The organism is Bacillus cereus group sp. BfR-BA-01453, assembly GCF_022662915.1.
GTDB classification, from domain to species: domain Bacteria; phylum Bacillota; class Bacilli; order Bacillales; family Bacillaceae_G; genus Bacillus_A; species Bacillus_A paranthracis.
In genome coordinates, this window is the sequence record NZ_JAKUEN010000011.1 from 1 (window position 1) to 57671 (window position 57671).

Below are 57671 nucleotides of genomic sequence, written 5' to 3' on the forward strand. Positions count from 1 at the left end.
ATCAGTGGACATTAAAAAAGATGGCTCCGATCGAATATCGGAACCATCTTTTAAGTGCTTGATTTTTCAGGGCTTTTTTATTAAACTGTCCATTTTATAGGGTACAGTTCACATTTAGGATGCTTTCTTTTTAATCCTTATTCAACAATCGCATACGATAACAATTCATTGTTACTTCTCCAAGTCGTTGCAGTAATTGATAGTTCGCATATGCGCCGACCGGGGCACCGATTATTGGTACGAGCTGAAGCATTTTCGCTAAATCGATATAGTCTCGGTACTCTGTTTGGAACTTTTCCCAGTCCATATGATTTTCTTCTTCTGTATCCCACGTTTCGATGGCTTTCCATATTTCTTTTCGGTGGTCGTCACTTGAAAAGGCAAGTTGGAAAACGTGAAGGATAAAAAGGCGCTCTTCTTTGTCGCTCGTATCAAATCCGTACAATGTTGCTGCATCGAATAAAAATTTAATTTTAATGCCGAGTAACAGTGGAAAGTCAGCAAGGCCAAGGAGAATACCACCAGCTCCCGTCCCTGCCCCTTCTGCCGCTGCTATTTTTTTGTACTCATCCATTTTTTTACGTACTTCGTCGTCTCGTCTTTGCAGTGACCAGTTCGTCTCTTTTAATTTCGGCTTTATAAAGTTTGATCCGGCACTAATCGTTTGTACCATCATCCGAATCGTTTCTGTTAATACTTTTTGTACTTTCGCCGGAATAAGCTGTTGTACTTTCGTCTGCACTTTCTTTGAGAACCGTGTCATCATAGAAGAATCTTTCATGAATGTAGCTTTCCACTGCTCCAGTTCTTTTATAACCTTTTCTTCATATGTAATCATAGGTTCATTCCCTTCAATTTAAACACTCAATACGTTTTGCCCCGTATTGATAAACGAAGCCGATACTAAATACTATGCTTACGACTAATAAAATTCCCGTCATCATGAAATCTTTCGTCGCTAGTAGAAATATGATTGTAAAGATAATACTACCTGTAATAAGGATCGCATTTAATAAAGTAAGGAAATCTTTCTTCTTCTCTCCTCCGTCTACTGGATACAAATCAAGCCAAATCTTCATACGGTGATGTTTCCATAAAGTTAATAGCTGATAACCGATTAAATATAAGAAGATAAGACTTACGATAAATCGTCCATATAAAAACGGGATGAAGTACAGAATAACTCCGCCAAGAGCGAGCAGGCGCACATATAAGCCGAAATAGTTACCAGATCTTAAAAACGTTCTCGTATATAAGTATAAATAGGTACGCTTTTCGCCTATCATTGAAAGAATAAAATCAAGCCATTTTCTACGTGCTACTCTCTCTTTTAATGCTGGTACATCAACGAACATATTCGCGATGCGGTACAACAACATCATCTTCTTACCTTCTTCAGAAATTAAATACTCCCAGTTTAGTGGTTTTCCCTTCACGATTTGATACATGATCGCAAGGTATAACACCATGAGAAGGACGATTCCACCAATAAACATAACGGAAGTACGTTCTACAAGGAAAAACACAAATAAGGCGTTTAAAATAAATCGAATGAACCAATCGGCTCTTTGTATATTTTGATCTGTTAAAAATGACTTTTCCCACGCGACGAATAAATTCCACGCTTTTACAATGATAAACGCGATTACAACCCATATGTACGCCGCTCCAGTTTGTTTCATTTGCTGGAAGTATAACGGAGCAAGCGCTGCCGCTCCAATTGCGATTATGTACAACTGAATCATAAACGTAAAAAGAAATGCCTTTGTGAAGTACGGTTTTAACTTTTCTTCAACTGGCAGTAAGTAAACGAGATCCGCTTCTTTTAATAACGTTTGAATAGATCCGGCCGTTAATACGAGTCCAAGTAACACTGCCATAACGAGCGCAGTCGGAAATGAAGGTGTTAACGTTTGTAACCATTGCTGGTAATAATACGCTCCTGCGCCGATGATGAATACGAAAATAAATTTTAAATGATCATTAAATACGTATTTACTATATGTACGAACTTCTTGTAGAAAGTGACGAAATCGTTCTTTCCATAACGCTGTGCTATTCATAATCTTCTTCCTTCGTTAATGCAATATAAATATCATCTAATGTTGCACCCGGCATATGAAACTGTGATTGCAGCTCAGATAATGTTCCCTTCGCTCTTACTTCGCCTTGATGCAAAATTATGAACGAATCACAATAACGCTCTGCCGTCGCTAAAATATGTGTACTCATTAAAATACCTGCACCGCTCTTTTTCATTTGATCCATCATTTGAAGGAGTGATTGAATCGCTAACGGATCAAGCCCAACGAACGGTTCGTCCACAATATAAAGAGATGGCTCCACTAAAAACGCACTCATAATCATTACTTTTTGTTTCATTCCTTTTGAGAAATGAGACGGAAACCATTTCAAACGATTTTTCATACGAAATTCTTGTAATAATTGTCCTACACGTTCTTCATATTGTTTTTCATCAACGCCGTAAGCCATCGCTGTTAACTTCAAATGTTCTTCTAGCGTTAGCTCATCATATAATACTGGTGTTTCTGGGATGAACGAAAAACTAGAACGGTACGCTGTCATATCATCACGAATTGTTTTCCCATTAATTGTGACAGTTCCTTTTTTCGGTTCCATTAAACCGATAATATGTTTAATCGTCGTACTTTTACCCGCTCCATTTAAACCGATTAAGCCGACAAGTTCGCCTTTATTCACAGAGAACGAAACATCTTTTAATACAGGTCGTTTCGTATATCCTCCTGTAACATTTTCTACACGCAATAACTCGCTCATACGACACCACTTTCTTCATTTATATTCGTTCTATATTTATCTTACCAAAAATTACGCTGTACTACATAGTATCGATGTGTTCAAAAAAAATTTAAATTTGTTCGCATATATTATTACGAAAGCGGACATCATAATTATTGAAGAAGGAACACATTGAAAAAGCGACCACCTATTGATGAGTACAACAACATAGTGAAGTCATCATGAAATGGGGTGTCCATGTTGGACAAAGAAATTTACACATAACCAGATCATTTGTTTTATTTTCGAAACGGGGTGTCTCCGAAAGAGCATATACTGTTTTAAAAAGTAAACAATTTCATTTAAAAAGATTGCAATTCATTTCACTTGAAAATGGGGTGTCTACGGCAGAAACTTTAGCCGATTTACCGTGCATTTCTTAAAATAAATGAGGTGTCTGCGAAACGTAAATTACGATAATGCTTTTTCAATCCCTCTTCAGAAAACAGGAAGCTGAGTCAGCTTCCTGTTTTTCGTGTTTGTTCTCTTATGTAATTATGGTAAAATACGGCTAAGGATATTTGAAAGGATGAGATCAATGAATCATACAGCGGATAATTGTATTTTTTGCAAAATCATTGACGGGCAAATCCCTTGCTCAAAAGTATACGAAGATGAACATGTGCTTGCATTTTTAGATATTAGTCAAGTAACAAAAGGACATACTCTTGTTATTCCAAAAGTTCACAAACAAGACATTTTTGCGTTAACGCCAGAAATCGCATCACATATTTTTTCTGTCGTTCCAAAAATCGCAAATGCGATTAAAGCAGAGTTTAATCCAGTTGGCTTTAACCTACTTAACAATAACGGTGAAAAAGCTGGACAAACTGTGTTCCACTTCCACCTTCATTTAATTCCACGCTACGGTGAAAACGATGGTTTCGGTGCTGTTTGGAAATCACATCAAAATGAATACACTATGGAAAATTTACAAAACATCGCAAGTACAATTGCAAATAGCGTGAAATAGTGACACTATAATAAGTAGTCATACATAACAAGCCACTTTCCTAAAGTGATTAAATATGGCAAGGCTTGTTTCTCCACTTAAGATGCCAGGGACTGCACACTTTCCTTTCCCTCTTCTTAAAGATATGCATATTTTTTCACATCATGAATACGAACAAAAAATAAGGAGGTCTCCTTTTATGTCAAAAGCTAAATCCTTTATTACAGGTGTCATTTGCGGCGGAGCAGTTGCTGGACTAGCTGTTCTTTTCTCAACTCCTTCTTCTGGCAAAGACATGCGCGGTAAGTTAAAAGAAAAAGGAAATGATATTAAAAAGACTTTAGCTGATATTACAGCTGATACAAAATTATTAAAACGTCAAATCGTTGAAACTGCTTCAGAAGGTAAAGAAGTGTTCCAAGAATTAAAAGACGACATGCACGATACACTTTCTAACTGGAAGCAAGATATTTCTCAAAACAAACGACATATTGAGCAAGAGATTTTGGACATTCAAAAATCAATTGAGAAACTACAAGAAGCTGTTCCAGAAAAAGCGTAAACAAATTCCTGCTTAGTTTTTTGCATATAACAAATATTTTTTATATAAATTGACCTTAATACGGCATATCACATAGATATGCCGTGTTTTTATGCATTTACAATATATGTTATCACTTAACATGTATGGACAACACATGTATTCATGACTCATAAACCGCTTCCATAGTTATGCATGATTTGTATAGAATGTCATTTTTTTAAAAAATTTTCACAATTCTCACAAAAAGACTTTATTAATTTTTATTTTACTGGCATAATAGATAGTAATGAAAAAGAATGTTAAAGTGGGTGAGTATATGAAAAGTGGAGAAAAAGATTACTCGGTAAAAGAAGCGATGATTTTCAGCCAACGCATTGCTCAATTATCGAAAGCGTTATGGAAATGTGTAGAGAAAGATTGGCAGATGTGGATTAAACCTTATGATTTAAACATTAATGAGCATCATATTTTAACAATCGCTTATCATTTAAAAGGGGCTTCTATTTCTGAGATTGCTAAGTTTGGAGTTATGCACGTATCAACGGCGTTTAACTTCTCGAAAAAGTTAGAAGAACGCGGCTATCTTGTATTCTCGAAAAAAGAAGATGATAAACGAAATACGTACATCGAAATTACAGACAAAGGGGAAGAATTACTACTTCGCTTAATGGAGGAGTATGACCCTGAAAATAATTCAGTGTTTAATGGGGCTCTTGCACTTCGTAATTTTTATGGGAAGTTCCCAGAAAATATCGAACTGATTGCTATCTTGCGTAACATTTACGGACAAGACTTCATCGATATTTTTGAGAAATCATTAGAAGATATTGAAGAGAACTTTACAGAATCTGATCAAAAGTTAGTTAAGAAGTAATCTATTTACTTTTTCGCAATCATGCTTAAGAATTCATTCATAAGCGGTTTGAATAAACCTTGTTTTGCTAGCGCTTCCGCAGTTTCGTGTACTTCGAGCTGATGTGGAAGCGCTTTTTCAAATTGATCCAACAGCGCATCGAACAAAAGAAGCCCTTCTGCTTTCTCCACTACATATTGCTCGTTCAGTATTTCACAAAGATTTAGTATACGTTCAATATCTTTTTTACGAGCTTTTTTCTTTATGATCAAAGAATAAAATGGACACTTTTCTTCATCAATCATTTTAAATAGTAGGTCTACATAGTATTCAGCTTGTTCTAATCTTCTAACAACGTCCATTTTCTCCCTCACTTTCTAACACAAAGTCTTCTATTTCTGAATTTTATAACACGAACAAAATATCGTATGATACAATATGTAAAGTATATGTATTTTAGCCAAAAGGAGGTCTCGCCTCATGACACTTATAACAGTTGTTTTTGTCGCATTCGCACTTCTTGTTATATTTTACACGAATTTCATGACACATACACTGTGTGAACGAAAACAAATATCTGCGAGCCGCCAACCCGGTGTCTTTCGGGTTATTAATGTATGTATAACAATTTTATTAATTTCTAGTTATATAGAAATTATATTTCATGGAAAGTGAGGAAGGAAAGCCCCTTCCTCACTTTTTTCCTCTATAAGCAAATTATACCTACTATAACCAATAAAATAAACAGTACAAGTAATAAAATAAGTTGAGAATTCATCCCCATCCCCTCCTCTTTTCTGTATATGCGGCATACGCCCAATATGGAACACCTTCAAAATCTGACACGTACTGGTTAATTTTTCTTTATCAATATGAAAACACGTCGAAATATGATATATTAAATTTTGTACATATTGCTTATACTATGAAATAAATGACACGCATCTTAACTTTATCCTTAAGCCACGGTAAGCCCTGTTAAGCGCGCTTTACCAACATAAAAAGCAAAAGTATCAGTGAGACTTAACCGGGCTCTGATGAACTAAAATTCATTGGTATAGGATAAATTAAAAATACATAATAGTAGGAGTGTTTATCGAATGAAGAAAGCTATGCTTGCCTTAGCCGCAACAAGTGTAATCGCATTATCAGCATGTGGAACATCATCATCAGACAAAATCGTTACATCTAAAGCTGGTGACATTACAAAAGAAGAATTCTACGAGCAAATGAAGACACAAGCTGGTAAACAAGTACTAAATAACATGGTTATGGAAAAAGTACTTATTAAAAACTACAAAGTTGAAGACAAAGAAGTAGACAAAAAGTTCGATGAAATGAAAAAACAATACGGTGATCAATTCGATACACTATTAAAACAACAAGGTATTAAAGAAGAAACGTTAAAAACTGGTGTACGTGCTCAATTAGCGCAAGAAAAAGCTATTGAGAAAACAATCACTGATAAAGAATTGAAAGATAACTATAAGCCTGAAATTAAAGCAAGCCACATTCTTGTAAAAGATGAAGCAACTGCGAAAAAGGTAAAAGAAGAACTTGGACAAGGTAAATCTTTCGAAGAGTTAGCAAAACAATACTCTGAAGATACTGGTTCAAAAGAAAAAGGTGGCGACTTAGGATTCTTCGGACCTGGCAAAATGGTTAAAGAATTCGAAGAGGCTGCTTATAAACTGAAAAAAGATGAAGTAAGCGAACCTGTGAAATCACAATTCGGTTACCATATCATTAAAGTAACAGACATTAAAGAGCCAGAAAAATCATTCGAACAATCTAAAGCTGACATCAAAAAAGAAATCGTTCAGAAGAAATCACAAGACGGCGAATTCATGAACGACCTTATGATGAAAGAAATCAAAAAAGCTGACGTAAAAGTTGACGATAAAGATTTAAAAGATCTTTTCAAAGAGCAAAAAGCTGACGCTAAGAAAGACGAAAAGAAATAATGAAAAGCTCGGGATTAGCCCGAGCTTTTTTGTTTGCCCTCTTCTCGATACTTTAGGTCTACGTTCAGATTCGGTAAGTGAAATTATATGAGCGATTTTTCAATTATATCAGCGCAACTCTAATTATATCGGCGATTTTTCAATTATATCAGCGCAACCCCAATTATATCGGCGATTCTCGAAATATATCGACTTACCGACAAAAACTGACAATGATTGCGCCCCTCTCTTCAAGAAACACAAAAAAACCTTGATTCCATCACGCACGGAACCAAGGTCTATCTTATTATCATTGATTAAATTAAAAAACTATGTTAAATTAGTACAGAAACACGTTTTCCGAAATTGAAGGTACGTATTTATCCGTATCTTAATTTTACACCAAAATACATCTTCAGTCAACCCCTATTTTTCACTTTTAAAGGAGTGCTTACCGTATGAACAAAAAACTTGATTTAGAGCAAAAACGATTGGATACCGTAATAGAAACGATTACGGAGCAAATTGATAAACTGGAAAACGAAACTGGCAGACGCCGGGCAGAAGTAATCAATATTCGTAAACACTTTTGGGATGATGTGAAAGTGAATACTGATACTTTTGATGATTATCTTGAAACAGTTATCAACTTAAGGCAACAAGCTCAGTCACTAGCTGTTACACAAATTACTCATAAGCACACCTTTAATCGACTTGCCGCATTAAGACGCATGCATAAAGCACCTTATTTTGGACGAATTGATTTTAAAGAAGAAGGAGAATCTGCTGCGGAGCAAATTTATATCGGTGTAGCCACGCTTACTGATGCAAGCGGAGAAAACTTTCTTATATATGACTGGCGCGCACCCATTTCAAGTGTGTACTACGATTATCCACCAGGACCAGCTGAATATAGTACACCAGAAGGCGTAATTCACGGTAATGTGGAGAAAAAATTACAATACATTATTCAAAATGGCGAGATTGATTCTATGTTCGATACGAGCCTTACAATTGGCGATGAAATCTTGCAACAAGCGCTCGGAAAAGGTACAAACAAACATATGCAAAGTATCGTCGCTACGATTCAGCGCGAGCAAAATGAAATTATTCGTCACGATGAAGGCCGACTCCTTATCGTGCAAGGAGCTGCTGGTAGCGGTAAAACGTCAGCTGCCCTGCAACGAATCGCCTACTTATTATATAAATATCGCGAATGGTTAAAAGCGGATCAAATTATTCTCTTCTCCCCTAACTCTATGTTCAATAGCTACGTTTCTAACGTACTACCTGAACTCGGTGAAGAAAATATGCAGCAAGTGACGTTCCAAGAATATTTAAACCATAGACTAAGCAAGTCATTTGATATTGAAGATCCTTATGAACAATTAGAATATATGTTAACTGAAACGAATAGCCCTATCTATAAAACGAGAAATGCGAGCATTCGATTTAAAGCATCTACTCAATTTTTCGAGATGATTAGAGCGTACAGACAATCTCTTGAATCATCAGGCATGCTATTTAGAGGAATGAAATTTAGAGGAAAGTTAATTGTCTCTGCTAAAGAAATTACAGAGCAGTTTTACAATACCGACTCCTCCCTCCGCTTCCATAGCCGTATTGAGAAGTTAACGGATTGGCTAAATAAGCAAATAGATGCACTTGAAAAAGCAGAACTGAAAAAGCCTTGGGTAGAAGAAGAAATTGAACTACTTAGTAAAGATGAATATCAAAAGGCTTATAAATACTTGCAGAAAAAAGGTGAGTTTGACGACAACTCCTTTAACGATTTTGAGAAAGAAGCGAAAGTACTTGGACGTATGATTGTCCGTAAAAAATTAAAACCACTTCGCAAAGGTGTTCAAACATTGCGCTTTATCAATTTCACAGGCATATATAAACAGCTATTCACAGATGCATCATGGGTTACGGGAGAAAAACCGAAAAACTGGGATGACATTTGCTCATTAACGGTGAATATGTTAGATGAAGGAAAGCTATATTACGAGGATGCAACTCCATTTTTACTTTTAAAAGAGTTAATTGAAGGCTTCCAAACGAACCGATCAATTAAACACGTACTCGTAGACGAAGCGCAAGATTATTCACCGTTTCAGTTCGAGTTTTTAAAACGTCTCTTCCCTGCTGCAAGAATGACTGTACTCGGAGACTTTAACCAAGCGATCTTTGCTCATGCGAGTGAAGCAGTGAATTTCAATACACTTACTAGCTTATACGGACCAGACGAAACGAACGGCATTAACTTAACCCGTAGCTACCGCTCAACAAAACCAATTATTGAATTTACACGTGCTCTCGTACCGGAAGGCAAGAACATTCACGCCTTTGAACGTGACGGAGAGAAACCTACAGTGACGAAAGTATTAAATGAGAGCGAACTGCACGAACATATTACTGCTAAAGTTGCTGAACTGCAAACAGAGCAGCACAATACGATCGCAATTATATGTAAATCTGCAGCTGAAAGTGCCGCTGCTTACGAAGCACTTAATCATATCGAGAATATTAAACTCGTGAAGAGTAACTCAGCCGAGTATGAGCAAGGCATCGTCGTGATCCCAGCTTACTTAGCGAAAGGTATCGAATTTGATGCCGTTATTATTTACAATGCTTCTAAAGATGTATACAGCGATGAGAGCGTTCGTAGATTGTTCTACACTGCTTGTACGCGCGCAATGCATGAATTGCACCTTTATAGCGTTGGCGAGGTTAGTCCTTTTATTCTTGAGGCTGATTCGGAGAGTTTTGAGCTTATTACAACACCTTGATAACAATCAAGGTGTTTTCTTTTTTATGCAGGACTTACACCTTTAAAGTAGAATATATCAGTTTAGAAAAAAGTTAAGGAGCGAAAAGATGAACCACTATTTTATTGCTATTTATGACGGTGAGTTTCCTACCGAAAAATTACATACCATTTTACAATCTAAGCACACTTTTACTGACCTAAACGTCCGCACCATTGCAATCTCCTCACCAAGACCTTTCACATTATTAGTTGGCGAAGAACACGATGCACTTACAACTGGACTTACAGACAAATACCACTTATTAACGAAAGAGTTGCAAACACTCAAGCAGCAAGAAAAGTACTACTATGTATACGATTATAAAATTAGAAAGACCATCGAGAATCCTACCCAAAAATGCTTTTCATTCGCACAAATCCATATAAGTGTTACGAAATTCCATCAGATGATTCAAAAAGTAAAAGACTTAAAACAACCTGTATTTGCAGGTTATAACATCATTTCTCATGATGCAGACATACTTACGATTGATGTACTTCTATCCTCACCTTTATTAGATCCTGACACTTCCGAAAAAGATGAAGAAGAATACACTTATTTACAACAACTAGCTGAATCGATATCTCGTTCTGAATTATGCACTTCTATAAAAGCAAGTGCACTTATTTAAACACGAAAAGAGGGTTATTTATCCCCCCTTTTGCTATCTATTTACGTTTGTACTTGATCATAATAATGCATTCTTTTATATGCAACTTATATAAGTATCAAGGTGTTTTTCTCATTCTGAATGAAACACCCTTACGTCTATACACACTCAGCACAATCCCCATTATAAGCGCATGAAATACAGTCGGCGTTAATCCATAACTAATAAAAGGTAAGGATATAGCAGCAAGCGGCAATAATCCTAGTATCATTCCAACATTATAAATGAACTGGAATACAAAAAGAGTCAATCCACCAACGAGTAGCAATTTACCGTACCGATCATTTATTTTATAAGAGATGACTATTAATCTTGCTACAAAAAGAGAAAGAACGAAGACAAGAATTAACGCAAGCCAATACCCATAATAGTAAGTCAAACTCGCAAATACAAAATCAGTATCCGGAGCAGGGATGAATTTTGTATCTCCAGATGTACCAAACCAACCTGCTGATGACATTACCTCTTTTAATCGTATATACATAAATCCTGCGCCCTGTGCATCACGCTCTGGATTCAAATACCCTAAAAATCTATCCAAATAAACTCCTTTTACTGTGGGCCAGGAAAAATAGGCCCCTATAATCAATAAACAGATTGGTACAATTGTAATAATTAATGCCTTTTTCTTCCCTAACTTACTCCACCAAAGCATAACGAATACCATCGTGATATAAATAAAAATCACTGAAAAAGCTGCGCCAATTAAGAATAAATACAAAGAAAATAAATACAACACTACAAGATACCTAACTTTCAATCTATTGTTATTGAAAAAAGAAGCCCAAGCTAGAAAAAAGAACGGTACTGACATTAAACGATCAATTGCAATAGGACCAACTTTTATTATCCGTTCTCCAAGTATCGAAGCGTTCGGAAAACAGTATATCATTAACAAGATCAGTACCCCAATTGTATAAAACAGCCATCCGAGTCTTTCTAATTTCCGGTAATCAATCAGCATCATCACTACAACTGTTGCAACACCGAGAATAACAAAAATCACCTTATTCAGTAGTAAATCATTTGTATGTCCAAAAGCTATAACCGGCAAGAACCCTAATCCCATCGCAATCACTAATAAACCAATTAAAAACCAATCCACCTTTGGCTTATGTAGTTTGTTCAGTTCCCGGCCAAGTTTAATTGGACTCCCCATTTGCTCAACAGCCTTATCTTCAGCAACTTCCTCACTTAACCCTTTATCCATCCACATATTCTTTGCCTGTTTCAAGTGAAAATTCAGTTCAGTTGCTACTAAGTCCTTCGCTTCTTTTGATTTAATATGGTTCGTAACTTCTTTTAAAAAACGCTCCCCTTTTTTGTTCAATTTTTTCTCACTCCTGTACTAATCCTTTTAGTATAAATTGTACCTTCGTAGCATTTTTTTCTGCCTTTCGCAGCATCTTGTTTCCTTTATCATTTAATTGATAATATTTCGCTCCCACGTGATTCCAGCTAGATTGGATAAAGCGATTCTGTTCTAGACGATGTAATAACGTGTATAGAGACCCTTCGTCCCCTTCGAATTTTTGAATCCCTCTCCCGCGCAGTAACTGCATCAATTCATAACCTGTTTTTTCATTCATAAGAAGTTGCAACACTGCTAAAAGGATGTCTTCTTCTTTTTCGGACGATTGATTGATTTTTTCACGCACCCGCTTCTGGTGCTGATCAGAAAAACTCAAATGTTTAAAAGTTGTGTTCTCCATTGATTTTCGCAAGCCTTTTAATCGATCTTCCATTTGATTATTCCTCCAATCCTTTCTTCAAAAGCTCCTTCGCTTTTTTCAGTCTCGTTTTTATCGTGTTTTCCTTTATTTCTATTACTGTAGCAATCTCTTTAATTGATAATTCTTCATAATAAAATAGATAAATGACTTCTCGGTATTTTATCGGTAAATTCATTACCGCAGAAGCGAGCTCACGGTCCTCCGCATTTTGAATGACAGTTTGTTCGACACTATCATTTTGAACCCCCATATAAGCAGATTCAGCCTCTGTCACGATCACCTTTTTGTTATACCAACTTTTTATATAATCCTTACATTGATTAATCGCAATTCTCCATAACCACGTTTTCACATTCGACTGCCCTTTGTATGTATGAAGAGATTTATAACACTTCACAAATATATCTTGCGTTACATCCTCCGCAACCTCTTTATTATTCGCGTATGAATACACAAGCTGGAGAACTTCTTGTCCATACTTGTTCATAATTTCATCGATAAGGAGTTCCTTATCCTCTATTTCAAACACTTCTACCGTTAATTCATCCACATCATTTCCTCCTTCCCATATATTAGACGACGCACTGTATGGAAAAGTTTTATAAATTTATAAAAAATACAGATGGCAATCACGTTTTTTTATAAAACACTTTCCAGCTACTTACATATAATAAACCGAATAGTCGTTACAATACATTCACGTAAAGAGCGCCCCTCTCCCAAGGCGCTCTTTACGTTTGCAATAAGGAGTTTGTGTTAGTTTTCTATCGTCAAGATTTCCCTTATCGCTAAATGAAAAAGAGAACCGATTTAATCGAGTCCTCCTTCTTTTTAACGCTCACTTAAAGAATCTAATATATCATAGCCATACAAAGATGGCTTAATAATATCAAAACCAATACATTCTTCATACAAGTATAGTATTTGAAGTTCTATACATAACGTAGCTGTTTGTTCTTGTTGATCTATTGCTTTTTCTAGTTCTGCCGTGTATTTCCTTTGAATGTTGTTATCAGTATCCTTATTTTTTAGTTATGTTTATTTAACAAGAAATACAGTTGGTTATGACAAACCAACCATTTAAAAGTAGGGCTTTTCATCCATTTGTCTTGTTCCCTATTTTAAAACATAATACAATTAAACTGTAACTTAATAAGCTATAACTAGTAGGTGTGGCAATCATCTCTTCCATTTCGAAAAAAGGGGGGAGGTGATAAAGTGAAACTTTAATCAGTGGGGGTTTTCTTCATCCCCCACTGATTATTAGTTGAACCAATCGGACTTTTATGGGCAGTTGATCCCCCACCTTACTTCTTTGCTTTCGCTGCATTTTGAGGTGGGGGTCTTACTGCCCATTAAAGTGGGATAATATGATCGCGATGTTTGTAATGAAAGTAATGTATGGTATCCTAACCGGAGCTGGCGTTGTCATCGGTAGAAGATACGTCGGTCCATGGCTAATTTCTGTATACAAAAAAGCGAGAACCACCCTGCTTCGTGGAAAAGGTAAGGGCGGTTCTCGGCTAAAACGTTAATGTAATTGTCTTATAACCGCACCTACTACCACCACAATAGCAAGTTAGGTTACAAAGGCAGAAGTTTCTCAGGCTTCTGTCTTCTTTATTTTATGCAAAATTCATACTATATACTCTACCATCATTGTAACACATTTTATTTATTTTTAGTCAAGATAAAAAAACACCTGAAGAGGTTCTCTTCAGGTGTTTCTCTATTTTACGCTAATGCAGCTGCATGTTCTTGTTGATCTACAGGAATGACAGCGTCTGTTAATGCTTTTTCTAGTTCTGCTGTGTATTTCATTTGCTCTTCTTTGCTCCAACCTAGTTTTGCAGCCATGTAGTTGATTACTGCTTCTTTCCACTCGTATACCCAGTGAATGTTGAAGAATACAGCGCCTCTGCGACGTACGAAGAAGTCGACTGGTTTTGCTGTCATTTCGTAATCCATTGCGTATACAAGTGGGATTAGAACGTCTAGCGGCATGTTGTATTCTTTCGCTTCGTCTTTATGTTTTTTCGCTAATTCGAACAGTACGTCTACGTTAGAGCCGTAGAATTTCGCGAATTCTTCTGCTTGTGCTGTCGTTAAACCGTATTTCGTACCTTCGCCTGCTTTTTTCGCGATAAATGCTGGTAATCCTTTAGATCCATCTACATGTCCACCAGAGATTGGCATATGTTTCGTTGAGCTCTTCGGATATGCACTATGACCTTCTTTTTGTAGTAAGTTCGTTACGTAGTCTACTACCATTTCAGCCATTTTGCGGTATCCTGTTAATTTACCACCTGCGATTGTAATTAAACCAGATTCAGAAGTCCAAATTTCGTCTTTACGAGAAATTTCAGATGCACTCTTACCTTCTTCGTAAATTAACGGACGTACGCCGGCCCAGCTTGACTCGATGTCTTTTTCAGTAATTTTTACGCTTGGGAACATGTAGTTAATCGCATTAATGATGTACGTGCGATCTTCTGTTGTCATTTGTGGTACAGCTGCGTCTTTATCATAGAACGTATCTGTTGTACCTACATAAGTTTTTCCGCCGCGTGGAATCGCGAATACCATACGTTTATCTGGTGTATCGAAGTAAATCGCTTGACCTAATGGGAAACGTTTTTGATCAATTACTAAGTGAACACCTTTTGATAACTGAAGTACTTTTCCTTTTTTCGAGTTATCTTTTTCACGAAGTGTATCTACCCAAGGACCAGCTGCGTTTACAATTTTCTTACCGTAAACTTCGTATACTTCACCATCTAGTAAATCGATTACACGTACACCACATACTTTTCCATCTTTATATAAGAAACTATCTACTTTTGCGTAGTTAACAGCTTTTGCACCGTGCTCAATTGCTTCTTTCATTACTTCAATTGTAAGACGCGCATCATCAGTGCGATATTCTACGTAGTAACCGCCGCCTTTTAATCCTTCTTGTTTTACAAGAGGCTCTTTCTTCAGCGTTTCTTCACGGTTAAACATTTTTCTGCGCTCGCTTCGTTTTACACCTGCTAAGAAGTCGTATACACGAAGACCAATTGATGTACTGAATGATCCGAACGTACCACCTGTATGGAACGGAAGTAACATCCACTCTGGTGTTGTTACATGGGGACCGTTCTCATATACGATCGCACGCTCTTTCCCCACCTCTGCTACCATTTTCACTTCAAGTTGTTTTAAATAACGTAGACCACCGTGTACAAGCTTCGTTGAACGACTTGATGTACCTGCTGCAAAGTCCTGCATTTCAAACACTATTGTTGATAACCCGCGTGTTGCTCCATCTAATGCAATACCAGAACCAGTAATACCTCCACCAATTACGATCACATCTAATTCTTGTTTATTTACTCCGTTTAATACGTCTTTACGTTGTTTACTTGAAAATTTCATGGTAATTCCTCCCTTTGATAACGAAAAAAGAGACCACAAACTCCGCTATAGATTTCGCCTCTATAGCGTGTTGTGGTCTCTCCAAATCTCCTACCGAATTATTAACTTGTCACCATTATAACACTGTTTATGATTATTTGAAAGCTTTTGTTGCTTCAATTGCTTTTTTCCATCCAGCATATAGCTCTTCGCTTGTTTCCGCTTCCATTGTTGGTTCAAAGCGTTTGTCCATATGCCACTGTTCTTTAATTTCATCTTGGTTTTTCCAATATCCAACCGCAAGACCAGCTAAGTACGCTGCACCTAAAGCCGTTGTTTCATTGATCACCGGACGCTCTACAGGAACGTCTAAAATATCACTTTGGAACTTCATTAAGAAGTTATTTTTAACTGCTCCGCCATCAACGCGTAATGTTTTCAGTTCAATACCTGAATCTGCTTCCATTGCGCATAATACGTCTTTCGTTTGGTAAGCTAAAGATTCTAGTGTTGCACGAATGAAATGCTCTTTCGTCGTACCGCGCGTTACACCAAACATAGCGCCGCGTACTTCACTATCCCAGTACGGTGTACCTAATCCTACGAATGCTGGTACAACGTATACACCGTCAGTTGATTCAACGCGAGAAGCATACACTTCACTCTCACTTGCATCTTTAAACATGCGCATTCCGTCACGTAACCATTGAATTGCAGAACCTGCTACGAAAATACTTCCTTCTAATGCGTAGTTTACTTTACCATCTATTCCCCATGCAATTGTTGTTAATAGGCCATGCTCAGAAGCTACTGCTTTTTCACCAGTGTTCATTAACATGAAGCAACCAGTTCCGTAAGTATTTTTCGCCATACCTTCACCGAAACAAGCTTGTCCAAATAATGCCGCTTGTTGGTCACCAGCTACACCTGCAATCGGTACATTTTGACCGAAGAAGTGATAGTCAATTGTTTCTCCATACACTTCAGATGATGGACGTACTTCTGGAAGCATGCTCTTTGGTACTGTTAACATGTCTAGAAGTTCATCATCCCATTGTAAGTCGTGAATGTTAAACATTAACGTACGTGATGCATTTGAGTAATCCGTTACGTGCGCTTTACCACCAGATAGTTTCCATACAAGCCACGTATCAATTGTTCCGAATAATAAATCGCCGTTTTCTGCTTTCTCTCTTGCACCTTCAACGTTATCTAAAATCCATTTTACTTTCGTACCAGAGAAGTATGCGTCAATTAAAAGACCTGTTTTTTCGCGAACCATTTCGCTATATCCTTTTTCTTTTAACTCATCACAAATTTCAGCTGTTTGACGAGATTGCCATACGATTGCGTTATAAATTGGTTTGCCTGTTGTTTTATCCCATACAACCGCTGTTTCACGTTGGTTCGTAATACCGATACCAGCGATTTGTTCTGGTTTTACATCTGCTTCGCTTAAGCAAGTTGCGATAACTGCTAAAATAGATCCCCAAATTTCTTGCGCGTTATGCTCTACCCAACCTGGTTTTGGAAAATGTTGTGTAAATTCTTTTTGAGCTGAATGAACAATTTCACCTTTTTTATTGAACAGAATTGCACGTGAGCTAGTTGTTCCTTGGTCTAATGAAAGAATATATTTTTTCATATCGGTTTCCCCCTTATGCTACTTTTCTACTATTTGTATTGCTTCCACTTTTTTTGCTTGTCATATAAGAGATTGCTAGTATAATCACTGTTGCAATAATTACATAAATAAGTGCTGCATTTTGTTTTCCTTCAAATACAACTTGATGGAATAATCCTGCAAGTGATCCACCTAAAATCGGACCTACTACTGGAATCCATGCATACTTCCAATTTGAACCGCCTTTTCCTGCAATCGGAAGGAAGAAGTGCGCGATACGCGGACCTAAATCACGTGCTGGGTTGATTGCGTATCCTGTCGTTCCACCTAATGATAAACCAATACTTACAATTAAGAAACCTACGATAAATGGATTTAATCCATCTGCAAATTTATTTGCACCAATTGCTAATATACCAAATACTAAAACGAATGTCCCAATCATTTCACTTAATAGGTTTGCAAATGTGTTCGGAATTGCTGGACCTGTTGCAAATACGCCTAACTTTGTTCCTGGATCTTCTGTTTCTTTCCAGTGTGGTAAGTAATGTAAATATACGATAACTGCCCCGATAATTGCTCCAATCATTTGTGCTGCGATATAACCAGGTACGTCACTCCATGGGAACGCTCCCTTAAATGCTAATCCTATCGTCAAAGCTGGATTCAAATGTGCCCCACTAATTGATCCAACCGCATACGCTGCAACCGCTACTGCTAAGCCCCAGCCCATTGTAATAACAATCCAACCAGAATCTTTCGCAAACGACTTCTTTAAACTTACACCAGCACAAACGCCGCCACCAAGTACGATTAACAACGCAGTCCCTATTAACTCTCCTAAAAATGCTGACATAGTATCCCTCCACAATCAATTTAAACGCTTCCAAATGTGATAGAGGTAAAATGAATGGCCATTCGTTTTTGTCAAAAGAAAAAGACCCACAGCTTTGCACGCTTCTATATAAATTTATATAGAAACAATGAAATGTGGATCTCTACTTTTCTCCGTCACGTTTATTAACTTGTCTATAATGTTAACTGTTAATGAAAGCGGTGTCAACAGAATTATTTCACATTTTCGTCACTTTTTTTGGTAATGTTTCCATAGTTCGCGTTTTGATGTCGTAATTGCTGTCGCACCAGCATGTAAAGCTCTCTCTACATCATCAACAGTACGAATGAAACCACCCGCTAAAATCGGTACACCAGTACGCTCTTTCACTTCAGCGATCACGTCCGTTAACGCTCCTGGGAGCACCTCTATATAATCCGGCTTCGTCTTTTCTAAAAGATTGCAACTCTTCTCCATTGCACTCGAATCGATTAAAAAGATACGCTGAATTGCCACAACACCTTTTTGCTTCGCCTTCATAATGACGCTCGCCTTTGTTGAAAGTAACCCGTACGGTCTAAACTCCTGACATAAATATTCCGTCGCATGCCCATCACTCTGCAAACCATGAATTAAATCCACATGTAAAAACACCTTTTTACAATATTGCTTCGCAAGTGATATAACACTCTTCAATTGGCCGACATGAATATCTAAAATAACGATATACTCATACGAACTATGTAATAGCTTTTCCAAATCTTTAATTTGCCTCACTGCCGGCAAAATCTTTTGTTCATGAAATTCCATTCTAAATTTCCCCTTCTTTATGTCATCCTATCCTTTATAGTACACAATTTAAGTGAAAAGAACAGCTAGTGTAGGGGATTTCTTTCAAATCTTTTTTACCTATACATATTCTTCAACTTATCAGAAGCAGTGCCACCTATAACCATTAATATGAAAGGTAAAAAACTCATTACATATGGTGCGTCCGCTAAAATTGTAATGCTCGCTCCTGCAAACTTATTTAATGTCCATACAACGATTTTTGTAAGAAACAAAAATACCCCGATCATAAAGAGACTATCGAAAAACACCTTCCATTTTGGATATGCTAATTGCTTACTATCTTCGATTACTTTTTGCGTCAACTCTTCATCACTCCTTAGCAGTTCATCAATCGTAATACCGAACAAATCGCTTAAATGAATAATAATTTCAATGCTCGGATAGTTCTTTCCCGTCTCCCATTTCGAAACAGACTGCCTACTGACATGAATTTTTTCAGCCAAATCACTTTGCGACCAATTTCGTTTTTCTCGTTCTTCTTTTAAGCGTTCACTAAAAATCATACTGTGTTTATCACCTCTCTACGTCTAGTATGGACAAATACATAATGAAGAGTAAAGCGAGTTGTCGTCGCGTAGCTTGCGCAACTTGTGCGTTACAGGTTGTAATGGTGCTATTTCATATGCTATGCGATGTAGGTTTCATATATTTTTCTTCTATAATAATTTCCCGAACAATAATACAAAGAATTAATACGAATAAAGACTAAATGGGAGCATAAAAAATACGCTATCCTTTCTTATCAGTCTCCAGAAAGAATAACGTAAAGTTTCATTTTCAAACCTTTTCTTCAAAAAAGAAGCTAACGATACATTGTTAACTTCTCAACTGAAAGCAAAATAGTATCTTTCCTTATCTTCTAATATCTAGGTTGTGATTGAATATTTGTAAGATGAACATCATACATATCAATGATTTCAAGAAATCTATCAGCTTCACGAAAAACATGGTCTGCTAATAATGGATGGATGATACTTTTTATTTTACATTGCTCAATTAAATCACGTGCTGTTTTCTTAAAATCCCGAAGCGATGCAACCGACACACGATTTTGATCTAAAAATTGATCTAAAAGAGGGACTGTTTGGGATTGTGGTTTCATAGATTCTAAGTCAATTGCTTGATACATTAATGCATCAAAATCATTGCTAAAATTCCGTGCTGTATCTACAAGCTTTCTTTCCGATGGATCAAGAAGATGGCCAATAAATTTAGCATGGTCTGCCATAATCCGTAAAAAGAAAACATTTTCTTTAATAATAGCATCAGGAAGAGCATCTAATTTCCCTTCATTTAATTCCATTAAACGTTTTCTAAAATAATCAGCTTCCCTACTCGTATGGTCAACTAACAGTGGAAAGTTATTTTGTCCCGGCAATTTACATGTGAGAATCAACCCTAAAATTTTTCGTTTAAACCCCCAAATATTAGTTGCGGCTTGTTGTACTTCTGCGTTAAATCTTTTGATTTGCTCAGGATCTGTTTCATTTGTGTAGGAATGCGCTATTTGTTCAATATGTTCAAACAATCGATAAAATTGATTCGCCTCTTCGATTAATTGCGTATCCTCGCATCTAAACCCTAAGCGAAGAAAAAGAGAATGTTCCTTCATGATTCTAGACCAAAAACGAATTTCATTTAATGAACGCTCAACAAACATTACAGATGTAACACCTGTATCAGGATGTAATGATGTTTCATCCCTATGCATTGTTAATCCCCCCCAGTAAAATACCCCGCTAGTTCCATTCTTATGAGGAAACATATATATAAATGCCATCAATAAAAGTTCATGATGAATCTCGTATACATGCTCCCAAAAAAGAAAAAGGCTACCTACTAGATGGTAGCCTTTCAACATTTCTATTAAAGCAATACAGAATCTTTATCACTATCCTGATTACGTTTCTCTCGTTCCTCTGCTAAGCGCTTCATATACACTTCGCCTTCTTTTTCAATAAACTCATTATCCATCTCTTGCTCTTTTTTTGAAGTATATAAAACCATGTAGCCACTTAATACGATCCCAACGATTACAAGATACACCCACCATGGTAAAGTTTCCACTCAACTTCATTCCTTTCCTTAGACAAGCCTTATTAGTTTCACTGTATGAGGAAAGAAGTGAATTTATGCTTAAAATTTTTATTGTGGATGCTTCGCGAAGAACGCTTGTACATATTCCATAAACTCGATTGGTTCCTGACGAAACGGTGCGTGGTATCCTTTTTCAATAATATGGAACGTACTATTCGCAAATAGCCCATGATACAGTTCACCATTTTTCCAAGAAACGCTCTTATCATTTCTGCCCCATATAATTAGAGTCGGCACCTTAATTTTATCGGCTTCCATCGCAATGCGGCGCTCTCTCATTTTCGTCAGCTGATCATAGTGCTCTTTATCGTCACGACTATTTTTCACTTCATTTTTATTGTAATCCGTAATCTCAGTTACAGTTTGTAAGTCTGTCGATAATGGCGGCACTTTATAACTTTCTTTTTGCTGAAAAGACTCTATTCCTGTAGAATCCGCCAAAATGAGATGCGTCACTGCATCAGGATATAAATATGCTAAATTGAGGGACATCTCTCCGCCCATCGAATGACCGAGCACCGCAAACTGATCGTATCCGAGCTTCTTCATTAACTTATAATATAAATTCACTTGCGCAGGAAACGAATACTCGAAATCAATCGGCTTAGAAGAACGTCCAAATCCTAAAATATCTACTGCAATAATCGTGTGATCTCGCGCAAGTTCCGGATAAATATCACTAAATCCATCAGATGAACCACCAAACCCGTGTAGCATAAGTAAAGGAGGTTTCCCCTCACCAATTTTCTTAAAATAAATCGTCTGCCCGTCAATTTGCGCCATACTCTCTTTCGTATTCAGCTTCATCATAACAGTATCTTTCACTTCTCCAACCTTCGCAATCGGCTTATCAACGAAGTTACATACGATAAGCAAAATGAGCACAATACCGCTAATCATATAAAACTTAAACCGTTTCAACATTCCCGTCTCCTTTCTCTTGTTGCTATTTAAAGTTTTTACATTTTTTGGTTGTTTTATAATTAATTTTAATTGTAACTGTAATAGTTACAATTGTATTAAAAAAATATTACTCACTGCCATTACTGATGGTTATTCTGTAACTATTATAGTTACATATTTAAAGTAAGTCAATTTTTTTATAACTAAAAAGAAAAAAGAGACCTCATTGTGAGATCCCTTTTTCTCTTTTAGCCACCATAATCCCCATGTTCAGCTTTCATTAGTGTTGGACTTTTTTGATGATCTGTTGAACTATACACCCCTAAAGTCAGTGTAAATACTGTTACAATCCCTAATAATTTAATTACTACTTTTTTCATTTTAAAGCCCCCTTATCAAAAATTTTTTCTCTTGCTTTTTTACTAAAATAAAAATACTTACTTGCCTCTTCCCAAAGGTTTTCTTCATAAAATTTCACTGCTAATTTTTCCTGATACTCCTGAGTATAATCATATAACTCTTCTCTTTCAAAATACGTAATTCCTCTAAGAATAATGCCCTCTAATTCTTCCGCTTTTACACCTTGATTTAATGCATTTAAAATTTCATAATGGTGTTGATAGCCTTCAATTTTCGAATCTCTACAAATCTTCAATCCTTTTTCTATAAGCTTATTTGCAATCTCATGCTCTTTTAACTTGTAATGCTCTTTTGCTTTTACATAAAGAGCTTTATAATGTTGGGGAGATTTTTCTACTACTTCAGTAAGATAACGAATTGCCAATGCAGATAAATTTTGTGTAGAATACATCCATCCTAAATTATGACGAACCATAATAATAAATTTTTCTTCACCAATTTTTTGGAATTGATCCATAGCAACTGTGAAATGCTCTTCAGCTAATTCCCATTCCTTTAAGTTCATACAAGCTAAGCCTAAAATATTATCACAAAAAGCTACATTTAATTCATATCCATCATGATTTGAATACATATCCTTTGCCTTCGTTGCATGTTTAATAGATACCAAAGCTTGTTGTATATCATAATGAAATGTAGCTAACTTATAATAAAACTCAGCCTTTTCTAATTGATCAGGAACATACTTCAAAAAACTTTCAGCCTTTTCGTAATGTTCTTTAGCGAGATGAAAATTTCCTAACTCACTAGCATGTATTGCTTTAAAAAAGTGATAATAATAAGTTAAAAAATTATCTGTTGGTTGATCAAACGAATCTATCTTGTTAAAACTCTCTTGAGATAAGCCTAGATTATCTATTAAATAGTTATATCGAAATTCTAGCAAATAATAATAAAGTAATAGATTTTGGTCCTGCAAACCTTCTCCAGTCTCTTTTTTTAGTTTAGTAAATTTAAAATCAATTTCTTGTTTTAGACGTTCTGCATTACTTATACGTCTTGATCTAATCTCTAGATACCATTCATTCAATAGCTGCGTCAGTTTTTCGTTTGTAGTAGATGTAATCATGAAACCCCTCCTAATCATCTGTTATGTACTCTTTCATAAATAATAACAGAAAATTCAAATACCCATCCCATTCATCCTACAAATAAATATTTCTCCACAATTAACTGACAATTTAATAATTTTTTTATAAAGATTATTAAATTTAATAATTACCCAAATAAAAAAGCAAGCAGTTCTAGCGATTAGCTAAAACTACTTGCTCTCCTACTTATTATTGTTACTCTTTAATAAATTCCTTCGTACTTCTCACTGTATCAATTGGACGAACTAATTTTTCGATTTCTTCTCGTTTTGGCTCTAGGAATGGAGGTAACGATAATTTTTCGCCAAGTGTTTCGTATGGCTCATCTCCCATAAATCCTGGGCCATCTGTTGCAAATTCAAATAAGATTTGTGGCGCAACTCTTGCGTATAATGACTCGAAGAAGTGACGATCTACATAGCCAGATGAAGGAAGTCCAACGCTACTGATTCTCTCAATCCATTCTTCTAATACAGCGCGATCTTCTACGCGGAATGCAGCATGGTGCACTGTACCAAATCCTTGTTGTGCTTCAGGAAGAACCGTATTATGTTCTACAATAACAGATGCACCGTTTCCGCCTTTGTTCACTTCAAATAAATAGAATTCTCCTTCTTGCGCAACCTCTTTAAATAATAGAACTTTTTCTAACACTTCTTTGAAGAAACTAAAGTTTGCAATGCGGATAAATACAGGGCCTAAACCAGTAATTGCGTATTCTAATGGAACTGGACCGTTTTGCCACGGTGTACCTGATTCTATTCCATTATCTAATTCATCTGAGATTAATTGATAGTGTTGATCGTCAAAGTCAACGAAAGAAAGAGTTTTCTTACCGAATTGCTCTTTAATGCCTGTATGTTCTACTGCAAGACGCTCAAAACGTTTCACCCAATACTCTAACGCCGCATCAGTCGGCACTCGGAATGAAGTTTTTGAAATTTCATTTGTACCGTGTACTCCTTTTGGAATACCTGGGAAGTCAAAGAATGTCATATCTGTTCCTGCAATACCTTTATCATCTGCGAAGAATAAATGGTACGTTTGAATATCATCTTGGTTTACTGTTTTTTTAACTAAACGCATTCCTAAAACGTGAGTGAAAAACTCATAGTTCTTTTCTGCACTACTTGTAATGGCTGTAACGTGGTGAATTCCTTTTAATTGATTCATTTTATATTCCTCCAATGGTTTTTAAAGTTATATTTTCTCTTCTATTACTTCTCTTCAATAGGTGCTAATTTTGCTTCAATTTCTGCTCGCTGATCTTCTAAGAACGGTGGTAAATCAAGTTTTTCTCCTAAATGTTCCACATCTCCATCAACTGTAAATCCTGGTCCATCTGTCGCAATTTCAAATAGGATTCCGTTTGATTCGCGGAAATATAAGCTTTTAAAATAGAAACGGTCGATGATTCCTGAAGACTGGAAGCCTCTTTGTATCACCTGTTCTTCCCAATAAGCAAGCTCTGTATCGTTTTTCACACGAATTGCTAAATGGTGGATGCTACCGCGTCCTGGCTTTTCAGTAGGACCATCTAAATATTTCACAACGATTTCTCCAAAAGCCTCTCCTTTAATGGACTGGAAAATTGCTTCCTCTTCGCTGCGGCTAACCTCTGTATAACCAAACATCTCTGTAAGTGTGCTCGCCATTTTATCAAGTCTACGAACTGTCATTTCCACAGAACCCATTCCTTGAATTTGATGCTCTGCAGGAACTTCTGATTTCTCCCAAGTTTCCCAGTGCTCTACTTTTTCTCCGTTTGAAACGAGTAATACTAAGCGAAGACCTTCAGCATCCTCAAATTGTAAAGCAGGACGATTTGCATATGTTGTTATTTCACTATGTTTCACATCAAATGTCTCAAATCTTTCTTTCCAGTAACGCAAGCTATCCTCTGAAGGAACGAGTAATCCAATTCGAGTAATGGCATTCGTACCGCGGTACGTTTTTCCTACTAAAGGAATTTCAAAAAATGATAATTCTGTACCTGGACTTCCTGTTTTATCTCCATAAAATAAGTGATACATTGATGGATCATCTTGGTTTACTGTCATTTTCACACGGCGTAAACCAAGTACATTTTTATAAAAGTGATTATTCTCACTTCCGTTTTTTGTAACCATTGAAATGTGATGGTGCCCTTTAATTTCATACATTGTTTATTCCTCCGCTTCGTTTTACTAGTCAAGTGATAACTAAAAAATAATATGCTTCTTAGCTTTTTAATTTATTCTCATTATGTTTTTGTAAATTCATTTTAGTTTTTACTGCATAAGTTACATTGTTTTTTAAATCGAAAGCAACTGAGTGTATGTTTTTCATATGACTCAATCGCTTTCGTCACTATCACTTTACAACTCAAGTGATTAAAAAGCAAGTGATTTATCTCAAATTCAAGATATTTTTTTATTGCATAACATTTTGGACTAGAGAATGGTTTAGTAAATTAAAAAAACATTAGTGGAGAGAAGAACCGTCAATCTAGATTAAAGTTGCAACGCCATCAGCAAAACAAAACATCATCAAATCAGGAGCTTTCTCACCCTATGAAACACCTGATGGGCAACTTAATGGAATGAAAAGATACCTTGATCGTAGATGTTGGTGGTATGAGGTTAAGTAAGATAAGATCCTTCCTGCTGGGTGGCTTTTTTTATGTTCGTTTCATTATGCTTCATATGCCATGCTATCTGGAAATTCTTCGTTCTTTCTAAGACATCGCACAATCCTAGTACACGCACAATTAAAATAATGTTCTCTCATATTTAAGGAATCCACTGGAGCTTGCTCTATGTCATAAAACATTCGTTCCTTTTTATTATAGTGCATCTTACCTATTTTAGCGGGTGATTCAGAAGGATAGTATTGATAAACAACTATCTCTTCATTCTCAAATTCTTTAGTCATTAATAAACATATTGCCATATGTAAAGACCTCCTTATTTATGCTGAATTTTATGTTTGGATTTATTCGAGAAAAATGATCCCCTAATTTCTATTTTAAAATTATTAGGAATGCATAGTCTTCTTTTAAAAATTCAATATGGAAGTCCTCTAAATGTATTAATAGTATATGCAAAATGGTTGCTAGTAAAATAAAAGAGCGTCTTCAGATAGAATACCCCTTTTATTTCATGGTTAGGTTACCCCATTATATCTTTTAAATAATAAATGAAATTTGATTTGGTAAATCAATATTTTTAATATTCTCCATTCCACCATGTTCATCAATTTGCTTATATATCTTAAAGGCGCACTTGTAAAATAATTGAAAATCTTCCTTAGGCAAATCATCAAGTAAAACATAGCCTTCTTCAAAGCTTATTTTATCTTTCAAAATTTTAAAACGCCATCTTTCATACATTTCTGGGTATTGCTCGCAAATCTCAATAGTAGGACCAAAACTATAAATCGTATATTCGCTATTATCTAATTCTTTTATTATTGTAATCGTTGGGTATCTTCCCATTTCAATTCACTCCTTAATTAATCAAATACTTTATCTAAAGGGATTTTAAAGTGTTCGTCCAGTGGGTTGAAAGGCTCTGAATCAGGAGCTTTCCAAGGGACCGTTTTAGCATGAGCTGTCGCATATCCAACTTTAAAAATACCTTCAAAGATTCTTTTTAACTATTTCATTTTTAATAAAGAAAACAGCCCCACTAAGCTTTTAACACTTAATGAGGCCATTCAATTCGCACTATTAATTATGGAACGACGGCTTATAGAACGAACGATTATCAAGTGCAAAGACACGCTCTGTGTATTCGCCTGGTTTTGTGCGTCCTAATGCGCGGTCCATCATGTTCATTTTTGCATCTAAGTTATCGATGTAATGCAGAATTTCTGCTTCTTTCACTAATGGTGGTTTTGGACTACCCCATTCTGCTTTTCCGTGGTGAGAAAGGACGATGTGTTGAAGAATTAATACTTCTTCTGCATCGATGTTCAGCTCATCTGCTGCTTTACCAATCTCGTTCACCATAATAGAAATGTGGCCTAGTAAATTTCCTTCTAACGTGTATGTTGTAGAAATTGGGCCAGATAATTCGATTACTTTACCAAGGTCGTGTAAAATAACGCCTGCATAAAGTAAGTCTTTATCTAATGATGGGTATAGATTTGAGATAGCTTTCGCTAAATCAAGCATCGATACGACGTGATACGCTAATCCAGATACGAATTCGTGATGGTTCTTCGTCGCTGCCGGATAGTCTAAAAATTCATTTTGATGCTTATTCAATAAATGTCTCGTTAGACGTTGAATGTTCGGGTTTCTCATTTCAAATATGTATTGCGTAATTTTCTCAACCATATCTTCTTTTTTCACTGGTGCTTTTTCTACGAAGTCTGAGATATCTGTTACTTCATTTTCATTTGCAACACGAATTTGTTTCACACGTAATTGAATACGGCCTTTGTAGTTTAAAATATCTCCAGCCACTTTCACGATTGTTTCCGCTACATATTGTTTCTCAACTTCTGGTGATACGTCCCACAATTTCGCTTCAATATCTCCACTTGGATCTTGTAAGATTACTGTTAAAAATGGCTTTCCATTGCTCGCGATACCTTTTGTCGCTGTTTTAATTAACAAGAAAATATCGACTTGTTCACCAACTTCATACTCTGCAATTTTCTTTTTCATTCGAATTCCTCCACCAAATCAGTTACTTTTAGTATAGCACACTACAACTCATTTTCTTTACGCTTATGCGTTAATTTTATAATCTGTTTTTCTGTAAAATACGTTAATAAATGCGCATGGCATGTAAAGAAGATGACTTGTCTATCTTTTGCGATTTCCTTTATGAGTTCAATTGTGCGATTCGTCCTTACCGCGTCAAAGTGCACGAAGCTATCATCAATAATAAATGGATAATCATGCTCAAATGTTTTCGCTAATGCAAATCTCAGCGATAAATATAACTGCTCCGCTGTCGCTTGGCTTAGTTCGTGACTGTAAAAACGAATACCGTCATTACGCTCCACAATAAATGGCTCCGCCTCTGACGGTGAAAAGATTTTACTATATCGTCCGCCCGTTAAATACACAAAATACTCTTCTGATTTTTGTAAAATACGAGGAAGATGTACTTCATGATAATATTGCTTCGTTTTCGTTAACACTGTCTTTGCGGCCGCATACGCAGCCCACTTCTTCACTTGTTCACGCACTTGCGCTTTTTTCATTTCCCATTCGTGCAGTAAATCACCGTATGTACTACCTTCTTCTAAATTCGCAATTTCCATACGATGTTTCGCAATGCGCTCTGTCAGTTCTTTTTCCTTTGTAAGACAGTTTTGCATGACTGTCATTTCTTGCTTTAATTTTTCATCATAACCGTCAGCCTCATAATGTTCAGCTAATGATAAACTCGTTAAACGCTGTTCTAACAGATCAATTTGCGGTAATAAACGCCCTACTTGCTTCTCAGCATCTTCACGTTTTTCCGCTAGTTTACCTGCCTCTAAAAACATCTCTTCATTTGTAGCTTCTGCGATATGCCATAAACTATCTCGTTCTACTACTAATTGCTTTAATTGTTCTTGCATGAACGCATATTCTTCTTGCCATTCCGCCAGTTTTTCTTTTAACTGCTTACAAGTTTGGCGCTTCTCTTTCTCATTTTGCATACGGCTTTGTGCCTCGTGCAGCTTACTATACTCCGCACTACCAATAACATTTTCTAGTTTATGTTCAAATTGCGAAATCATTTCAAATAATGAAGATTTGCGCTCACTTTTCTTCTCTAAATCACGATATAATTGCTGCATCTTTTCCATACGCTCAAACGCCGATAATATGTGCGCATACTTATAAAACTCAGGGAACGTATAGCGCTTTTTATACACATTTACTTGTTCGCTCGTGCGGAACGTTTCTCTTTCCCATTCCTCATACGATGAAACAACTTTATCATACGCTCGCTCCATTTGTTGTAATTTATATGACTCACGCTCAAATAGCTTCCGTATCTCTGCATCTTTTTCTAACTCGTAGCGTACAGACATCGCTTCTTCACTTTGTCTTCCGCCGGCACTTTGCTGAAGAGTAAGAAGCTCTTCTTGTAATCCACTTGACGGATCTTTATATAAAACGAGGGCAAGAACAATCCCTACAAAAACGATGACACTAATAAATAAAAGCGGGCGATTGTCTATAAATAAGCTTGTGAATAAAATCCCTGTGTTAATAAGGAGTAACAGAAGACAAACTCTTTGCCACTGCTTTTTCTTTTGCATCGCTGCTCCTGCTTTTTCCTCGTACTTGCGCTTCATTCTCTCTGCACCCATACCGATAAACGCTGCATCTTGGAACGACTTCTCTTTCTCAGCTAACGTATTTCGCTCTTCATCCGCTAACATTTGTTGCTTAATTTGTCTTATATTTTCTTCTTGTTCTTCTAATTGCTCCTGCGCTACTTTAAAACGATCATCAAGCTGTGCTTTTTGCGTTTCTAATTCGCGCGCCTTTTGCACTGTTTGCGTAATTAACTCTTTCGTTGCCAAACTCATATCAAACGACAGAACTGTTTCTTTTTCAAAAGTAGCACCAATTTGTTGCTCTAGTTCTGCCAGTTCTTCTTTTATATTCGTAATCGTTCCTGTCAAATCACGCATTTCTTGGTGTGCATTTTCGTAAGACATATGCTGCATACGAAGTTCTTCTACATAACTTTCTTTTTGTAAAAACTCTTCATCTATTTGAATCGATTCTATTTCTGACTGCACATTCTCTATTTTTTTATGCAGCGAATCAACTTGTAATTGAAGCGGCTCCATCTTCGCCTTAATCGCTTCATAACGCGCCATTCCGTTTACAGGAAATTGCACGTTCTCGTTTTCTAACACTTTCTCGTGCGCACGCTTTTCAATAACGAGAGGCTCTAGCGCTGCTAATATTTCATAATCTTGCTTTCGTTTTTCTGCGCTCTCTTTTTCCACGCGAACAGAAGCTAGTTTCTCTTCACTTTCTTTTAGCTGCTCAACTTGTTTTTCATACGTGCCAATTTTCTCTTGCCACTCTTTCATCTTCTCTTCCAGCTTCTTCATCTCTTGCAGTGACACGTTAATTTCCGGTTTACGCCCGCTCGGCTTAAAGCGCTGATCCATTTCTTTTTCTAGCTTTTTATCGAGCTGTAATAACGCATCACTTCCAACTGCGCTTGCTGAAAATAAATAATTGCCGATGTCCGCTTCACCAAGCTGATGAATGTTTTGAAGACCGTGCATATCAAATGAAAAGACAGATTCAAATAAGCTCTCATTCATCCCGGTTAATATATCGTGTAAAATTTCTTCGCCGCCCGTTTTCCCGTCTTCAAAATAAACGGTTACTTCACCCGCTGCCGTCTTTGGCAATCGTTCAATTTTCAAACGGCCGTATTTCTCTGTTTGTACAGTAATTGCTCCGCCATACTTGCCGCCTTCTTTCGGCTCATAACGGCGCTGTCCTCTCGTCGGAAAACCGAATAAAATACTTTTCATAAACGAGCGAATTGTCGATTTTCCCGCTTCATTTTCACCGTATAACACCGTCAGCATTGAAAGATCCATTTCCACATTTTCTAATTTTCCGTACCCATAAATATGGAGTTTTTCAATTCTCATTTCTTATCCCTCTCTTGCTGGAATAATTGTTCTAAAATAATATTTTCTGCTTCCTTTTGAATCTCTTTCTTCTCTTCTTCTGTAAAAGATTCAATACTATTACGCGCTACAGGAGATGTCCAAATACTGCGCAATACGCCGTCCATATTTGTGAAAGCTTCTAACTCCTTTAGCACACTACCGACGAAATGATTTTCTTCTTTCAAACGTTCGATTTCCGCAAAAGAGACCGTCTCATTTTTCCACTTCATCGCATACACGAAATCTTTTCGCTCTTCGCCAGATGCTAAAATATGAAAAATCTCTTCTACGCGCTTTTCATCACGTAAATAAGGAGAAAGTGGCCCTTGTCCTGTAAATACGACAGTAAATAGCGTCCCTTCCTCTTCTCTTCGGCATTCATTCATCGCACTCGATACGCTCGTCATCAGTTCATCAACAGTTTCAAGTCTATCAATATTCACTTCTATCTCATCCCACACAACATCCGCCGTATGGAAAAATGAACAGTGCGATCCTTGTTTCGTAAGTTCAATCAAGTATGCACCCTTCTCACCCGTTTCCTTACGATGACGTCCTTGTATATTACCTGGATAAATAATGCACGGCTCCTCTGATAAAATTTCACGTTTATGTATATGGCCAAGAGCCCAATAATCAAACTGCTTTTCTTTCAGCTCACGAATTTGAAACGGTGCATAGCGATTATGCTCTGCATCTCCTTCCACACTTCCGTGAAGCATGCCAATATGAAAAGGCGCATCACTCATTTTCGTATATTGCGCTGTCATATTATCCGTTACCGCTTGCTGCAAATAACTAAATCCGTAAATAGAAGCTAATAACTCACCATTTTTATAAAATGATTTCTCTTCTACGTAAGGCTCTGTAAACACATGAACATTTTCCGGAAGCTCAATTGCTGCCCAGCTTCCCCCTAAATGATCGTGGTTACCGTGAATAATAAAAACAGGGATATCATACTGCGACAGTCTCTTCATTTGCTCGCGCACAAACACTTGCGCCCTCAAACTTCTCGTCTCCGCATCATACAAATCCCCGGCTAGCAATACGAAATCAACGCGCTCTTGAATCGCTTTATCAATAATACGTTCGAACGATTCAAACGTACTCTGCTTCATTCTCTCCCAAACAGACTGCGGTACATTCATCTCCATTCCTTTAAACGGACTATCCAAATGCAAATCAGCCGCATGTATAAACTTCACTTGTTTCACAAATAACGATCCTTTCTATGTTTCAAAAGTTTCACCTTATTGTAACACGCAATGTCATATATTTCTTTGCATATTCTAGTGATTTATGCCAAAATAGTTATAAGATTCTGATTTCTATTATTGGAGGGAATTTTCATGGGAGTATACGTTCTAACAGTCTTTGAAAAAGATGGTTCTAAAGCATTAGACGAATCATTCGAGGCGGCAACTGAAAAAGAAGCGAAAGCAAAAGGTGAATCTATTTTAAGAGAAAAAGGATTGTATGAAAAAACACATCGCTGCACATCTTCTGCAGGTAAGCTCGTTTTATTCCAGCGCTAAAAAAAGAAGCGTCATCCGCTTCTTTTTCACTCTACTATATCTTCGTCACACCACGTAAACACCACATCTAGAATGCGATTACCGATACGTACGCGCTTATTCCATTTTCCTGTTTGGATCTGATGTTGCAATTCCGCTTTCATCTTTTCCGTCCAGTCGTGAATCGTTTCACTACCGTCGTACGGATATACGCCTGGAAACTCTTCCTGCAGTAGATGCAAGCTCTCTGCATCAAAATGAAAATGGAAGAAGTAGTTTGCTGTAAGCGATGGTTCTTGCAATCGTAAAAACTGATCATCAATTTGCTTTCTATTTCGATAGAAAGTAAAGATATTCACTTTACCGCTCGTAATTTGGTCAATTTGAATTTCGTGCTTCTCTATAATCACGTCTTGTCCACCTCGTTGTATACTATCTTTAGTATATATGTCTTTTGCAACAAAGTTAACCATTTTCGCGCGAAATTCATTTCCTTCATTATATTACCTGTACCTCCATATGCAATCAGAACAAATAAAAACAAAGTTGAAGGGGAGCGATCACATGTATTTCGGAAGCAAAGGTTGGTATGTAAAAGAACTTAAAAAATTAGGTATCCGTACTTATGAAGGTAAAAAACTAGAATCGTATCGTACGCATGTGTTATCTAGTTTACTTGAGAGAATGAAGAAGGCTTCGGCTTAATTAATGTAGGAAGCAACTACGTTTGCTTCCTTTTTATATAGTGGAAAAAAAGAAATAATCCTATCTTAACGTTCTATCTTTATCGTTATACTCTCTTGATAAAAACCATCCATTATCAACTGAATCTCTATTACTAAATTTCTTTCTAGATAATCATTCGTACATACTTTAAATTCCCCATACTTATTAACCCGTCCGCTTCCAACATACATATCACCACTTGTTATGACAATTGTTGAATGAGGTTCTGCACGACCCAACACAAAATTATGACCATATTCCACAGAAGCTATCGTTATTTTTTGATGCATATTATTAATTGAACCTATACATTTCTTTTTACACAAATTAACATTACTTTCTTCAGCCCTCGAAAACGCCAGATTCCTGTTAATCTTTTCTGAAGACGAAGCAACATTCCCCAGCCAAATAAACCTATCAAATGTAGTAATAGGTAGAAACATCTATACTAACTCCCCCATTCTTCCTTTCCCACATTAAAAACGTCTGTGTAATGCAATTAGAGCGTTCTTAAATCTCTCATACTTTCTAAAGCATAACATGAGAAAATAATAAAAAAATCGTACAAAAGGGCAAGCCTATAATGTACGATTGGGCATATATAATATTTTAAAAATGAATTAACTTCCTTTCAATAGATACAGCTACTGCTTCTGACCTTGAATTAACACCTAATTTATTATATATATTTGTTAAATACGCTTTTACTGTTCGCTCAGCTATTCCCATATCGAATGCAATTTCTTTATTCTTATTTCCACGCGCAATAGCTTTCAACACAAACAATTCTTTTTCTGTTAAGTTATTTTCTTCAACCTTATCAGCATATACTTCTTTCCTTTTATAATTCACTATCTTTTCCATAATATTAGGTTGTAATAAAATCTCACCTCGAATAGCCGCTTCCAATGTTCGAAACAAATTCTCACGATCCGTATCTTTTAGCAAATATCCTTTTGCTCCTAACTCAATTCCCTTTAACATTAATTCATCTTCGTTATAAGTAGTTAATATAATAATCGGCGTATGATTTTGTTTTTTATTTAAAGCTTCAATTGTTTCTAAACCACTCATTTTAGGCATATTTAAATCCATTAAAATAACATCAGGTTTCTTTTTTTCTATGAAAGAAAGGGCTTCTTCTCCATTTTCAGCCTCACCTATAATTTGAAATGAATCACTCGTTTCTATTATTAATTTCAGACCTTCTCTTACAACGAAATGATCATCCACAATTAATACGTTATACTTCATCGCTATCTCCTTCATTATTGATAGGTACTTGAATACACACTTTCGTACCCTTCACCTTTTCACTCAGTATATGTATTTCTCCATTAATCAATCGAACTCGCTCATTTAAGCCAATTAAGCCGTAATGTCCAGGATTCTTACCGATATATCCAGTGTCAAAACCAATTCCATTATCTTCAACTTCAATAGTAAGTCTTTCAAGGCTACCGCTATATTCAACTTTCAAATGTACATCTGTTGCCTGTGAATGTTTTGCGATATTCGTTAAACATTCACTAATTACATATAAACAATGTTCCTTTACTAAACTTGAAATATGCGGGGGGCTTTGAATAGTAAACCTCACATGTATAGACGTAGCCTCAGAAAAACGTTGAACTTCTTCCTCTACAGCTTTATTAAATGAATTAGTAGTATGACGCAAATCATCAATAACCAGCCTTGCGTCATGTAAAGTTTGTCTCGCTCTTATCATAGTTTGTTTCATAATCTCTTGAGATCGCCTTGTATTCCCTTTTTGCATATGAGCGTCTATTGCTTCCAATTGCATAATTAAGCTCGCTACACCTTGCGCTAACGTATCATGTAAATCCCTTGCCATTCGCTGCCTTTCATTAGCTAATGTCAATTCTTCTACTCTCATATATGCAGACTCTAACTCTTGAATGTAGCTCTGTATACGATTACGTGCATCATATTGCTGCTTATTAATATAAGAAAAAGGAATAATAATTGCTAGTACTAAAAGGAACATAGAGATAAGAATAGCTACTTTATTCACACCATAATTCATACTAATCGCAATACAAAATATGGCATACATAAGAGTAAAAACTGCCATTACTTTAAATATATTGTTATAAACATATAAACTTTGGGCAATTAAAATAGGCGTTAATCCAACAAAAATAGCTATTGAACCATTTGGTACAATAAATGCAGCAAGAAACACAATGAAGAGTTGTACAAAAAAGAAATACAACAATTGTCTATTCTTTAATGAACTTGCATACCAATGAAAGATAGTATGAATAACAATAATTATTGTGAAGAAAAAACTATCCATTGAGAGAATATTATTACGAAATTCTAAAAGCATTGAAGCTATATATACGAGTGTAATCCATAAAACAATAAACCTTCTTGGAATAAATACCGCTTCCAATACATTTGTATCCACGTCTATATTTGAATTCATTTTTTTCATATTCGACCTCCACCATTATATTATACAAGATGCAGCTTACATTTTGATAAAGTGAAACTTTAATTAGTGGGGCTTTTTCCCATCCCCATTACAGAATATAAATATGAAATATTGCATATCGAAATGCGTTGATATAATTGTAAGCGCTTACTATAATAAGCGTATAAAGATTTATTGCATCTTACCATTAAAAAAGGAGGCACTCATATGGAAATCGCAATGGCAGTTTTAAAATTTGTAGGTGGAGTAATTCCATTAGTTCAAGAACTTTTAAAAGCATTCATGTAAGGTTATCATTCAGCAATTATCTATAATAATTATCATACAAATGATCTGTATATCAAAAACAAATTGATACACAGATCATTTGTGTGAGAAAACTTTATACGAGAACTATGTAACCTTGTAGAACAATACTGATACATCTATCTCAAGTTAGAAAAAGATGCTCACACAAGGGCGTCTTTTTCTTATATTACTATGTATTCAGAGGACATCGATTTTATCAAATAGATAAACGACGAATTTCTGTTCCCTTTTATTTTTTGATAACGAAATAATCACTCCAACCAAAAATGCTATAATAAACCCAATCAAACTAAGGGGGAACATTACTTTGCACGGAAAACACATTCAATTTCACAAGTTCGGCAATCCAAAAGATGTATTACAAGTGGAATATAAAAATATAGAACCGTTAAAAGAGAATGAAGTTTTAGTCCGAATGCTAGTTAGACCGATTAATCCATCTGACTTAATTCCAATAACCGGAGCGTATGCACATAGAATTCCGTTACCTAACATACCTGGTTATGAAGGTGTTGGCATTGTAGAAGATGTAGGGGCTTTTGTTTCTAGAGAACTTATCGGTAAACGTGTTTTACCGTTACGCGGAGAAGGTACTTGGCAAGAATATGTGAAAACATCAGCTGATTTTGTAGTTCCTATTCCCGATTCCATCGATGATTTCACAGCGGCACAAATGTATATTAATCCTCTTACGGCATGGGTCACTTGTACAGAAACGCTAAACTTACAGAGTCATGATGTTTTATTAGTAAATGCTTGTGGATCCGCTATTGGGCATCTTTTTGCACAGTTATCACGAATTTTAAATTTCCGACTCATTGCCGTGACAAGAAATAGTAAACATACAGAGGAATTACTTGAGCTTGGTGCCCACCATGTAATAGATACTTCCACTGCCCCGCTTTATGAAACCGTTATGGAATTAACAAACGGAATTGGTGCAGATGCTGCGATTGACTCTATCGGGGGACCAGATGGAAATGCATTAGCTTTCTCCTTACGTCCAAACGGGCACTTTTTAACGATCGGTCTTCTATCAGGTGTACAAGTAAACTGGGCAGAGATTGTCACGAAAGCAAAAGTACACGCGAACATATTTCATTTACGACATTGGAATAAAGAGGTATCACCATATAAATGGCAAGAAACGTTTCGTCACTTAATTCGCTTAGTAGAAAATAAGCAATTACGTTTTATGACGGTACATTCTACATATGATTTAGCGGATGTGAAAGCGGCAGTTGATGTTGTGCAGTCTGCTGAGAAAACGAAAGGGAAAGTGTTTTTGACGAGTTATTGAATGTGGCTAATAAATTAATTTTTCAAGAGTCCGAATTAATGAACATATGGTATGTAAAACATAGGAGTATATAATTTCCTGTGTTTTACATACCATACATATTAAATCCCCTTTAAAAATACATGAGTACAAAATAAAAACGCATCCTTATTAGATAAAATGCGTTTAATTCATGACCATCTTTTCACTTTTTTTACCACTTAAAGAAAGCAATGTAACAAAAAGAAGCATTAAAACAACACCAATCAATTGGACATTTTCTAATGTTTTCCCAAACCAAATAACCGATACGATCATTACTGTTAAAGGCTCTACACTTGATAATATACTTGTTTCCACAGCACTAATATAACTTAAGCTAGCTAAAAAGAATGCGTATGCAATTGTACCGAAAATAATGAGTGCAATTGTCATTAAAGTTATGTCCACACGAGCAAAGAATACCCATTCATTCGAATTCCATATTTGAATAGCTACTCCAATAACAGATCCTCCTATAAACATTCCCCAACCTAGTATTATTAAAATCCCCCATTCCTTCATAAGACGAGCAGGATACAATGTATAGAATGCATAAGTAAACCCAAGTCCAATCCCAAAAATAATTGCTTTTGTACTAACTAATAAACTATCCAAAGTGCCGTTGGTTAATAATAAAAATAAACCAATTAATGTTCCAATAATCCCAATAACTTGATTTCGCGGCGGTAATTCTTTCATTTTTAATGAAATATATGATACAACAATAATTGGTGCTGAAAATTGGAAAAGTGTCGCAACAACAGAATTACTCGCATCAATTGCTCCTAAAAAAGCATATTGTAATCCTAGTACACCAATTATACTAAATAAAATCAGCTGCATTGCTGACGGGAATGATTTCCAAACAGCAAAAATATCTTTTTTTGCGAGTAATGAAAAAGATAATAATAATACTCCAGCTACTATTAAACGAATCGTTAATAAAAAAGGGACAGACATGTTAGTTACACCAAAAACCCACTCCATCATCGGGCCTGATAACCCCCATAAGATAGAACCAACAATAATCAATATTATTCCTTTTAGACGGGACATATTTTCACTTCTCTTTCTATAAAAAATAAATTGTAAAATTGTTACTTATTAAGCATACAAACAAAAAACTATTATATGTATGGAAAAATAGGTAAATTGATTCTTTATAAAACTTGGTTTGAGTAAATTAATTTCGCTACTTCTAAAATGTACTACTGCTTCCTAAGATTTTCCCAACATTTGTTTAAACTACCAACTATTAGAATACAGCTTAACCTTGTGCAATTAAAGTATAGCTTTTATAAAAATTATAAAATAATACAAACTAGTAATAATTACATTTAAAAAACAAAATATAGTTAAAAACGAAGTATTTTTCCTGATTCAATAGAATCTCGGTTCCTACTTCGTCTTTCTTATTATAGCTTTTCATAAAAAAGAGATATTTGCTTTCATTTTATTATACCTTACATATACTTATATTGTGAGAATCTATCACTAAGTTTATTTATTTTCAAATGTTTCATATGTAATCAATTCCTTAATTGGAAGGCGTATTGTCCTTCTTGCCGGATTAATAGCTTTACCTACACTAATAATCATTACGGGAATATATTGATTTGGAATTGAAAATTCCTGAACAAGCTTTTCAGAATTAAATCCTGTCATGGGACACGTATTTAAACCTTTTAATTCTGCTGCTATCATCAATTGCATTGCGCACAAAGAAGCATTTCGAATTGCATCATCTCTCATAGCTTCAAAGTTGTCTTTATAAAAAGAATGAATATCGCCTTCAATTTTTTTATAAATATCTTCACTTAAAAATCCCGACTTCATTAATGGTGAAAATACTTTGGCATAATTATCATACGCATGTAGATCCCCTAAAATAATAACTTGAACAGAAGCATTTAAAACTTGTTTTTGGTAATTAGCAATAGGATAGAGCCTTTCTTTACTTTCTTTTGTGGTTATTACCAAAAATCTCCAGTGCTGAAGATTCCATGCTGAGGGTGCATAAGAAGCTATTTTTATAATTTCATTTATTTCATTTTTAGAAATAACGTAACTAGAATCATAGTTGCGGATGGAACGTCTTTTAATTAAAGTCTGTTCCATTCTCTCATTGTTTTGATTGTTTATACTCATTTAAAATTCACTCCTATTAAGCACATTTTTAATTACACTTAAAAATCTACCCTTCACTTGAGATTAAAAGTATAGGGGAGTATGAGAAATAATATTTCACCAAAATTTTATTAGCTTACTATATAAAAACATTAATAGCGCCAATAAGATTTCTAGCGTGTACAAATATAAAGAATAGTCTAGACATGAAATGCAATCATATGACTAGAGTAAGAAAAAAACAATATGTGTTGATAAACCTATTTAGTTCATAATATTATCTCTCCATAGATTAGCAAATTTTTCAGAAACTAACCCTAACACCTTATCCCTTTCTTTATAAATAAAAAAGTGATCCCCTTCAAATTCAATGAACTCACATGATTTAATTGTATAGCAATCCCATTCTTCTATATGCTTTTCTTTTGTGAGGGGATCATTATTTGCATACAATATGAGAAGTGGAGCGTTTAATTTTATATTATTTAAATAATAGTCATACGTTTGTATTAATTCTAAATCCGCTTTTAATACTGGTAAAAACAATTCAGATATACTAGAATTCCCTAGATTTTCAGGGACTCCCCCTATTTTTTTCAAGTTTGTAAGAATCTCCTTTATATCATGCTCTGAATGGGAAGCCGGAAACTGATTGATTATAATATGTGGAGGCCTTCTACCAGAAACTATTACAAATATCGGTAAATTGTGAGCACTCTGTTGGATTTTTTTTGTTATTTCAAATGCTAATATTCCACCCATGCTATGCCCTAAAATCACATATGGTGTCTCATCAATTTGTTTAACAATTTTATTATATAAATCTTGAACAGCAGATTCCATATTTTTGTAAAAAGGCTCCTTTACTCTACCTCCACGTCCAGCCAATTCAATAGGAATGATTTCAATATCAAATTGTTGTTGTCTTTTCCACTTATAGAAGTGTCTCACTGTACCGCCTGCATGTGAAAAACAGAACATTTTAAACTTAAACAAAGATATCTACCTCATTTCAGTTATTTGTGAGCTTGAATAGCTTGTGCTGGATAGACGCGAATTGCATAAGGCCTTTCATTACGCAAAAGTAATTGATAAATATTTTTTTTTAGTTCTTCTTTCATATATAAATCTTCATTATCTATATATATATTTAAATCATATTTATATTCTCCCTCCTCTACTTGATAAGGTTGCGTTGTAACCTTATATACGCCAGGTAAAGAGTTTATTAAATTTCTAATTGAGGAAAGAGAAACTTTCTCTCCATTAGTAATAATAAAATCTGAAATACGCCCTTTAAAATATAGATAACCATCTAAATCAATTTCAAAAAGATCTCCAGTTGCTATAGTATTTGGTCCAACAATTGGGTTCCCTTTAAAATCTCGACCAACTTTTTTCTTCAGTATGGTATCTGAAGTAATAATTAATTCCCCAGAATTATCATCTATATTGAGTTTTTTTAAAGATACCTCCACTCCCTCCATCGGTAGCCCAACAGATAAAAACTTTTCTACCGGTTCATTATGTGCTGCCAAAGTAGCAACTCTAGGCCCAGCTTCAGTTAACCCGTAAGTTAAATATAATTCTAGATTAGGATATAAATTAAGAAGTTGCTGTGTATATGTAGGATTTAGAAAATCCCCACCAACAGTTAAAGTCTTCAACGAATTAGGAATTCCACAGTTGGATTTTAATAAATTTTTAACTAATAAAGGTGTAATAGATGAAATCGTAATTTTATATTTTTCTAGTAAACTAATGTAATTTTTCGGTGTAAAAGGGGGGCCTGAAATAACTAACCTACATTTTCTAACAAAAGCTGCTAGCATTTGAGCAACCATAGCATAGGAATAATACAGTGGTAAGTTTATTAATAGTATGTCACTTTCCACTAAATTTACTGACTTTGTATGTCTTTGGGCATTACATATTAAAGAATTAATATTATGAAGGCAACCGCTCAAGATACCTGAAGTACCAGAAGTTAAAATAATGACATCACCAGGAGAATATATTTTTTTATTTAACAAATTAAAAAAGGACATTCTAAAATCGCCAATAGAATAATTCTTTTCACAATAAGATACAAAATCCGCTAGTTTAGGAGCAATTATAGCTGTTGCACCTAAACTATTGGCAATTTCCATTATCCTTCTTGATGAAGTTGACGGAGACAACAATGTTGGTACTCCACCAGCTAATAAAGTAGCAAAATAATATTGAACCAAAGTTTTACTATTTGGCAGAGCAATAAGAATAACTGAACCTGGTTTAATTTCTGTTTTAACAATTTTGTTTAATATTTCATCGAATTCTACAGAATTTTCCGTATTATCACTATCTATAATTTGATTAAGAAATTCTTCAATTTCTGTTTTACAAAAGGGAATTTTGTATAGTGAATTATTCATATACTTACCTCCTTTTAAAATATATAGCTATTTTAATCCTTGAATAATAAAAGATGTAGCTATATGGTTATTACAATCATCTATTTCATAGCAATTTACAATAAGAAATCGAATTATTTTTTGCCTGAACCAAGAAATAGAAAGCGTATTCACCGTTTCTAAGCAATCATTCGGTAACATTGAAAATGTTAATGATGGTCCTTTAAATCCATATATAATACAAGGTAAACCAGCTAACGAACCAGGATTTGCTCCTGCAAAGCGAATAGGGGATATTCTACCACCTTTTACTTGATTAGCAATTCTATGCATTGTATGTTTGGTACATTGTGCGCTTATAGCTATTACCCCGACTTCAATTCGATCCTTTTCAATATCTATGTTACAAGTTTTGATCGCCTTTTCTAAAGCATCCAACACTAACCAACTTGCCGGATCTGCATAAATAGACGGTACACTTTTTTTGATTGTATTCAAATCTGTACTTATTGATTCTTCACAACTAATCAAGTGAGTGAATTGATTATTAAAAATATCAAGATTTAATCGATCCCTTCGAATATTAAGCATGTATTAAACCCTCCAAATCCTAATGTCAAACTCGCTCCAATCTTTCCTTCAAACGAATGTGGTTGTTGAATAGATAAAGGTAATGAAAATTCTTCCATAGGCTTTTGCAATCCATATATTGGAGGTGTTTTTGCATCTTTTAAAGCTAAAATTACAGAGATGGCCTCCAAAATACCTGTAGCCCCTAAACTATGCCCAAAAGCTCCTTTCGTTGCAAAAACGACGGGTTGTTTATATCCAGCCCCAAAGAGTCGATGTAAACTAGTTTTCTCAACCATATCATTAACAGGGGTCCCTGATCCATGAGCATTAACAATGTTAATATCCTCTACATTTAAGTTCGCATTCTTTAAAGCACGTTGAACTGATAGAATAATACTATCACCAGTCATATCTGGTGATGTCATCCCGCTTGCATCATTAGATGCTCCTGTACCTTTTAAATAACCATGAATAGTCGCAGAGCGTCTTATAGCGGATTCATAGGATTCTAAAACTAGAAAACCCGCTCCTTCTCCAAGCAGCATTCCATCATGTCTTTCATCAAAAGCGTATAAAAAGTTTGGAGACATAGTACCTAAGGCCGAGTGAGCAAGACGTTTACTATTTGTTAAAATATCTACTCCCCCGCAAATACAAATATCCTTCTTTTTATTCCTTATTAGTTCAGCACCTACTAAAATACTATCAGACCCTGATGAACACGCAGTAGTTAATGATATAGGAGGATTATAAGCTCCCACTTCATTTGAGATATTTATTGCCCATTCATGTAAGGAATTAAAGCTGGGATCATCTAAATGAGAACCAAAACTAGTACCAAGGATAATTTGAATATTTTTATCATTCAATTCCAATTGAGCGTGAGTTAAAGCACTTACTATTGTTTTAACTGCTAAAATGTGCTGACGTTCATTTTCTCTATATTCAAGAGAGATATTCGAGACTGCCGCAGCCAAATTATTACGAAGAGGATAAGAGGAAGGGATACAGGATACACCTGTATGCCCATCTAACAACTTCTCCCATACACTATCAAGATCAGAACCTAATGATGTCGTCCAAGCCATTCCAGTAATACAAATCGGTAATTCACCATTCTTTTCTACCATAGTTGTTCACCTAAAGTATCAATTTTAGTACGAACTAAAGTTCCTTTAAACGCTGCAACTGGCTTACCATCTACCGTTGCCCTACAAGAAAAAATAAAAGTATTATTATTATCTTGTATTCCTTCACATTTCAAATTAAAAATCACTTGGTCTCCTGGCACAATAACCTTAAGAAATCTAGCTTTTACTGATCCTATTAAAGTCAGTTCATCTTCTTCTAAAGGACTTGTACTTAGTTGATAAAATACAATTCCAGCTTGAGCAAAACATTGCGTAAGATGGGTCCCTGGAAAAATTGCTCTTTCAGGAAAGTGACCAGCAATACAATCCATTGTACCTGAGACCGACATCATACATTGGAAATATTCACTCGGCTCATAATCTAATACGCGATCAATATAAATCATTGGGTGTCGATGACGAAGCCATTTTTTGAGCTCAGTAAATCCAATTGCATTCGCTTTTTTTTCAGTAGTCACGTTCATTAAACATAACACTCCTTCAAAGTATTTTTCATGTAACTTGGCATACGTGAAACCGCCCCACTACATTTATTTACAATTACGTATGTCATCTCTGCACTTGATAATAAAGTCTTTTCACCGTTTTGTTCTTGTCTATAAATTTCGCCTGTAATTTTAAAACTTGCCGTACCAATATGATTAATTTGAATATCAATCAAAAGATAATCTAAAAAATAAGCAGAAGACAAATATTTAATCTTCATCTCACTTACTACTAAATCTAATTGCTCAGATTCAAGCGCATGCATACCTATTTTAAGATTATCTAAATTTTCCAACACCGCAGTTTCCATTAAAGATGGATACCTAGAGAAGTGAACCACTCCCGATGCATCCGTATCAAGATGTTCTACACGTTTATTTAATATGGATAACTTCTGCATCAAATAATAACTCCTTCAAATTCTTTAGAAGCTGTAGATAACCTTTCAAATACAGTTTGGATTTCTTGCTCTGTCGAAATCAGTGCTGGCGCTATTCTCATCGTTGGATATATATAACGCTTTCCATGAGAACGCCTTCCTGCACCAGCCATAAATTCAACATATACACCATTACGGATTATACAATTTCTCAATTCTGCTAATTTAGCAGTAGATTTTTCAGTTAGCTCAATTCCATGCATTACCCCGATACCACGGGCTTCCTGATAAACATCAGGGAATTGTAAAACTAGCTCAGTACTTAATTGCTTAATATATTCCCCTAATTCTATCGCATTGCTCAAAAGTTTAGCCTCTTCAATAAATTGAATCCCATCATTAATGACAGCACACGTTATAGGACGTAAATCTGACGTCGACACGCCACCAGAGCTGCGGATAGTTAAATCCTTTCTTGCAATAACCATTGAAGTAGATAGGACTCCCATTCCAAGGCTTTTTCCAATTACAGTAATATCTGTTGGAATATGTCCCTCTTTATCATTCATCGCAAAGTATTTACCAGTCTTTGCAAACGTCAATACTTCATCCGCAACTAGCAGTGTTTCATTACTTTGGCATAAACCTGATAAGTGACGTAAGTACCCTTCAGGAGGAATAATAATTCCTGCATCCCCTTGAATCGGTTCCACAATAACCGCTAAGAGTTGATCCTTTTTTTCTTGAAAATATTCTTCTAATACTTTTGAATCACCAAATGGTATATGATCTATTTTGACGCCATATGGTTCACTCGTAGACGTATTTGGTAATCCTATCCGATAATGTCTTCTGTTTAGTAAAGGAACTAATCCACTTGTCCAACCATGCCAAGCGCCTTCAAAGGCTAAGATTGTATTTCTTTCTTCAAGCCCTGGCTTATATTTAAGATTTCTTGTATCGAAGCGAGATTCTAAAATTAATCTTAGAGCTAACTCCATTCCTTCAGAACCTGAATTTCGACCACTCACACGATATCTAGATTCTGGAAAATATTGATTCCATAATCCATTTGGGCCCAGCAAATTCACCAAAAGTTGCGAGCGTTCTTTAGACGCGATCTCATCCGTTACATACCCTACATTTTCTACCGCCCTTATAAGCGCCTGTTTTGGCACGGGGTGAGAAGCACCTAAACAGGCGCTTCCATAACCACCACTCACATCAAGAACCTCAAAAGTCTCACCAATATTTTCTCCGTCCATTTTAATAAATGTTTGTGAAATACCTTTTGCACTCAAACAAGCAAAAGGCATTTTACTATTCCCGTAATGATTAAAGTGAATTTTTTGACCTAATAATATAGAATCTAGTTCAGCAATTGAAGGATTATAGGTATTTGTATTAGACATAAAAAATCATCCCTTCTTTTGTACATATACAAAATGAACTAATTATTCACAAGCTGTAATCTTCGTATTAAATTCGCAACACTGTTAATTGATTGGAAATTTTCTGGAGTAAAATCATCATCGGAAATTTTCACTTCAAATTCTTCTTCACAATTCACTCGAAGTTCTACAAAGCCTAGTGAATCAATTCCAAATTCATTTCTTAAACTATCATCTAACCCCATATTTTCCTCAGGAATCTCTACAAAGATTTCAGAAACTAATATCTTCTTTATTTTTTTTTCGATTTCCATAATAATCCACCTTTTCTTATTATATTTTTAAACTTTAAAAATCTACTTAAATCTCTTGAATTCATGTAAACCTTTTATACTGAAGATTCCAGTTAATAATCAAATAAACACTGTCTTTAAAATACCCCCATTCCACCATAAAAGTAAGAATCATCAATATATTCTAGATTCTACCATGTTTTTTTCAGGAGGATTATTGAGAAAAATCTCTACTAACTATTAATTCCTCGCTATATACCAAGATTATTGAAAAGCATCTTAGTATAGCAAAAGGCGCCCGAAGCGCCTTTTGCTAAATAATATATTCATTTTCCGACCTAAATTGAACATTCTACTTTTCTGTCCATCCCTACTCCCCATTTACACTTTAAGGTAACTCCTTTCTTCAAAATAGAAAGAAACTTTATAATCTCTTCAAACCACTATTCATCGAATCGAATCGTATCTTAATCCATACTTTAAAGTAAAAACTCATTCTCAAAAACATCATGTAAATTTATCCAATTGATAAATATTTTTCTTAAAATTCACAATTTTAAATCAAATATTGAATGCTATGCAGTGAATTTGTTAAAGATAAGTTTTTATTTTTAACAAATTAGTTATACATCACATTATCCGTATAATAAAACGTTTGCAACATGCTCTTTTTCCGATTCAGATAATAGATGGAATTCACACTGCATGTACTAATATAATAATTAGCTTTCTATATGTTCGTTCAAAATATAATTTGCACTACTTAATTTCTATCACATCGAATACTTTCCCCTAAAAAAATCCCCTCAAAGCATAAGCTTCAAGGGGTGAGCCTGTTTTTTATTTACTTATATACGTACAGCTGTACCACTTACAGCAACCATTAACATTCCATCACGAACAACTTCATAATCTACGTCAACGCCAACGATAGCGTTCGCACCTTTTTGTTTTGCAAGTTCTTTCATTTCATCCATTGCGATATCACGAGCTTCTTTTAGCTTGCTTTCGTAAGAACCGGCACGACCACCGACAACATCACGAACAGATGCGAATAAGTCGCGGACAATATTTGCACCCATAATAGCTTCACCATTTACAATATCGATATACTCAATAATTTCTTTACCTTGAATTCCAGACGTTGTTGTTACAATCATGACTGACACTCTCCTATAACTTATATTTTTTGATTAGCTTTCTTATGTCTTTATTATGGCATGGAACAAGCAACGAATCTATTGAATTACCTTACAGGAATGTGACAGTTTTGTAATAATAAAATGCCTAGTATGTTTAATAAAGCGCTTTAACATTTGGATACATAAACGATTCTCTATTTTCTTTCCAGTCGCGTTCTACTTCTTTAAAAGTTGGTCGCCCTAATTCTTCATTATTTTCATGTTTACGAAACCATTTCTTCACATACTTCTCTCCGTTTTTATTTTGAACTGTACAAAGGAAACTATTACTACTATCCTTTAATATTTTTACAATCACGAAAAGACACCTCTCCCCTTTTCAATATCATAGTAAGACTTGATCTTTTACTATAAGCCCTTCCTCTCTTATAGTCATACGACTCCTCGGTCGCGCCAAAGTTGTAAGATCAAAAACGATATTTACTTTGTTTACATTTTATTTAAAGAAATCCGAGTTATAAGCATGATGCTTATCAAATATTTCATAGATTTCTAACTTATCATCTAATTTTGCATCTACTAAAATTAATATATTTCCATCGTAAATATATTCTTCATACTTTTTAGCATGTTCTTCAGGGATTCCTAAGCCGATAAATGCTCCTATTAAACTTCCAGCTCCTCCCCCAATACCGGCTCCTCCAATAGCTGCTGCGATAGGTCCTGCTGCTACAATTGGGCCTAGTCCAGATACAGCAAGTACACCAAGACCTGTTAATAAACCACCGAGTCCGCCTGCTACTCCTCCTGCTACAAGCCCTGTCGCTGAAAAGATATCCGCTTTATGTGCAGTTTCATGATTCACTTTTTCACCCGATTTTTCTTCCAGATGTTCAATTTCCTTTTGATCTTTCGCAATAGCTGAAATGTTATCTGCCGAATATCCTTTTTCCTTTAATTCATTAATAACGAGTGCTGCATCATCAATTGTTTGAAAAACACCTACTATTTTTCTATCTACATTCATAACTATTAACCTCCTAAAGTTTTATATCATACATCTTTATTACTCTTCATTTTTATATACACTAATTTTTTTATTCACATAACCATTTACGAAAAACGCCAATAATAAAAGGATTACAAGAGAACTACTTAACAAGTAAATGAAATCAAATGTAATATCCGTTATCATTTTATCCATATGTAACAGTCTCCTTTTTATTTAAAGTACAAGTATATTTTTATAGACTAGAACTTTACAATTCATCTTCGGTTAATCTCTTTATGGTATATGTATACCCTTACCATCCCTTTTTAAACGTAAAAAACTATAATTATATTTTTAAAATTTTATATGTTTAACATTTTTTAAAACGGGTATGTTTATATTGTTATGCTTATTATATGGAAAGGAATATTACGATGAATGCCATTCACTCTACTACTATTCTTTATAATGAAACACCTACAATAACGCAGATTCATCATTTTTATGCTTTAATGACAACATTTCAAACAAATGTATTTATAAGTAAACAAGGAACACTTACTTCTATTAAAAACTTAAGCACATTAGTATCATTTTTCCTTACTGTAAAAAAGAGGGAGCTTGTATTATTTATATTTGAAGGAGTAGATGCAAAAAGAGCTTTAAGAACACTCTTTCCTTCTTAAAGGTTTTATTATCTCCCTATTCCCTCGATTGTTACTTTTCATATATAGTTTTATACTTCAAAATAATTTCCTCTATTCAAAACGAACCCCCTAATACAATAGGGGGATTTCTAGTTTGGCCTTATGAAAACTGATATAATATATATTACGTTTTTCATTCTTTAAAATAGAAAACTTTTAATAACCTTGAAGGTAGGAATTTTTAATGAAATCGGAAGCAAAATTTAGTATTCGCTACAAAATTATGGCTGGTTATTTAGTTATCATTTTGTTTTTACTTATTTCTTTTATTATGTTAAACAATCAGATTTCCAATTTACAAAAATCTCGTAATTTTATTATTGATCACGATTTTAAAGTTCTCAATTTAACGAACCAAGTGGAAAAAGACTTGCTAACAATAGAAAATAAGGCGAAAGGCTTTATCACTTCTAATAACGCGAACTATTTGCAATCTCTTAACTCTGCCGAAAGAGATTATGAAAAACATTACCATAATCTTTTTTCTTTATTAGAAGATAATCCATCTCAGCAAGAAAAATTAAAAGAAATTAACGGAAACATTACTAATTGGATGAATAAAGAGATTCACCCGTTAATTGCAAATCATAATAGTAATAAAATACAAGAAATCGACACTACCGAAATCCAATCATTACAATCACAACTAACTGACTTCCGTAGCACTGAGGAGCAATTAACGAAAAAAAGAGCTGCACAATTAGATACTAAAAATAATAAATTAGAGCTTTGGTTATACAGTTTATTGTTCTTACTATCTTGTATTTCTATTATCGTTTCACTTTATATTTCCAATTCCATTACAAAAACGATTAAAAATGTAATTCAAGCTATTAAATCCATTTCTTCTAAAGAAAAAATTACGGAAAGAATTCATGTAAATACGCATGATGAAATAAAAGATCTTGCTCATACAACGAACCATCTGCTAGACGAAATATCTAAAAGAGAGTGGTTACAAACGGAGATTGCAGAATTAATTTTAATGTATCAAGGTGTATCTTCTATTGAGATGTTAGGTAACAAAATTTTGAGTGGAATTATACAAAAAACGCAAACTTCTTGCGGTGCATTCTATGTACGTGAAGAAGTTGAAGAAACTGTCTACTTTGTGAAAAAAGCTTCTTTCGCCGATCAAGGTATTGATATTGGAAAACAATCCATTAAAATGGGTGAAGGTTTCATTGGACAGTCTGCTTTAGAAAAGAAAAGTTTTATTCTTAGGGACATACCTGAAGAGTTTCGTTACGTTACTACTGGATTATTAGAAATACGCCCTAAAAATTTACTAGTCATCCCTGTCTTATTTGAGGATGAAGTGATTGCAGTAATGGAGTTAGTAAGTGTAACTGACATTTCAGATTTACATCAAGATTTAATTCACCAAACTGTTGATAATCTAGGTTTAACAATCCACAGCATTATGGGACGTATGCGAATTCAAACTCTTTTACATGAATCACAAGCAATGACAGAAGAGTTACAAGTTCAATCAGAAGAATTGCAAACGCAAGCGGAAGAACTACAAATGCAAGCCGAGGAATTACGAACAACGAACGAACAGTTAGAGTCTAGAACGGAAGAGGCCGAGCAAAAGACAGCTGACTTACAAGTGACTAAATTAGAATTAGAAGAAAAAGCAAGCGAGTTGTTACGTAGCTCAAAATATAAATCAGAATTTCTAGCAAATATGTCACATGAATTACGCACACCGTTAAATAGTATTTTACTATTATCTGAAATGTTAAAAGAAAATCATGATAATCATTTATCCGATGATGAAATTGAATTGGCAACCGTCATTCATTCATCAGGGAAGGATTTACTTACTTTAATTAATGACATACTAGATTTATCGAAAGTAGAAGCCGGAAAACTAGATGTCATTTTTGAAGCAACGAACATAAGTGATATGGCAGCAAGTATGCAGCAAAACTTTTTACATATCGCTGCACAAAAAAATGTTGAATTTACTGTTGAAGACAGTGACACGATTCCTGATCTGTTTTATACAGATGCAAAACGGATTGAACAAATTATTAAAAACTTATTATCCAATGCATTTAAATTCACGGAAAAAGGATCTGTCTCTTTACATTTCGATTCGATAGAAACAAGCAATTTAAGTGATGATATGCAGTCTATAAGTAAAGACTGGATGACAATTTCAGTAAAAGATACTGGTATTGGTATCGCTAAAGAACAACATCAACTTATTTTCGAAGCCTTTCAACAGGCAGATGGCGCAACGATTCGGAAGTATGGTGGTACAGGATTAGGATTATCTATTTGTAAAGAGTTTGCTAGATTATTAGGTGGTTGGATTACGTTACAGAGTCACGTAGGAGAAGGCAGTACTTTCACCGTATATATTCCTAACCTTCCAAATGGATTACATGATGTACAGTTGTCCAATTTAGAAGTCGCAGCAACGGTAGATGAAGTTATTCCTGCTGAAGTTGTCGAGGAAACTATCGTGATTCCAGAAACAAATAACGTCTTCCAAGAGAAAACTATTTTAATTGTCGATGATGATCATCGGAATATATTTGCATTACAAAATGCATTAAAAAAACAACATGCCAATATCATTACTGCACAAAACGGCCTAGAGTGTTTAGAAATACTAAAAAACAATACAAATATCGACCTTATTTTAATGGATATTATGATGCCAAATATGGACGGTTATGAAACGATGGAACATATCCGAATGAACTTAGGGTTACATGAAATACCTATTATCGCATTAACTGCTAAAGCAATGCCAAATGATAAGGAAAAATGTTTATCTGCTGGCGCTTCAGATTATATAAGTAAACCATTAAATTTACATCAACTCTATTCGGTAATGAGTGTATGGTTAATAAAATAAGTGAGGTTTCGTTTCAGTGGAAAATAAGTATTATAATTTTGATCCATCAGTAGATACGGATAAGCGTACGAACTTAGAAATTGACTTACTATTAGAAGCGGTATTTAAACTATCAGGATTTGATTTTCGCCAATACGCTCGCACATCTATTTATAGGCGGATTTGTAATCGAATGCAGATTTCTAATATCCCTACCATTTCAAAGTTAATTGAAAAAGTAATTCATGAGGAAGGGGTTTTAGAACAGTTATTAAATGATTTCTCAATCAATGTAACTGAGATGTTCCGTAACCCTATCTTTTTTAAGGCGCTAAGAGAGCATGTTATTCCTGAATTAAGAAAGCATCCTGAAATTAGAATTTGGCATGCTGGATGTGCCACTGGTGAAGAAGTATTATCCATGTCCATCTTACTTCATGAAGAAGGATTAAGTGAAAAAGCTGTTATTTACGCAACAGATATGAATACAAATGTGTTAGAAAAAGCAAAACAAGGTATTCTTCCATTAAATAAAATGCAAACTTATACGAAAAATTATTTACAAGCTGGCGGTACACAAGCATTTTCTAACTATTATTCAACGGATAGTCGTTTTGCTTATTTTAATCCTTCACTGTTACAAAACATTATTTTTGCACAACATAATTTAGTAACCGATCAATCTTTTAACGAATTTCATATTATCCTTTGCCGTAACGTTTTAATTTACTTTACGAGTAAACTTCAAAACCAAGTACAGCAACTATTTTATGAAAGTTTAAGTCACAATGGATTCCTATGTTTAGGAAATAAAGAAACTCTTCGTTTCTCGGATATCATGCCGCATTATACGCAATTTAATCCACACGAACAAATCTATCAAAAAATACAATAAAAGCGTATGAAATCCTCTATTTGGATTTCATACGCTTTTTATTTCGCATTCGCTTGTATCATAATAAGACACATATCATCTGATTGTGCTTCCTTCTGTTCTTCCTTGTAAAACCCTTCTATCTCTTCTTCTAACTCTCCCCATTTTCTTTCTGTAAAAGTACGTAATTTCTCTTCAGCCACAAATTCATCATTTGCTATTGCTTCAAGTACACCATCTGTAAACAATACGATTTGAGCATTTTTCTCAAAAGGTATAACTGTCTTTTCAACTTTTATCTCATCAAAAAATCCTACCGCACAACTCCCGCGATTTAGTTCCACTACATTTGTTTCATCAACTAAAACATATCCAGAAGGATGTCCTGCATTTACATATTCAATCGTTCTATCTTCTGTATTAACTACTAAGTATATCGCTGTAAAATAATATGGAATATTGTCATTCTCATTATGTAAAAGAGTCATATATTTATTTAAGTCTTTCATGACGAGTTCTGGATCGATTAAACATTTAATCGTTTCACGTAATACAGACGAAATGAACATGCAAACTAAGGAAGCGGATACACCATGTCCCATCACATCTAATAATATAATACCGTAGCGGTTTTCATCGATTTTATACCAGTAATACATATCTCCAGCTAGTTTAAATGAAGGTAAATAACTTGCTTCGATTTTTATATGCTCTTCTCTTAATGGGCTACTTAATAAGTTTCTTTGTACTTGCGTAGCTAAATCTAGTTCATTCCGAAGATTTTCTTCCTGTTCTTTATGCCAATTTAATTCCGATTTCAAGCGTAGTGCTACACGCATACGCGCTAACAATTCAACCTTATTTATTGGTTTTGTAATATAATCCATTGCACCTATATCAAGTGCTTCAGCTAATTTATTCGCATCTTCTAAAGCTGTAACAAAAATAATAGGGATATCTTTAAACTTCTCCTCTTTTTGTAATCGCCTACAAACTTCAAGTCCATCAATTTCAGGCATCATAATATCTAATAGTATTAAATCTATTTCGTTATGCCTGGAAGAATCTTTTCCAAAATGGATGTATTCGAAAAGCTCTTGTGCAGAATTAAGTGATACAAGATCCTGATATCCGGCTTGTTTTAAAATCTTCTTAATTACAAAGATATTCACCGGATTATCATCTACAATTAAAATGGACACAAGTGATTTCCCCTTTTCTTATATAAAATGTAAATCGATTATTATTTTCTATTTTTCTAGTATTACATACTCAGTTATAAAATGAAAATTTCCTACTCAAACATATTTTTTATATAGCAAAAGAACAAACCCCCAGAAATGAGAGTTTGTTCTTTCACTCTATAAGTTTCCACTTTTAATTTAACACCATTGCTTTATCACTTAAAAGACGATCCAATTCTTCCATATGATTTGTTTCATCTGCGATCATATCTTCTAACTTTACAACTAACTCTGTCATATTTAATTTCGCTGCTTGTTCTTTTCTCTTTTCATAACGCTTAATTGTTTCATATTCTGACTTTCTAGCTTCTTCTAACATTTCTCTAACGTCTTCTACTTGTTTCACTGGTAAAGGGATCGTAGTAGGTGTACCACCTAACGTCTTAATTTTCTCCGCTAAATATAGGGCATGTCCTTGTTCATCACTAATTTCAGATTCAAAGAAAGGTTTTAACACTTGTCTATATATACCAGAAACTGTTGCTGCATTATGGTTATACATAATAATTGCTGCGTATTCTCCTGCTAAATCTTCATTCAATCCTTCGATTAGTTCTTTCACATCGTGTGACATTTTTATATCTCCTCCTATACTTAATACGTACCCCTTTTCTCATGTTTTAAACATCATTATTTTAAATTTTTTATGTATCTAAAAATGCGGCTTGCTTCAATTTACTTATCGCTTGTCTTTTAATACGAGAAACGTGCATTTGTGAAATACCTAACCGTTCCCCTGTATCTTTTTGATTTAAATTCTCTTCAAATATATAATGAATAACACTCTTTTCCGTTTCATTTAATACGTTAAAAATATCTTTTAAAACGAGACGCCTTTCTGTCTCTTCATATCCTTGCTCTACTTCACCTACAGATTCAATTCTCGCTACCGAACTTCCATCAGATGCATTTTCAACTACATCATCTAAGGAAGATACTCGATAATTATTTTTCGCATCCATAATTTCTAGTACTTCCTCTTCGGATAGTCCTAAATGATCCGCAATCTCTATAATTTTCGGTGAACGCTGCAAATGATCTGTTAGCTCCTCTATCGCAAGTTTAATTTTTCCGCCTAAATCTTTAATTCGCCTTGGAACGTGAATGCCCCAAGTTTTATCGCGTAAATACTTCTTTATTTCCCCTACTATCGTAGGTATTGCAAAAGGCTCAAAAGCATTCCCTATCGAATAATCATACCTTCTTATTGCGCCTAAGAGCCCTAACATGCCTACTTGTATAATATCTTCATGCATCGGCCCGCCTTTTGAATAGCGATATGCAATGGAATATACGAGATTTTTATAATGATCAACTAACCTTTCCTGTGCTTCATCACATTGGTTTTGTTGAAATTCTGCAATTAGTTTCATAACGTCTTCTTTAGTAAGATTCGTAGGTTGAGATTGGATTTCCATCATTCTCCACCTGCTCTCTTTGTATATATTTTGTCATTAAAACTGTCATGCCCTCATCATGCATGATTTGTATATCATCCATTAACGTATTGATTAAATATAAACCTAAACCATTTTCCGGCAAATGTTCTACTGGTTTACTAATATCATACGGACCAACTTTCCTTTTTAAGTTATTAAAATCAAAGCTAACCCCATTATCCGCAACCATAATTTCTAATCGATCTTCATATAGCCCAAAGACAATTGCAATTTCTCCAACGTCTTCTTTGTATGCATGTTGTACAATATTTGTACATGCTTCACTAATAGCAATTTTCATATCTTCTATATCGTCATAAGCAAAGCCCATTCGATTCGCAACACCAGCCATCGTTAAACGAATAATAGCCACATATTCTGCCTTTGCAGGAATTTTCATTTCTATCTTTTCAAATCTCTCCATCATCCCTAGTCACCTTCTTTCTACTTTTTCAAAATCGGAATTCAAATTTAATATTTCTGTTAACCCTGTAATATCAAATAATCTTTTTAACCTTTTAGATACACCAATAAACTCTAGTTTTCCATCATTTTTCTTAACTGCTTTTAATAGCGCTATAAACACGCCTAATCCTGTACTATCCATATACTCTACCTCAGTAAAATCTACTACCATATGAACCTCTTTTTCGCTCGCAATAGGCATGATCTTATTTTTCAAATCTGATGCCGTATATGCATCAATTTCACCATTAAGCTGTACCGTATACCCTACATCATTTTGCAAAATATTTATTCCCAAATTCATCATTTCCGCCCCCTTATCTCAAACTACTACTATGTTAATTACCCATAAAAATTAGTTTTAAACATATTTTTTTATTTTTATTATAAATAAATTTTCCACACCTTTCTCGGCTTAACACGTAAAAAATAATACCAAATGTTTAAACCTTATAAATTTGTGTATGTATAATGTATAAACATTATTTTTAGGGGGATCTATCTATGGAAGAGCACAACTTTAAAAAGGGAGATTTCGTTCAATTTTCTTATCGACACGATCATGCTACAAAATTAGTTGGTTCCATTATTAATATACTAACGAATACGATTGTAGTGGATATAGGTAATAGCGAGGACTTACCTCATATAGAACCAAGGCAGGTCGTAAGAATAAATAATTGTAAAAAAGTAACGATGGTTTAATACATAATAGAAAGTGTAATTTCAATGAGCGGGGGACCTTCATCTCCCGCTCATTCCTATGCAGATTACATAAAAAAGCATCCAAATTAGTTTAATTGGATGCTTTTTTATGTATATTTATCATTCTATTTACTTTATAACTATATATAATAAACTTAAGATTACTATTCATTATCATACTTACGCTTTCCGCAGCATTCTAGAGAAGAATGTAACGATTAAAATAAAGACGATTGCACCTAATAACGCTGGAAGAATAAAGATGCCTCCCCATTCAGGACCCCAATGACCAAATAACGCACTACCTACCCAAGATCCGATTAATCCGGCAATCACATTACCAACTATACCTAAAGGAAAGTCTTTTCCCGTAATCATTCCAGCTAACGCACCAATAAGTCCACCTACAATACACGTAATAATAAGTCCCACAATTAACCCTCCTATATTCGTTTTATATTGGATTTATCAAGCTTTGGTATGTAACCAAAGCTTGATAAACATGTATTATTCTTTATTATCCAACCCATCACTTATCTTTTGTTTCACTTTTCCGACTTTTTCTTTTATCGTTCCCTTCGTCTTGTCCCACTTCCCTTCATTTTTCAACTTTCTATCTTCTGTAACTTCACCAATTCCTTCTTTTACTTGTCCCTTTGTCTTTTCCACTTTACCAGTAATTTGTTCTTTTAGTCCGCTCTCACTCATATTTCCCATCTCCTTTTCGTAATAGATTTATAGATTTACAGGATACAAATTTAAATAGAATACATGCATCTTCTTTCTTGTAACCATTCACCGACTCTCTCTAAATCTTTAACGAATAACAAGATTTTCCCTTCATCTAGCTTTTCTTCGTAGAAGTTCGCTTCTTCCTCATTAAGCCCTAACTCCTGCATCTTATTTCTTAACTGATCTCCCGTTTTTTGAAAGACA

65 protein-coding genes and 2 pseudogenes (1 of these 67 running past the window's edge) are annotated in these 57671 nt (G+C 34.9%); 17 read left to right on the top strand and 50 right to left on the bottom strand.

Annotated elements, in window-relative coordinates:
• Positions 1-130: 130 nt before the first annotated feature.
• Genes ecsC through ecsA form a run of 3 tightly spaced genes read right to left on the bottom strand, consistent with a single transcriptional unit; the run spans position 131 to position 2799 of the window.
• A complete protein-coding gene (ecsC, locus tag MR070_RS19355; RefSeq protein WP_000634125.1) occupies positions 131-838 on the bottom strand; it encodes an ecs operon protein EcsC in 708 nt (235 codons plus the stop codon).
• Positions 839-851: 13 nt separating this feature from the next.
• Complete coding sequence (gene ecsB / locus MR070_RS19360) at positions 852-2063, bottom strand: ABC transporter permease EcsB (RefSeq protein ID WP_242261835.1); 1212 nt, start codon at positions 2061-2063, stop codon at positions 852-854.
• Positions 2056-2799 carry an ABC transporter ATP-binding protein EcsA gene (gene ecsA / locus MR070_RS19365; RefSeq protein ID WP_001292602.1) on the bottom strand — a complete coding sequence of 248 codons (744 nt, stop codon included), beginning with the start codon at positions 2797-2799 and terminating at the stop codon, positions 2056-2058. Before ecsA ends, ecsB begins: the two co-directional genes overlap by 8 nt.
• Positions 2800-3358: 559 nt before the next feature.
• Between ecsA and MR070_RS19370 the strand changes: the two genes are divergently transcribed.
• The 3 genes from MR070_RS19370 (at position 3359) to MR070_RS19380 (ending at position 5190) form a co-directional block, all read left to right on the top strand.
• Positions 3359-3793, top strand: a complete 435-nt coding sequence (locus MR070_RS19370; protein ID WP_001016840.1) for an HIT family protein — start codon at positions 3359-3361, stop codon at positions 3791-3793.
• A gap of 178 nt (positions 3794-3971) precedes the next feature.
• The gene (locus tag MR070_RS19375; RefSeq protein WP_000030301.1) at positions 3972-4334 is read left to right on the top strand and encodes a YtxH domain-containing protein; all 363 of its coding nucleotides are present in this window, start codon (positions 3972-3974) and stop codon (positions 4332-4334) included.
• Between the two features lie 298 nt (positions 4335-4632).
• Complete coding sequence (locus MR070_RS19380) at positions 4633-5190, top strand: HTH-type transcriptional regulator Hpr (RefSeq protein ID WP_000834918.1); 558 nt, start codon at positions 4633-4635, stop codon at positions 5188-5190.
• A gap of 5 nt (positions 5191-5195) precedes the next feature.
• On the opposite strand, the gene MR070_RS19385 is transcribed toward MR070_RS19380, so the two are convergent.
• Positions 5196-5531 carry a DUF1878 family protein gene (locus MR070_RS19385; protein ID WP_000383651.1) on the bottom strand — a complete coding sequence of 112 codons (336 nt, stop codon included), beginning with the start codon at positions 5529-5531 and terminating at the stop codon, positions 5196-5198.
• Positions 5532-5649: 118 nt separating this feature from the next.
• Between MR070_RS19385 and MR070_RS19390 the strand changes: the two genes are divergently transcribed.
• The 4 genes from MR070_RS19390 to MR070_RS19405 all read left to right on the top strand — a co-directional run bounded on the left by MR070_RS19390 (position 5650) and on the right by MR070_RS19405 (position 10556).
• A complete protein-coding gene (locus tag MR070_RS19390; RefSeq protein ID WP_000172692.1) occupies positions 5650-5844 on the top strand; it encodes a hypothetical protein in 195 nt (64 codons plus the stop codon).
• A 425-nt stretch (positions 5845-6269) separates the two neighbouring features.
• Positions 6270-7133, top strand: a complete 864-nt coding sequence (gene prsA, locus MR070_RS19395) for a peptidylprolyl isomerase PrsA (protein ID WP_048557270.1) — start codon at positions 6270-6272, stop codon at positions 7131-7133.
• Positions 7134-7570: 437 nt separating this feature from the next.
• A complete protein-coding gene (gene helD, locus MR070_RS19400) occupies positions 7571-9904 on the top strand; it encodes an RNA polymerase recycling motor HelD (protein ID WP_242261836.1) in 2334 nt (777 codons plus the stop codon).
• A gap of 88 nt (positions 9905-9992) precedes the next feature.
• Positions 9993-10556, top strand: a complete 564-nt coding sequence (locus MR070_RS19405) for a hypothetical protein (protein ID WP_242261837.1) — start codon at positions 9993-9995, stop codon at positions 10554-10556.
• Positions 10557-10653: 97 nt separating this feature from the next.
• On the opposite strand, the gene MR070_RS19410 is transcribed toward MR070_RS19405, so the two are convergent.
• The 3 genes from MR070_RS19410 to MR070_RS19420 are packed head-to-tail and all read right to left on the bottom strand — an operon-like array spanning position 10654 to position 12878.
• Positions 10654-11925, bottom strand: coding sequence for an FtsW/RodA/SpoVE family cell cycle protein (locus MR070_RS19410; RefSeq protein WP_242261838.1), 1272 nt, complete (start codon positions 11923-11925; stop codon positions 10654-10656).
• Positions 11926-11932: 7 nt separating this feature from the next.
• Complete coding sequence (locus tag MR070_RS19415; RefSeq protein WP_242261839.1) at positions 11933-12340, bottom strand: PadR family transcriptional regulator; 408 nt, start codon at positions 12338-12340, stop codon at positions 11933-11935.
• 4 nt (positions 12341-12344) lie between these two features.
• Positions 12345-12878, bottom strand: a complete 534-nt coding sequence (locus tag MR070_RS19420; RefSeq protein ID WP_242261840.1) for a sigma-70 family RNA polymerase sigma factor — start codon at positions 12876-12878, stop codon at positions 12345-12347.
• 820 nt (positions 12879-13698) lie between these two features.
• Between MR070_RS19420 and MR070_RS19425 the strand changes: the two genes are divergently transcribed.
• On the top strand, positions 13699-13863 hold the full coding sequence (locus MR070_RS19425) for a hypothetical protein (protein ID WP_242261841.1): 165 nt from the start codon (positions 13699-13701) through the stop codon (positions 13861-13863).
• A gap of 199 nt (positions 13864-14062) precedes the next feature.
• Here the strand turns inward: MR070_RS19425 and glpD are convergent, their stop codons facing one another.
• From glpD to MR070_RS19480, 12 genes are all read right to left on the bottom strand, one after another.
• Positions 14063-15745, bottom strand: a complete 1683-nt coding sequence (gene glpD, locus MR070_RS19430; RefSeq protein WP_044792646.1) for an aerobic glycerol-3-phosphate dehydrogenase — start codon at positions 15743-15745, stop codon at positions 14063-14065.
• A 133-nt stretch (positions 15746-15878) separates the two neighbouring features.
• Positions 15879-17369, bottom strand: a complete 1491-nt coding sequence (gene glpK / locus MR070_RS19435; RefSeq protein ID WP_000759995.1) for a glycerol kinase GlpK — start codon at positions 17367-17369, stop codon at positions 15879-15881.
• 13 nt (positions 17370-17382) lie between these two features.
• The gene (glpF, locus tag MR070_RS19440) at positions 17383-18204 is read right to left on the bottom strand and encodes a glycerol uptake facilitator protein GlpF (protein ID WP_044792645.1); all 822 of its coding nucleotides are present in this window, start codon (positions 18202-18204) and stop codon (positions 17383-17385) included.
• 228 nt (positions 18205-18432) lie between these two features.
• Positions 18433-18993, bottom strand: a complete 561-nt coding sequence (gene glpP / locus MR070_RS19445) for a glycerol uptake operon antiterminator GlpP (protein WP_242261842.1) — start codon at positions 18991-18993, stop codon at positions 18433-18435.
• A 95-nt stretch (positions 18994-19088) separates the two neighbouring features.
• Positions 19089-19538, bottom strand: a complete 450-nt coding sequence (locus MR070_RS19450; protein WP_139895646.1) for a helix-turn-helix domain-containing protein — start codon at positions 19536-19538, stop codon at positions 19089-19091.
• Positions 19539-19894: 356 nt separating this feature from the next.
• On the bottom strand, positions 19895-20746 hold the full coding sequence (locus MR070_RS19455; protein WP_000554487.1) for a DUF2935 domain-containing protein: 852 nt from the start codon (positions 20744-20746) through the stop codon (positions 19895-19897).
• Positions 20747-20901: 155 nt separating this feature from the next.
• Positions 20902-21102, bottom strand: a complete 201-nt coding sequence (locus MR070_RS19460) for a sporulation YhaL family protein (RefSeq protein WP_000449227.1) — start codon at positions 21100-21102, stop codon at positions 20902-20904.
• A 78-nt stretch (positions 21103-21180) separates the two neighbouring features.
• Positions 21181-22053 (bottom strand): alpha/beta fold hydrolase, encoded by an 873-nt coding sequence (locus MR070_RS19465; RefSeq protein WP_242261843.1) that lies wholly within the window; start codon positions 22051-22053, stop codon positions 21181-21183.
• A 230-nt stretch (positions 22054-22283) separates the two neighbouring features.
• Positions 22284-22415 carry a hypothetical protein gene (locus tag MR070_RS27085; protein WP_000758182.1) on the bottom strand — a complete coding sequence of 44 codons (132 nt, stop codon included), beginning with the start codon at positions 22413-22415 and terminating at the stop codon, positions 22284-22286.
• The gene (locus MR070_RS19470) at positions 22412-23524 is read right to left on the bottom strand and encodes a response regulator aspartate phosphatase (RefSeq protein WP_242261844.1); all 1113 of its coding nucleotides are present in this window, start codon (positions 23522-23524) and stop codon (positions 22412-22414) included. The genes MR070_RS27085 and MR070_RS19470 overlap by 4 nt, the downstream gene beginning before the upstream one ends.
• 217 nt (positions 23525-23741) lie before the next feature.
• On the bottom strand, positions 23742-24719 hold the full coding sequence (locus tag MR070_RS19475; RefSeq protein ID WP_242261845.1) for a ring-cleaving dioxygenase: 978 nt from the start codon (positions 24717-24719) through the stop codon (positions 23742-23744).
• Positions 24720-24763: 44 nt separating this feature from the next.
• Positions 24764-25708 carry a ring-cleaving dioxygenase gene (locus tag MR070_RS19480; protein WP_242261846.1) on the bottom strand — a complete coding sequence of 315 codons (945 nt, stop codon included), beginning with the start codon at positions 25706-25708 and terminating at the stop codon, positions 24764-24766.
• A gap of 350 nt (positions 25709-26058) precedes the next feature.
• Between MR070_RS19480 and MR070_RS19485 the strand changes: the two are divergent.
• Positions 26059-26175 (top strand): annotated as a pseudogene (locus MR070_RS19485) (N-acetylmuramoyl-L-alanine amidase C-terminal domain-containing protein); the annotation flags it as partial.
• A gap of 44 nt (positions 26176-26219) precedes the next feature.
• Here the strand turns inward: MR070_RS19485 and MR070_RS19490 are convergent.
• The 5 genes from MR070_RS19490 to MR070_RS19510 all read right to left on the bottom strand — a co-directional run bounded on the left by MR070_RS19490 (position 26220) and on the right by MR070_RS19510 (position 32404).
• Positions 26220-26477, bottom strand: a complete 258-nt coding sequence (locus MR070_RS19490) for a hypothetical protein (protein ID WP_087985658.1) — start codon at positions 26475-26477, stop codon at positions 26220-26222.
• A 235-nt stretch (positions 26478-26712) separates the two neighbouring features.
• Positions 26713-27021, bottom strand: a complete 309-nt coding sequence (locus MR070_RS19495) for a hypothetical protein (protein ID WP_000534161.1) — start codon at positions 27019-27021, stop codon at positions 26713-26715.
• Positions 27022-27255: 234 nt separating this feature from the next.
• A complete protein-coding gene (gene yhaM / locus MR070_RS19500; protein WP_242261847.1) occupies positions 27256-28200 on the bottom strand; it encodes a 3'-5' exoribonuclease YhaM in 945 nt (314 codons plus the stop codon).
• Between the two features lie 41 nt (positions 28201-28241).
• Positions 28242-31166 (bottom strand): ATP-binding protein, encoded by a 2925-nt coding sequence (locus MR070_RS19505; protein ID WP_242261848.1) that lies wholly within the window; start codon positions 31164-31166, stop codon positions 28242-28244.
• Entirely contained in the window at positions 31163-32404 is a 1242-nt protein-coding gene (locus tag MR070_RS19510; protein WP_242261849.1) for a metallophosphoesterase family protein, read from the bottom strand. Before MR070_RS19510 ends, MR070_RS19505 begins: the two co-directional genes overlap by 4 nt.
• A gap of 135 nt (positions 32405-32539) precedes the next feature.
• Here MR070_RS19510 and MR070_RS19515 point away from each other — a divergent pair, with 135 nt between their 5' ends.
• A complete protein-coding gene (locus tag MR070_RS19515; RefSeq protein ID WP_000539553.1) occupies positions 32540-32725 on the top strand; it encodes a YhzD family protein in 186 nt (61 codons plus the stop codon).
• Between the two features lie 26 nt (positions 32726-32751).
• Here the strand turns inward: MR070_RS19515 and MR070_RS19520 are convergent, their stop codons facing one another.
• Positions 32752-33114: a hypothetical protein gene (locus MR070_RS19520; RefSeq protein WP_000582788.1), complete on the bottom strand. Its 363-nt coding sequence runs from the start codon at positions 33112-33114 to the stop codon at positions 32752-32754.
• A 154-nt stretch (positions 33115-33268) separates the two neighbouring features.
• On the opposite strand from MR070_RS19520, the gene MR070_RS19525 reads away from it, so the two are divergent.
• Entirely contained in the window at positions 33269-33409 is a 141-nt protein-coding gene (locus tag MR070_RS19525) for a YflJ family protein (RefSeq protein ID WP_000273536.1), read from the top strand.
• Positions 33410-33474: 65 nt separating this feature from the next.
• Here MR070_RS19525 and MR070_RS19530 read toward each other — a convergent pair whose 3' ends face one another.
• The 3 genes from MR070_RS19530 to MR070_RS19540 all read right to left on the bottom strand — a co-directional run bounded on the left by MR070_RS19530 (position 33475) and on the right by MR070_RS19540 (position 35891).
• Positions 33475-33873, bottom strand: a complete 399-nt coding sequence (locus tag MR070_RS19530) for a hypothetical protein (protein ID WP_000479667.1) — start codon at positions 33871-33873, stop codon at positions 33475-33477.
• Between the two features lie 166 nt (positions 33874-34039).
• Positions 34040-34684: a response regulator gene (locus tag MR070_RS19535; protein ID WP_000876841.1), complete on the bottom strand. Its 645-nt coding sequence runs from the start codon at positions 34682-34684 to the stop codon at positions 34040-34042.
• Positions 34674-35891, bottom strand: a complete 1218-nt coding sequence (locus MR070_RS19540) for a sensor histidine kinase (RefSeq protein WP_000738694.1) — start codon at positions 35889-35891, stop codon at positions 34674-34676. The genes MR070_RS19535 and MR070_RS19540 overlap by 11 nt, the downstream gene beginning before the upstream one ends.
• A 103-nt stretch (positions 35892-35994) precedes the next feature.
• On the opposite strand from MR070_RS19540, the pseudogene MR070_RS27145 reads away from it, so the two are divergent.
• Positions 35995-36179 (top strand): annotated as a pseudogene (locus tag MR070_RS27145) (hypothetical protein).
• 328 nt (positions 36180-36507) lie between these two features.
• On the top strand, positions 36508-37500 hold the full coding sequence (locus MR070_RS19545; protein WP_242261850.1) for a zinc-dependent alcohol dehydrogenase family protein: 993 nt from the start codon (positions 36508-36510) through the stop codon (positions 37498-37500).
• 165 nt (positions 37501-37665) lie between these two features.
• Here the strand turns inward: MR070_RS19545 and MR070_RS19550 are convergent, their stop codons facing one another.
• The 14 genes from MR070_RS19550 to MR070_RS19615 form a co-directional block, all read right to left on the bottom strand.
• Positions 37666-38577 carry a DMT family transporter gene (locus MR070_RS19550; protein WP_000088666.1) on the bottom strand — a complete coding sequence of 304 codons (912 nt, stop codon included), beginning with the start codon at positions 38575-38577 and terminating at the stop codon, positions 37666-37668.
• A gap of 444 nt (positions 38578-39021) precedes the next feature.
• Complete coding sequence (locus MR070_RS19555) at positions 39022-39669, bottom strand: nitroreductase family protein (RefSeq protein WP_000026468.1); 648 nt, start codon at positions 39667-39669, stop codon at positions 39022-39024.
• Between the two features lie 243 nt (positions 39670-39912).
• A complete protein-coding gene (locus tag MR070_RS19560) occupies positions 39913-40644 on the bottom strand; it encodes a thioesterase II family protein (protein ID WP_000472251.1) in 732 nt (243 codons plus the stop codon).
• 20 nt (positions 40645-40664) lie between these two features.
• Positions 40665-42062, bottom strand: coding sequence for an AMP-binding protein (locus MR070_RS19565; protein WP_001065821.1), 1398 nt, complete (start codon positions 42060-42062; stop codon positions 40665-40667).
• A gap of 27 nt (positions 42063-42089) precedes the next feature.
• Positions 42090-42632 (bottom strand): beta-ketoacyl-[acyl-carrier-protein] synthase family protein, encoded by a 543-nt coding sequence (locus tag MR070_RS19570; RefSeq protein WP_000932275.1) that lies wholly within the window; start codon positions 42630-42632, stop codon positions 42090-42092.
• Entirely contained in the window at positions 42605-43744 is a 1140-nt protein-coding gene (locus tag MR070_RS19575; protein ID WP_000229582.1) for a beta-ketoacyl-[acyl-carrier-protein] synthase family protein, read from the bottom strand. The genes MR070_RS19570 and MR070_RS19575 overlap by 28 nt, the downstream gene beginning before the upstream one ends.
• Entirely contained in the window at positions 43738-44229 is a 492-nt protein-coding gene (locus MR070_RS19580; protein WP_001103442.1) for a 3-hydroxyacyl-ACP dehydratase FabZ family protein, read from the bottom strand. The genes MR070_RS19575 and MR070_RS19580 overlap by 7 nt, the downstream gene beginning before the upstream one ends.
• The gene (locus MR070_RS19585; protein ID WP_001170968.1) at positions 44229-44651 is read right to left on the bottom strand and encodes an acyl-CoA thioesterase; all 423 of its coding nucleotides are present in this window, start codon (positions 44649-44651) and stop codon (positions 44229-44231) included. The genes MR070_RS19580 and MR070_RS19585 overlap by 1 nt, the downstream gene beginning before the upstream one ends.
• The gene (locus tag MR070_RS19590) at positions 44651-46042 is read right to left on the bottom strand and encodes an aminotransferase class III-fold pyridoxal phosphate-dependent enzyme (protein WP_000072516.1); all 1392 of its coding nucleotides are present in this window, start codon (positions 46040-46042) and stop codon (positions 44651-44653) included. Before MR070_RS19590 ends, MR070_RS19585 begins: the two co-directional genes overlap by 1 nt.
• A gap of 38 nt (positions 46043-46080) precedes the next feature.
• Entirely contained in the window at positions 46081-46335 is a 255-nt protein-coding gene (locus MR070_RS19595; RefSeq protein ID WP_000402044.1) for an acyl carrier protein, read from the bottom strand.
• 827 nt (positions 46336-47162) lie between these two features.
• Positions 47163-47474 carry a YbjQ family protein gene (locus MR070_RS19600; protein WP_000637511.1) on the bottom strand — a complete coding sequence of 104 codons (312 nt, stop codon included), beginning with the start codon at positions 47472-47474 and terminating at the stop codon, positions 47163-47165.
• Between the two features lie 136 nt (positions 47475-47610).
• Complete coding sequence (locus MR070_RS19605) at positions 47611-47814, bottom strand: DUF4028 family protein (RefSeq protein ID WP_000635855.1); 204 nt, start codon at positions 47812-47814, stop codon at positions 47611-47613.
• A 138-nt stretch (positions 47815-47952) separates the two neighbouring features.
• A complete protein-coding gene (locus MR070_RS19610) occupies positions 47953-48483 on the bottom strand; it encodes a general stress protein (RefSeq protein ID WP_242261851.1) in 531 nt (176 codons plus the stop codon).
• A gap of 39 nt (positions 48484-48522) precedes the next feature.
• Positions 48523-48660: a hypothetical protein gene (locus MR070_RS19615; protein ID WP_000359813.1), complete on the bottom strand. Its 138-nt coding sequence runs from the start codon at positions 48658-48660 to the stop codon at positions 48523-48525.
• A 221-nt stretch (positions 48661-48881) separates the two neighbouring features.
• On the opposite strand from MR070_RS19615, the gene MR070_RS19620 reads away from it, so the two are divergent.
• The 3 genes from MR070_RS19620 to MR070_RS19630 all read left to right on the top strand — a co-directional run bounded on the left by MR070_RS19620 (position 48882) and on the right by MR070_RS19630 (position 52903).
• A complete protein-coding gene (locus MR070_RS19620) occupies positions 48882-49133 on the top strand; it encodes a hypothetical protein (RefSeq protein ID WP_000991340.1) in 252 nt (83 codons plus the stop codon).
• A gap of 205 nt (positions 49134-49338) precedes the next feature.
• Positions 49339-52029: a response regulator gene (locus MR070_RS19625; protein WP_242261852.1), complete on the top strand. Its 2691-nt coding sequence runs from the start codon at positions 49339-49341 to the stop codon at positions 52027-52029.
• Positions 52030-52045: 16 nt separating this feature from the next.
• Complete coding sequence (locus tag MR070_RS19630; protein WP_000429056.1) at positions 52046-52903, top strand: CheR family methyltransferase; 858 nt, start codon at positions 52046-52048, stop codon at positions 52901-52903.
• Between the two features lie 38 nt (positions 52904-52941).
• On the opposite strand, the gene MR070_RS19635 is transcribed toward MR070_RS19630, so the two are convergent.
• The 5 genes from MR070_RS19635 to rsbV all read right to left on the bottom strand — a co-directional run bounded on the left by MR070_RS19635 (position 52942) and on the right by rsbV (position 56337).
• Complete coding sequence (locus tag MR070_RS19635; RefSeq protein ID WP_000025553.1) at positions 52942-54084, bottom strand: fused response regulator/phosphatase; 1143 nt, start codon at positions 54082-54084, stop codon at positions 52942-52944.
• A 175-nt stretch (positions 54085-54259) separates the two neighbouring features.
• On the bottom strand, positions 54260-54700 hold the full coding sequence (locus tag MR070_RS19640; RefSeq protein ID WP_000017740.1) for a ferritin-like domain-containing protein: 441 nt from the start codon (positions 54698-54700) through the stop codon (positions 54260-54262).
• Positions 54701-54770: 70 nt separating this feature from the next.
• The gene (sigB, locus tag MR070_RS19645) at positions 54771-55547 is read right to left on the bottom strand and encodes an RNA polymerase sigma factor SigB (RefSeq protein ID WP_002163732.1); all 777 of its coding nucleotides are present in this window, start codon (positions 55545-55547) and stop codon (positions 54771-54773) included.
• Positions 55510-55992: an anti-sigma B factor RsbW gene (rsbW, locus tag MR070_RS19650; RefSeq protein WP_000970573.1), complete on the bottom strand. Its 483-nt coding sequence runs from the start codon at positions 55990-55992 to the stop codon at positions 55510-55512. The genes sigB and rsbW overlap by 38 nt, the downstream gene beginning before the upstream one ends.
• Before the next feature lie 6 nt (positions 55993-55998).
• The gene (rsbV, locus tag MR070_RS19655; RefSeq protein ID WP_003266470.1) at positions 55999-56337 is read right to left on the bottom strand and encodes an anti sigma b factor antagonist RsbV; all 339 of its coding nucleotides are present in this window, start codon (positions 56335-56337) and stop codon (positions 55999-56001) included.
• A 197-nt stretch (positions 56338-56534) separates the two neighbouring features.
• Here rsbV and MR070_RS19660 point away from each other — a divergent pair, with 197 nt between their 5' ends.
• Complete coding sequence (locus MR070_RS19660; protein ID WP_000391006.1) at positions 56535-56735, top strand: hypothetical protein; 201 nt, start codon at positions 56535-56537, stop codon at positions 56733-56735.
• Between the two features lie 180 nt (positions 56736-56915).
• Here the strand turns inward: MR070_RS19660 and MR070_RS19665 are convergent, their stop codons facing one another.
• The 3 genes from MR070_RS19665 to MR070_RS19675 form a co-directional block, all read right to left on the bottom strand.
• A complete protein-coding gene (locus tag MR070_RS19665) occupies positions 56916-57167 on the bottom strand; it encodes a GlsB/YeaQ/YmgE family stress response membrane protein (protein ID WP_000522902.1) in 252 nt (83 codons plus the stop codon).
• Between the two features lie 75 nt (positions 57168-57242).
• Entirely contained in the window at positions 57243-57443 is a 201-nt protein-coding gene (locus MR070_RS19670; protein ID WP_000004269.1) for a CsbD family protein, read from the bottom strand.
• A gap of 50 nt (positions 57444-57493) precedes the next feature.
• Positions 57494-57671, bottom strand: the 3' end of a protein-coding gene (locus tag MR070_RS19675) for a YflT domain-containing protein (RefSeq protein ID WP_000448798.1). It continues 212 nt past the right edge of the window; only the last 178 of its 390 coding nucleotides appear in the window; its start codon lies beyond the right edge, outside the window; the stop codon is at positions 57494-57496.

Bases quoted from the DNA above. Each gene is read 5' to 3' on its own strand.
- glpK (WP_000759995.1), bottom strand. From the start codon at position 17,369: ATGAAAAAATATATTCTTTCATTAGACCAAGGAACAACTAGCTCACGT.
- rsbV (WP_003266470.1), bottom strand. From the start codon at position 56,337: ATGATGAATTTGGGAATAAATATTTTGCAAAATGATGTAGGGTATACG.
- MR070_RS19585 (WP_001170968.1), bottom strand. From the start codon at position 44,651: ATGCAGAAGTTATCCATATTAAATAAACGTGTAGAACATCTTGATACG.
- MR070_RS19620 (WP_000991340.1), top strand. From the start codon at position 48,882: ATGAATGCCATTCACTCTACTACTATTCTTTATAATGAAACACCTACA.
- ecsC (WP_000634125.1), bottom strand. From the start codon at position 838: ATGATTACATATGAAGAAAAGGTTATAAAAGAACTGGAGCAGTGGAAA.
- MR070_RS19615 (WP_000359813.1), bottom strand. From the start codon at position 48,660: ATGGATAAAATGATAACGGATATTACATTTGATTTCATTTACTTGTTA.
- glpP (WP_242261842.1), bottom strand. From the start codon at position 18,993: ATGGAATTTCATGAACAAAAGATTTTGCCGGCAGTGAGGCAAATTAAA.
- MR070_RS19540 (WP_000738694.1), bottom strand. From the start codon at position 35,891: ATGAAAAAAATGAATTCAAATATAGACGTGGATACAAATGTATTGGAA.
- MR070_RS19640 (WP_000017740.1), bottom strand. From the start codon at position 54,700: ATGTCACACGATGTGAAAGAACTAATCGAAGGATTGAATGAAGATTTA.
- MR070_RS19660 (WP_000391006.1), top strand. From the start codon at position 56,535: ATGGAAGAGCACAACTTTAAAAAGGGAGATTTCGTTCAATTTTCTTAT.
- MR070_RS19575 (WP_000229582.1), bottom strand. From the start codon at position 43,744: ATGGTAGAAAAGAATGGTGAATTACCGATTTGTATTACTGGAATGGCT.
- glpD (WP_044792646.1), bottom strand. From the start codon at position 15,745: ATGAAATTTTCAAGTAAACAACGTAAAGACGTATTAAACGGAGTAAAT.
- MR070_RS19375 (WP_000030301.1), top strand. From the start codon at position 3,972: ATGTCAAAAGCTAAATCCTTTATTACAGGTGTCATTTGCGGCGGAGCA.
- MR070_RS27085 (WP_000758182.1), bottom strand. From the start codon at position 22,415: ATGAAAAAAGTAGTAATTAAATTATTAGGGATTGTAACAGTATTTACA.
- MR070_RS19380 (WP_000834918.1), top strand. From the start codon at position 4,633: ATGAAAAGTGGAGAAAAAGATTACTCGGTAAAAGAAGCGATGATTTTC.
- MR070_RS19425 (WP_242261841.1), top strand. From the start codon at position 13,699: ATGATCGCGATGTTTGTAATGAAAGTAATGTATGGTATCCTAACCGGA.
- MR070_RS19525 (WP_000273536.1), top strand. From the start codon at position 33,269: ATGTATTTCGGAAGCAAAGGTTGGTATGTAAAAGAACTTAAAAAATTA.
- MR070_RS19580 (WP_001103442.1), bottom strand. From the start codon at position 44,229: ATGAACGTGACTACTGAAAAAAAAGCGAATGCAATTGGATTTACTGAG.
- helD (WP_242261836.1), top strand. From the start codon at position 7,571: ATGAACAAAAAACTTGATTTAGAGCAAAAACGATTGGATACCGTAATA.
- ecsB (WP_242261835.1), bottom strand. From the start codon at position 2,063: ATGAATAGCACAGCGTTATGGAAAGAACGATTTCGTCACTTTCTACAA.
- MR070_RS19370 (WP_001016840.1), top strand. From the start codon at position 3,359: ATGAATCATACAGCGGATAATTGTATTTTTTGCAAAATCATTGACGGG.
- MR070_RS19480 (WP_242261846.1), bottom strand. From the start codon at position 25,708: ATGTATGAAATTAAAGGGCACCATCACATTTCAATGGTTACAAAAAAC.
- MR070_RS19535 (WP_000876841.1), bottom strand. From the start codon at position 34,684: ATGAAGTATAACGTATTAATTGTGGATGATCATTTCGTTGTAAGAGAA.
- MR070_RS19455 (WP_000554487.1), bottom strand. From the start codon at position 20,746: ATGCATAGGGATGAAACATCATTACATCCTGATACAGGTGTTACATCT.
- glpF (WP_044792645.1), bottom strand. From the start codon at position 18,204: ATGTCAGCATTTTTAGGAGAGTTAATAGGGACTGCGTTGTTAATCGTA.
- MR070_RS19555 (WP_000026468.1), bottom strand. From the start codon at position 39,669: ATGAGTATAAACAATCAAAACAATGAGAGAATGGAACAGACTTTAATT.
- MR070_RS19610 (WP_242261851.1), bottom strand. From the start codon at position 48,483: ATGAATGTAGATAGAAAAATAGTAGGTGTTTTTCAAACAATTGATGAT.
- MR070_RS19570 (WP_000932275.1), bottom strand. From the start codon at position 42,632: ATGCTTAATATTCGAAGGGATCGATTAAATCTTGATATTTTTAATAAT.
- MR070_RS19600 (WP_000637511.1), bottom strand. From the start codon at position 47,474: ATGATTGTAACAACAACGTCTGGAATTCAAGGTAAAGAAATTATTGAG.
- prsA (WP_048557270.1), top strand. From the start codon at position 6,270: ATGAAGAAAGCTATGCTTGCCTTAGCCGCAACAAGTGTAATCGCATTA.
- yhaM (WP_242261847.1), bottom strand. From the start codon at position 28,200: ATGAAAAAGAAAATTGCAGAGTATGAAGTTGGTGAACAAGTCGATATT.
- MR070_RS19415 (WP_242261839.1), bottom strand. From the start codon at position 12,340: ATGGAAGATCGATTAAAAGGCTTGCGAAAATCAATGGAGAACACAACT.
- MR070_RS19450 (WP_139895646.1), bottom strand. From the start codon at position 19,538: ATGATTTTTAGTGAACGCTTAAAAGAAGAACGAGAAAAACGAAATTGG.
- MR070_RS19505 (WP_242261848.1), bottom strand. From the start codon at position 31,166: ATGAGAATTGAAAAACTCCATATTTATGGGTACGGAAAATTAGAAAAT.
- MR070_RS19590 (WP_000072516.1), bottom strand. From the start codon at position 46,042: ATGTCTAATACAAATACCTATAATCCTTCAATTGCTGAACTAGATTCT.
- MR070_RS19565 (WP_001065821.1), bottom strand. From the start codon at position 42,062: ATGAATAATTCACTATACAAAATTCCCTTTTGTAAAACAGAAATTGAA.
- rsbW (WP_000970573.1), bottom strand. From the start codon at position 55,992: ATGATGGAGAGATTTGAAAAGATAGAAATGAAAATTCCTGCAAAGGCA.
- MR070_RS19530 (WP_000479667.1), bottom strand. From the start codon at position 33,873: ATGTTTCTACCTATTACTACATTTGATAGGTTTATTTGGCTGGGGAAT.
- MR070_RS19625 (WP_242261852.1), top strand. From the start codon at position 49,339: ATGAAATCGGAAGCAAAATTTAGTATTCGCTACAAAATTATGGCTGGT.
- ecsA (WP_001292602.1), bottom strand. From the start codon at position 2,799: ATGAGCGAGTTATTGCGTGTAGAAAATGTTACAGGAGGATATACGAAA.
- MR070_RS19475 (WP_242261845.1), bottom strand. From the start codon at position 24,719: ATGAATCAATTAAAAGGAATTCACCACGTTACAGCCATTACAAGTAGT.
- MR070_RS19670 (WP_000004269.1), bottom strand. From the start codon at position 57,443: ATGAGTGAGAGCGGACTAAAAGAACAAATTACTGGTAAAGTGGAAAAG.
- MR070_RS19385 (WP_000383651.1), bottom strand. From the start codon at position 5,531: ATGGACGTTGTTAGAAGATTAGAACAAGCTGAATACTATGTAGACCTA.
- MR070_RS19495 (WP_000534161.1), bottom strand. From the start codon at position 27,021: ATGGGAAGATACCCAACGATTACAATAATAAAAGAATTAGATAATAGC.
- MR070_RS19470 (WP_242261844.1), bottom strand. From the start codon at position 23,524: ATGATTACATCTACTACAAACGAAAAACTGACGCAGCTATTGAATGAA.
- sigB (WP_002163732.1), bottom strand. From the start codon at position 55,547: ATGATGGAAATCCAATCTCAACCTACGAATCTTACTAAAGAAGACGTT.
- MR070_RS19405 (WP_242261837.1), top strand. From the start codon at position 9,993: ATGAACCACTATTTTATTGCTATTTATGACGGTGAGTTTCCTACCGAA.
- MR070_RS19390 (WP_000172692.1), top strand. From the start codon at position 5,650: ATGACACTTATAACAGTTGTTTTTGTCGCATTCGCACTTCTTGTTATA.
- MR070_RS19515 (WP_000539553.1), top strand. From the start codon at position 32,540: ATGGGAGTATACGTTCTAACAGTCTTTGAAAAAGATGGTTCTAAAGCA.
- MR070_RS19550 (WP_000088666.1), bottom strand. From the start codon at position 38,577: ATGTCCCGTCTAAAAGGAATAATATTGATTATTGTTGGTTCTATCTTA.
- MR070_RS19595 (WP_000402044.1), bottom strand. From the start codon at position 46,335: ATGGAAATCGAAAAAAAAATAAAGAAGATATTAGTTTCTGAAATCTTT.
- MR070_RS19490 (WP_087985658.1), bottom strand. From the start codon at position 26,477: ATGGCAATATGTTTATTAATGACTAAAGAATTTGAGAATGAAGAGATA.